The 57,177-nt window shown below is 69.9% G+C and carries 51 protein-coding genes and 1 pseudogene (2 of these 52 running past the window's edge); 27 read left to right on the top strand and 25 right to left on the bottom strand.

Annotated features, from left to right (window positions below; translation table 11 throughout):
* Nucleotides 1–314, bottom strand: the start of a protein-coding gene (locus Mth01_RS01055; protein WP_204009815.1) for a zinc-dependent alcohol dehydrogenase. 820 nt of this gene lie to the left of the window's left edge; 314 of the gene's 1,134 nt are visible here — the first part of the coding sequence; its start codon is at nt 312–314; its stop codon lies off the left edge, out of view.
* 83 nt (nt 315–397) lie between these two features.
* Here Mth01_RS01055 and Mth01_RS01050 point away from each other — a divergent pair, with 83 nt between their 5' ends.
* Genes Mth01_RS01050 through Mth01_RS01030 form a run of 5 tightly spaced genes read left to right on the top strand, consistent with a single transcriptional unit; the run spans nt 398 to nt 3,813 of the window.
* Entirely contained in the window at nt 398–994 is a 597-nt protein-coding gene (locus tag Mth01_RS01050; protein ID WP_204009812.1) for a 2-oxoacid:acceptor oxidoreductase family protein, read from the top strand.
* Entirely contained in the window at nt 991–2,070 is a 1,080-nt protein-coding gene (locus Mth01_RS01045; protein ID WP_204009809.1) for a hypothetical protein, read from the top strand. Before Mth01_RS01050 ends, Mth01_RS01045 begins: the two co-directional genes overlap by 4 nt.
* Nucleotides 2,067–2,837, top strand: a complete 771-nt coding sequence (locus tag Mth01_RS01040; RefSeq protein WP_204009807.1) for a thiamine pyrophosphate-dependent enzyme — start codon at nt 2,067–2,069, stop codon at nt 2,835–2,837. Before Mth01_RS01045 ends, Mth01_RS01040 begins: the two co-directional genes overlap by 4 nt.
* Nucleotides 2,834–3,565, top strand: coding sequence for a GntR family transcriptional regulator (locus Mth01_RS01035; RefSeq protein WP_204009805.1), 732 nt, complete (start codon nt 2,834–2,836; stop codon nt 3,563–3,565). Before Mth01_RS01040 ends, Mth01_RS01035 begins: the two co-directional genes overlap by 4 nt.
* Nucleotides 3,562–3,813: a 4Fe-4S dicluster domain-containing protein gene (locus Mth01_RS01030; protein ID WP_204009803.1), complete on the top strand. Its 252-nt coding sequence runs from the start codon at nt 3,562–3,564 to the stop codon at nt 3,811–3,813. Before Mth01_RS01035 ends, Mth01_RS01030 begins: the two co-directional genes overlap by 4 nt.
* Here the strand turns inward: Mth01_RS01030 and Mth01_RS01025 are convergent.
* From Mth01_RS01025 to Mth01_RS00995, 7 genes are all read right to left on the bottom strand, one after another.
* Nucleotides 3,786–4,397 (bottom strand): TetR/AcrR family transcriptional regulator, encoded by a 612-nt coding sequence (locus Mth01_RS01025; RefSeq protein WP_204009801.1) that lies wholly within the window; start codon nt 4,395–4,397, stop codon nt 3,786–3,788. The genes Mth01_RS01030 and Mth01_RS01025 overlap by 28 nt on opposite strands.
* Before the next feature lie 199 nt (nt 4,398–4,596).
* The gene (locus Mth01_RS01020; RefSeq protein ID WP_204009799.1) at nt 4,597–5,346 is read right to left on the bottom strand and encodes an ABC transporter ATP-binding protein; all 750 of its coding nucleotides are present in this window, start codon (nt 5,344–5,346) and stop codon (nt 4,597–4,599) included.
* Nucleotides 5,343–6,329 (bottom strand): ABC transporter ATP-binding protein, encoded by a 987-nt coding sequence (locus Mth01_RS01015; RefSeq protein ID WP_204009797.1) that lies wholly within the window; start codon nt 6,327–6,329, stop codon nt 5,343–5,345. The genes Mth01_RS01020 and Mth01_RS01015 overlap by 4 nt, the downstream gene beginning before the upstream one ends.
* 1 nt (nt 6,330) lies before the next feature.
* The gene (locus Mth01_RS01010) at nt 6,331–9,177 is read right to left on the bottom strand and encodes a hypothetical protein (RefSeq protein WP_204009794.1); all 2,847 of its coding nucleotides are present in this window, start codon (nt 9,175–9,177) and stop codon (nt 6,331–6,333) included.
* Nucleotides 9,174–12,677, bottom strand: a complete 3,504-nt coding sequence (locus tag Mth01_RS01005) for an ABC transporter permease (RefSeq protein WP_204009791.1) — start codon at nt 12,675–12,677, stop codon at nt 9,174–9,176. The genes Mth01_RS01010 and Mth01_RS01005 overlap by 4 nt, the downstream gene beginning before the upstream one ends.
* A 111-nt stretch (nt 12,678–12,788) precedes the next feature.
* A complete protein-coding gene (locus Mth01_RS01000; RefSeq protein WP_204009788.1) occupies nt 12,789–13,862 on the bottom strand; it encodes a glycosyltransferase family 4 protein in 1,074 nt (357 codons plus the stop codon).
* A gap of 96 nt (nt 13,863–13,958) precedes the next feature.
* Entirely contained in the window at nt 13,959–14,906 is a 948-nt protein-coding gene (locus Mth01_RS00995; protein WP_204009786.1) for a sigma-70 family RNA polymerase sigma factor, read from the bottom strand.
* Nucleotides 14,907–15,051: 145 nt separating this feature from the next.
* On the opposite strand from Mth01_RS00995, the gene Mth01_RS00990 reads away from it, so the two are divergent.
* Nucleotides 15,052–15,309 (top strand): hypothetical protein, encoded by a 258-nt coding sequence (locus tag Mth01_RS00990; RefSeq protein WP_204009783.1) that lies wholly within the window; start codon nt 15,052–15,054, stop codon nt 15,307–15,309.
* 31 nt (nt 15,310–15,340) lie between these two features.
* On the opposite strand, the gene Mth01_RS00985 is transcribed toward Mth01_RS00990, so the two are convergent.
* Nucleotides 15,341–16,153 (bottom strand): enoyl-CoA hydratase/isomerase family protein, encoded by an 813-nt coding sequence (locus tag Mth01_RS00985; RefSeq protein ID WP_204009781.1) that lies wholly within the window; start codon nt 16,151–16,153, stop codon nt 15,341–15,343.
* A 383-nt stretch (nt 16,154–16,536) separates the two neighbouring features.
* On the opposite strand from Mth01_RS00985, the gene Mth01_RS00980 reads away from it, so the two are divergent.
* Nucleotides 16,537–16,815 carry a hypothetical protein gene (locus Mth01_RS00980; protein ID WP_204009778.1) on the top strand — a complete coding sequence of 93 codons (279 nt, stop codon included), beginning with the start codon at nt 16,537–16,539 and terminating at the stop codon, nt 16,813–16,815.
* Nucleotides 16,816–16,918: 103 nt separating this feature from the next.
* Here the strand turns inward: Mth01_RS00980 and Mth01_RS00975 are convergent, their stop codons facing one another.
* Nucleotides 16,919–17,752 carry a metallophosphoesterase family protein gene (locus Mth01_RS00975; protein ID WP_204009777.1) on the bottom strand — a complete coding sequence of 278 codons (834 nt, stop codon included), beginning with the start codon at nt 17,750–17,752 and terminating at the stop codon, nt 16,919–16,921.
* Nucleotides 17,753–17,888: 136 nt separating this feature from the next.
* Entirely contained in the window at nt 17,889–19,286 is a 1,398-nt protein-coding gene (locus tag Mth01_RS00970; protein ID WP_204009776.1) for a LuxR C-terminal-related transcriptional regulator, read from the bottom strand.
* 283 nt (nt 19,287–19,569) lie between these two features.
* Between Mth01_RS00970 and Mth01_RS00965 the strand changes: the two genes are divergently transcribed.
* The 6 genes from Mth01_RS00965 to Mth01_RS00940 all read left to right on the top strand — a co-directional run bounded on the left by Mth01_RS00965 (nt 19,570) and on the right by Mth01_RS00940 (nt 25,968).
* A complete protein-coding gene (locus Mth01_RS00965) occupies nt 19,570–20,511 on the top strand; it encodes an ABC transporter ATP-binding protein (protein ID WP_204009775.1) in 942 nt (313 codons plus the stop codon).
* A gap of 3 nt (nt 20,512–20,514) precedes the next feature.
* Nucleotides 20,515–21,327 carry an ABC transporter permease gene (locus Mth01_RS00960; RefSeq protein WP_204009773.1) on the top strand — a complete coding sequence of 271 codons (813 nt, stop codon included), beginning with the start codon at nt 20,515–20,517 and terminating at the stop codon, nt 21,325–21,327.
* 65 nt (nt 21,328–21,392) lie between these two features.
* Nucleotides 21,393–22,556: a YcaO-like family protein gene (locus Mth01_RS00955; protein WP_204009771.1), complete on the top strand. Its 1,164-nt coding sequence runs from the start codon at nt 21,393–21,395 to the stop codon at nt 22,554–22,556.
* On the top strand, nt 22,556–23,899 hold the full coding sequence (locus Mth01_RS00950; RefSeq protein ID WP_204009770.1) for a TfuA-like protein: 1,344 nt from the start codon (nt 22,556–22,558) through the stop codon (nt 23,897–23,899). Before Mth01_RS00955 ends, Mth01_RS00950 begins: the two co-directional genes overlap by 1 nt.
* Nucleotides 23,886–25,136, top strand: coding sequence for a cytochrome P450 family protein (locus Mth01_RS00945; RefSeq protein WP_204009769.1), 1,251 nt, complete (start codon nt 23,886–23,888; stop codon nt 25,134–25,136). Before Mth01_RS00950 ends, Mth01_RS00945 begins: the two co-directional genes overlap by 14 nt.
* 112 nt (nt 25,137–25,248) lie before the next feature.
* Nucleotides 25,249–25,968, top strand: coding sequence for a response regulator transcription factor (locus Mth01_RS00940; protein ID WP_204009768.1), 720 nt, complete (start codon nt 25,249–25,251; stop codon nt 25,966–25,968).
* Between the two features lie 9 nt (nt 25,969–25,977).
* Here the strand turns inward: Mth01_RS00940 and Mth01_RS00935 are convergent, their stop codons facing one another.
* The 4 genes from Mth01_RS00935 to Mth01_RS00920 form a co-directional block, all read right to left on the bottom strand.
* Nucleotides 25,978–27,429, bottom strand: a complete 1,452-nt coding sequence (locus Mth01_RS00935; protein ID WP_204009766.1) for an NAD(P)/FAD-dependent oxidoreductase — start codon at nt 27,427–27,429, stop codon at nt 25,978–25,980.
* Nucleotides 27,426–27,704: a PqqD family protein gene (locus Mth01_RS00930; protein ID WP_204009764.1), complete on the bottom strand. Its 279-nt coding sequence runs from the start codon at nt 27,702–27,704 to the stop codon at nt 27,426–27,428. Before Mth01_RS00930 ends, Mth01_RS00935 begins: the two co-directional genes overlap by 4 nt.
* A 12-nt stretch (nt 27,705–27,716) precedes the next feature.
* On the bottom strand, nt 27,717–29,177 hold the full coding sequence (stsB, locus tag Mth01_RS00925; RefSeq protein WP_204009762.1) for a StsB family radical SAM/SPASM domain sactipeptide maturase: 1,461 nt from the start codon (nt 29,175–29,177) through the stop codon (nt 27,717–27,719).
* A 103-nt stretch (nt 29,178–29,280) separates the two neighbouring features.
* Complete coding sequence (locus Mth01_RS00920; RefSeq protein ID WP_204009759.1) at nt 29,281–29,550, bottom strand: StsA-related sactipeptide RiPP; 270 nt, start codon at nt 29,548–29,550, stop codon at nt 29,281–29,283.
* A gap of 194 nt (nt 29,551–29,744) precedes the next feature.
* Between Mth01_RS00920 and Mth01_RS00915 the strand changes: the two genes are divergently transcribed.
* The 7 genes from Mth01_RS00915 to Mth01_RS00885 all read left to right on the top strand — a co-directional run bounded on the left by Mth01_RS00915 (nt 29,745) and on the right by Mth01_RS00885 (nt 38,752).
* Complete coding sequence (locus Mth01_RS00915; RefSeq protein ID WP_204009758.1) at nt 29,745–29,936, top strand: aroma-sacti cluster domain-containing protein; 192 nt, start codon at nt 29,745–29,747, stop codon at nt 29,934–29,936.
* Entirely contained in the window at nt 29,933–32,992 is a 3,060-nt protein-coding gene (locus Mth01_RS30065) for an AAA family ATPase (RefSeq protein WP_204009757.1), read from the top strand. Before Mth01_RS00915 ends, Mth01_RS30065 begins: the two co-directional genes overlap by 4 nt.
* The gene (locus Mth01_RS00905; protein WP_204009756.1) at nt 32,989–33,867 is read left to right on the top strand and encodes a S8 family serine peptidase; all 879 of its coding nucleotides are present in this window, start codon (nt 32,989–32,991) and stop codon (nt 33,865–33,867) included. The genes Mth01_RS30065 and Mth01_RS00905 overlap by 4 nt, the downstream gene beginning before the upstream one ends.
* Before the next feature lie 33 nt (nt 33,868–33,900).
* The gene (locus Mth01_RS00900; protein WP_204009755.1) at nt 33,901–34,503 is read left to right on the top strand and encodes a GAF domain-containing protein; all 603 of its coding nucleotides are present in this window, start codon (nt 33,901–33,903) and stop codon (nt 34,501–34,503) included.
* Nucleotides 34,504–34,601: 98 nt separating this feature from the next.
* Nucleotides 34,602–37,250: a helix-turn-helix transcriptional regulator gene (locus Mth01_RS00895; protein ID WP_204009754.1), complete on the top strand. Its 2,649-nt coding sequence runs from the start codon at nt 34,602–34,604 to the stop codon at nt 37,248–37,250.
* Between the two features lie 202 nt (nt 37,251–37,452).
* On the top strand, nt 37,453–38,433 hold the full coding sequence (locus Mth01_RS00890; protein ID WP_204009752.1) for an AraC family transcriptional regulator: 981 nt from the start codon (nt 37,453–37,455) through the stop codon (nt 38,431–38,433).
* Between the two features lie 52 nt (nt 38,434–38,485).
* The gene (locus tag Mth01_RS00885) at nt 38,486–38,752 is read left to right on the top strand and encodes a hypothetical protein (protein ID WP_204009750.1); all 267 of its coding nucleotides are present in this window, start codon (nt 38,486–38,488) and stop codon (nt 38,750–38,752) included.
* 397 nt (nt 38,753–39,149) lie between these two features.
* On the opposite strand, the gene Mth01_RS00880 is transcribed toward Mth01_RS00885, so the two are convergent.
* A complete protein-coding gene (locus Mth01_RS00880; RefSeq protein WP_239088950.1) occupies nt 39,150–39,668 on the bottom strand; it encodes a phospholipase D-like domain-containing protein in 519 nt (172 codons plus the stop codon).
* A 535-nt stretch (nt 39,669–40,203) separates the two neighbouring features.
* On the opposite strand from Mth01_RS00880, the gene Mth01_RS00875 reads away from it, so the two are divergent.
* Nucleotides 40,204–41,022 carry a hypothetical protein gene (locus Mth01_RS00875; protein WP_204009747.1) on the top strand — a complete coding sequence of 273 codons (819 nt, stop codon included), beginning with the start codon at nt 40,204–40,206 and terminating at the stop codon, nt 41,020–41,022.
* A gap of 66 nt (nt 41,023–41,088) precedes the next feature.
* Here the strand turns inward: Mth01_RS00875 and Mth01_RS00870 are convergent, their stop codons facing one another.
* The 3 genes from Mth01_RS00870 to Mth01_RS00860 all read right to left on the bottom strand — a co-directional run bounded on the left by Mth01_RS00870 (nt 41,089) and on the right by Mth01_RS00860 (nt 43,010).
* Nucleotides 41,089–41,364: a hypothetical protein gene (locus Mth01_RS00870; RefSeq protein WP_204009745.1), complete on the bottom strand. Its 276-nt coding sequence runs from the start codon at nt 41,362–41,364 to the stop codon at nt 41,089–41,091.
* Between the two features lie 806 nt (nt 41,365–42,170).
* On the bottom strand, nt 42,171–42,275 hold the full coding sequence (locus Mth01_RS30310; protein WP_239088941.1) for a 4a-hydroxytetrahydrobiopterin dehydratase: 105 nt from the start codon (nt 42,273–42,275) through the stop codon (nt 42,171–42,173).
* A gap of 243 nt (nt 42,276–42,518) precedes the next feature.
* On the bottom strand, nt 42,519–43,010 hold the full coding sequence (locus tag Mth01_RS00860; protein WP_204009743.1) for a DUF3995 domain-containing protein: 492 nt from the start codon (nt 43,008–43,010) through the stop codon (nt 42,519–42,521).
* Nucleotides 43,011–43,482: 472 nt separating this feature from the next.
* Here Mth01_RS00860 and Mth01_RS00850 point away from each other — a divergent pair, with 472 nt between their 5' ends.
* The 3 genes from Mth01_RS00850 to Mth01_RS00840 all read left to right on the top strand — a co-directional run bounded on the left by Mth01_RS00850 (nt 43,483) and on the right by Mth01_RS00840 (nt 45,352).
* Nucleotides 43,483–43,632: a hypothetical protein gene (locus Mth01_RS00850; RefSeq protein WP_204009924.1), complete on the top strand. Its 150-nt coding sequence runs from the start codon at nt 43,483–43,485 to the stop codon at nt 43,630–43,632.
* Nucleotides 43,633–43,793: 161 nt separating this feature from the next.
* Nucleotides 43,794–44,462 carry a hypothetical protein gene (locus Mth01_RS00845; protein WP_204009739.1) on the top strand — a complete coding sequence of 223 codons (669 nt, stop codon included), beginning with the start codon at nt 43,794–43,796 and terminating at the stop codon, nt 44,460–44,462.
* Complete coding sequence (locus tag Mth01_RS00840; RefSeq protein WP_204009736.1) at nt 44,408–45,352, top strand: membrane-associated oxidoreductase; 945 nt, start codon at nt 44,408–44,410, stop codon at nt 45,350–45,352. The genes Mth01_RS00845 and Mth01_RS00840 overlap by 55 nt, the downstream gene beginning before the upstream one ends.
* Nucleotides 45,353–45,605: 253 nt before the next feature.
* On the opposite strand, the pseudogene Mth01_RS00835 reads toward Mth01_RS00840, so the two are convergent.
* The 4 genes and pseudogenes from Mth01_RS00835 to Mth01_RS00820 all read right to left on the bottom strand — a co-directional run.
* Nucleotides 45,606–46,097 (bottom strand): annotated as a pseudogene (locus tag Mth01_RS00835) (AAA family ATPase); the annotation flags it as partial.
* A 132-nt stretch (nt 46,098–46,229) separates the two neighbouring features.
* The gene (locus Mth01_RS00830) at nt 46,230–50,537 is read right to left on the bottom strand and encodes an nSTAND1 domain-containing NTPase (protein WP_239088938.1); all 4,308 of its coding nucleotides are present in this window, start codon (nt 50,535–50,537) and stop codon (nt 46,230–46,232) included.
* A 47-nt stretch (nt 50,538–50,584) separates the two neighbouring features.
* Nucleotides 50,585–50,944: a CU044_2847 family protein gene (locus tag Mth01_RS00825; protein ID WP_239088925.1), complete on the bottom strand. Its 360-nt coding sequence runs from the start codon at nt 50,942–50,944 to the stop codon at nt 50,585–50,587.
* A gap of 450 nt (nt 50,945–51,394) precedes the next feature.
* Complete coding sequence (locus Mth01_RS00820) at nt 51,395–52,792, bottom strand: glycoside hydrolase family 18 protein (protein WP_204009734.1); 1,398 nt, start codon at nt 52,790–52,792, stop codon at nt 51,395–51,397.
* A 219-nt stretch (nt 52,793–53,011) separates the two neighbouring features.
* On the opposite strand from Mth01_RS00820, the gene Mth01_RS00815 reads away from it, so the two are divergent.
* The 3 genes from Mth01_RS00815 to Mth01_RS00805 all read left to right on the top strand — a co-directional run bounded on the left by Mth01_RS00815 (nt 53,012) and on the right by Mth01_RS00805 (nt 56,090).
* On the top strand, nt 53,012–53,878 hold the full coding sequence (locus Mth01_RS00815) for an alpha/beta fold hydrolase (protein ID WP_204009731.1): 867 nt from the start codon (nt 53,012–53,014) through the stop codon (nt 53,876–53,878).
* Nucleotides 53,879–54,082: 204 nt separating this feature from the next.
* A complete protein-coding gene (locus Mth01_RS00810) occupies nt 54,083–54,916 on the top strand; it encodes a hypothetical protein (protein ID WP_204009729.1) in 834 nt (277 codons plus the stop codon).
* A gap of 193 nt (nt 54,917–55,109) precedes the next feature.
* Nucleotides 55,110–56,090, top strand: coding sequence for an AraC family transcriptional regulator (locus Mth01_RS00805; RefSeq protein ID WP_204009725.1), 981 nt, complete (start codon nt 55,110–55,112; stop codon nt 56,088–56,090).
* A 43-nt stretch (nt 56,091–56,133) separates the two neighbouring features.
* On the opposite strand, the gene Mth01_RS00800 is transcribed toward Mth01_RS00805, so the two are convergent.
* Together Mth01_RS00800 and Mth01_RS00795 are read right to left on the bottom strand one after the other, a co-directional pair.
* On the bottom strand, nt 56,134–56,988 hold the full coding sequence (locus tag Mth01_RS00800) for a PhzF family phenazine biosynthesis protein (protein ID WP_204009722.1): 855 nt from the start codon (nt 56,986–56,988) through the stop codon (nt 56,134–56,136).
* A gap of 42 nt (nt 56,989–57,030) precedes the next feature.
* On the bottom strand, nt 57,031–57,177 hold the 3' portion of the coding sequence (locus Mth01_RS00795) for a hypothetical protein (protein WP_204009719.1). Its footprint extends 243 nt past the window's final position; only the last 147 of its 390 coding nucleotides appear in the window; the start codon falls outside the window, past its right edge; it ends in the stop codon at nt 57,031–57,033.

The following is a 57,177-nucleotide window of genomic DNA, read 5'->3' as shown; positions in this document are numbered from 1 at the left end:
GCCGGGCAGCGTCCGCACACGATGGTCTCGACCGCGGTGACCCGGTCGCCGACGGCGACGTCGCGCACCGCGGCGCCGACGGTGCGGACGACGCCGCAGAACTCGTGCCCGCCGAACCGGGCCGGGCCGGCGGCCAGGGCGTCGGCGAGACGCCCGTGCAGCGCCACCGGTTCACCGGCGATCAGCATGCACTCGGTGACGCTGGGCTGCACCCGGGCGACGTCGATGACCACGTCGGTGGGGCCGGGCACGGGGTCGGGCACCTCTTCGACGCGAAGATCACCGAAGCCGTGCAGGACCGCTGCGCGCATCATGTCACCTCCTGAGGACTTGACCGGGACCGATTGAATTTTGTATTCAATATCTAAGTCGAGTCAACCCTGGATCGGGAGGCCGCATGGAGCGGGAACTCGTGGTCACCGGAATCGGTGGCCAGGGCATCCAACTGCTCGCCAAGACCCTCGCCTCGGCGGCGACCCGGGAAGGGCGGCATGCGATGCTCAGCGCGGACTACGGCGGTGAGATGCGCGGTGGTCCGTCCAAGGCGAGCGTGGTGATCGGAGACGGCCCGCTGCGGGCCCTTCCGGTGCTCGCCTCCGCCTGGTCGGCGATCGTCGCCCATCACCGGTTCAGCGAGCCGGCCCTGGCGCGGCTGCGCCCCGGCGGTCCCGCGATCGTCAACCTTCCGCTGGTCGACCCCGCGTCGCTGCCGGCCATGACCGTGTACGGCCTGGACGCCACCGCCGTCGCCAAGGATGCCGGAGCACCCCAGGCGATCGGCTTCGTGCTGCTCGGCGCCTACAACGCGGTCACCCGGCTCGTGGACCCGGCCTCCCTGGCTGAGGCCATGGAAGAGCTGCTGCCGCCGTACCGCAAACAGCACGCGCAGGCCAACGCGCGGGCGCTGGCGGCGGGCGCGGCCGCGCTCGACGGCCCGCCGGCCCCCCTGAGCGTCCCCGCCGGCGCCGCAGACCTGGAGGAGGCCCCCCGATGACCCTCGAACTGCTCGAAGGCAGCACCGCCATCGCCCGGTCGGCGATCGCGGCGGGCTGCCGCTTCTTCGCCGGTTACCCCATGTCGCCCTTCACGGGGCTGCTGGAGAACATGTCCCAGCAGATGCCGGCGGCCGGCGGCGTCTGCCTCAACGCGGAAAGCGAGATCGAGGGCGTCAACATGACCCTCGGCGCCGCCGCGGCCGGAGCACGCGCGGCCACCGGATCATGCGGGCAGGGGATCGCGCTGATGCAGGAGGCGATCGCCGAGGCGGCGCTGAACGAGACCCCGTTCGTGGTCTTCAACATGGCCCGGAACCAGCAGGACTACTTCCAGTCCACCCGCGGCGGCGGCTGGGGCGACTACCGGACGATCACGCTGGCGCCCAAGGACGTCCCCGAGGCGGTCGAGCACACCCAGTTGCTGTTCCACCTCGCCGACAGGTACCGCGCGCCGGTGATCTTCTACGGTGATCCGCTGCTGGCCCAGACCCGGGTCGGGGTCTCGATCGAGGCCCTGGACTTCGGCCCGTTGCCGCCCAAGGACTGGGTGCTCGACGGGACGGGCGGCGGCACGGGCCGGTCGCGCCAGATCTGGACGTGGGCCATGGGCAAGGCGACCGACCCGGGGCCCGGACCGGACGGGCACTGGCGTGCGATCGCCGACAAGTTCGACGCCATCGACAAGGTGGAGTCGCGGTTCGAGCAGGCCCACGTCGATGACGCCGAGACGCTGGTGGTGGCGTTCGGCTCCGCCGCCAAGTTCGTGGAGTACGTCGTCGACGAGCTCCGGGCCGACGGGCACCGCATCGGCTGGTTCCGCCCGGTCACGCTCTGGCCGTTCCCCGGCGAGGCGCTCGCCGCGGCGACCGCTGGAGTGCGGCGGGTGCTGGTCTTCGAGCTCAACGCCGGGCAGATGCTCGACGATGTGCGCATTCACGCCGCCGACCGCTCGGCCGTACGGTTCATCGGCGGGGTGAGCATCGCGGAGTCCGGGCTCGCGTACGGCGAACTGATGGACGCTCCGGTCATCCGCGACCGGATCCTGGCCGCTATCACCGGAGGTGCACGCCCGTGAGCGTCATCGACACGTCCCAGCCGCCCTCGCAGCCGGCCAAGAAGGTCGCCGAGTTCAGTTCCCCGCTGCTGCTCGGCGAGCACTCGCTCTGCCCGGGCTGCGGCGAACCGGTGGCGCTGCGGCTGCTGCTGGAGGTGCTGCAGGAGCTCGACATCGTGCAGCGGACCATCGGCGTCGTCGGCCACGGCTGTTACGGCAGTTTCGTCCGGATCATGGACGTGGACGTGCTGCAGTGCCTGCACGGCCGGGCGCCGTCCTGCGCCACCGGCATCAAGCGGGTCCGGCCGGACCGCGCGGTCTTCACGATGCAGGGCGACGGCGACATGGTCAACGAAGGACTGCAGGAGGTGCTGCACACCGCCGCCCGCGGTGAGAAGATCACTTGTGTGCTGCTCAACAACGGCGTCTTCGGCGACACCGGTGGTCAGCTGACCGCGACCACCGTGCTCGGCCAGCGCACCAAGACCAGTCTGGAGGGGCGCGACGCGGAGGCCCACGGCCATCCCATCCCGGTGGCCGATCTGGTCGCCGGGCTGCCCGGCACCGCCTACGTCGCCCGTGGCACGGTCGCCACCGCCGGCTCGGTGGCCCAGACCAAGAGGATGCTGCGCCGCGCCTTCGAGGCCCAGCTGTCGGGTGCCGGGTTCAGCCTGGTGGAGATCCTCACCATGTGCCCGACCGGCTGGTTCGTCCCGGCCCCCGACGGCCCCGGATACCTCGCCGACTCGATGGAGCAGGCCTATCCGCTCGGGGAGCTGACCACATGACCGCGCTGACACGGACCAAGACCGGGGCGGCCGTCGCCGAACACATCATGAAGCTGCTCTTCGACGGCACGCTGCGCGGGGGCGACCGGATCGATCTCGACGGCATCGCCGCGACGCTCGGCGTCAGCCGGGCGCCGGTCCGGGAGGCCGTTCTGCAACTGGAGCGCGACGGCCTGGTCGACATGCCGCACTATCGCGGTGCGTTCGTCGCGGCTTTCGACGCGGCCACCGTCCACGAGGCGTTCGAGCTGTACGGGATGCTGAGCGCGCTCACCAACAGCCGTGCGGCGATGAGCGGGGACCCCGGACTCAGGGAGACGCTCGGCAAGCTCACCGAGGCCCTGACCCACTGCGACCAGGTGGACGAGTTCGAACGGACCGCCCGGGAGTTCCGCAAGGCGGTGAACCTCGCCACCGCCGGTCCGCACCTGCGTGCGCTGCTGCGCAGTTTCAGCGGGCTGGTGCCGGTCGCCGCCCGCTTCTCCATCGAGGACGCGATGGACGACGAGCGGGCCGCGCTGCGCCGGGAGTACGACGCGCTGGTCGCCGGCGACGCCGACGCCGCGTCGGCGGCGGCTCTCGATCACGTGCTGATGACGGCGGAGAACGCGGTACGCGCCCTGCGACGGCGGGGGGTCTTCACCTCGGACCCCGTCCCGGCCGAGACGGCCGATCCTTCCCCAATCCTTGACATCGTCCGTACGACGGCCGGAGGCGACAGGACATGAGCGAGCAGGACGGCGGCACGCCGAGGGAGAGCCGGGGGACGCTGGTCATCGCCGGGGACCGGTGCAAGGGCTGCGAGCTGTGCGTCGCGGCCTGCCCGCCCCGGGTCCTCACCATGTCGAGCGACGTCAACGAGATGGGCTACCGCTATCCGGAGCTCACCTCGGGCTGCACCGGCTGCACCGCCTGCCAGATGGTCTGCCCCGACTTCGTCTTCGAGGTCTACAGGTTCACCCCTGCCGCGCGCTGAGCCGTGGTGAGGCCGTCCAGGAACAGCGAGGTGCAGTCCTCGGCCAGTTTGGCGACCGGATAGCCCCTGCTCGGCTTGAACCAGCGTGCCGACAGCCACACGGCGTCGCGCATGAGCCGGTAGAGGGCCTTCGGGTTGAGGTCGGAACGGAAGGCGCCCTCGGCGATGCCGTTCTCGATCACCTGGAGCCAGGTGTGCTGCACCTCGCGGCCGGCGTTGCGCAGGTAGCCGAACCGCTCGATCCTGAGGAGGTAGTTGACGTCGTTCTGGTAGATCTCGGCGGCGTGCGGATGAGCCGCCATGGCCTCCAGTGACGCCACGATCAGGTCGTGCAACCGCTCCCGGGCGCCGGCCTCCCGGGCCAGCACCTTCGCGTACCGCTCCCGCAGGTCCGCCAGGAACGACGAGATGATCTCGTCGACCATCGACTCCTTGGAGTCGAAGTGGTGGTAGAGACTGCCGGAGAGAAGCCCGACCGCGTCGGCGATCTGGCGGACGGTGGTCGCCGCCACCCCTCGCTCCGCGAACAGGGCGGCGGCACTGCCGAGGATCGCCTCACGCCGGTCTCCCAGCTCTCGCGCCATGCTTCCCCCAGGGGGTGTCCCGTAGAACATCGTGGTCTACCGCGGTCGCCCAGATGAGGAGTGGCCGTAGCGCTCGTCGCGCGTCCGATGTCCTGAAGTCGCGTGCCGCCGATGAATATCATCATGCCAGCAACAAGCATTTGCTCGCTAGGCGTCGCCGGTTGTCGGCCGTGCCGCCCGGGCCGGGGCGCGGTGGTGATCAGGACGCCGGCGCGGCGACGGGCTCGCCCGGTTCCGACGTCTCGGTGAGCGCGCCGTCGTGCAGTTCGAGGACCCGGTCGGCGATCGTCATGAGGGTGGGGTCGTGGGTGGCGACCAGCGCGGTGACGCCCTCGCTGTGGACGACGGCGCGCAGCAGCTGCATGATCTGCCGTCCGGTCTGCGAGTCGAGCTGACCGGTCGGCTCGTCGGCGATGAGCAGTTTCGGCCGGTTGGCGAGGGCGCGGGCCACCGCCACCCGCTGCCGCTGGCCGCCGGACAGCTCGTACGGCCGCTGGTTCATGTGCTTGTCCAGCCCGACCATCGACAGCAGCACGCGGGCGCGTTCCTCCCGTTCGGTGGCGGGCGTACGGCGCAGCCGCATCGGCACGCCGACGTTCTCCGCCGCCGACAGGACCGGGATCAGCCCGAACGACTGGAAGACGAACCCGATGACGTCGCGGCGCAGCTCCAGCAGGTCCGCCTCGGGCAACTCGGTGACCACACGTCCGTCGACGGTCACCCGGCCGCTGTCGGGGCGGTCGAGCCCGCCGACCTGGTTGAGCAGCGTGGTCTTCCCCGATCCGGAACGGCCCCGCACGGCGATCAGCTCGCCGGGAAAGGCCTCGAACGACACCTCGCGCAGGGCGACCACGTCCTTGGGCCCTGCTCCCTTGGGCCCTGTTCTCTTGGGTCCGGTCCGGTACACCTTGCTGACCCGCTCCACGACGACGAGGGGCTGGCTGCTCATCGCGACTCCTCCGGCTGCGGCTGGTCCGGTTGGGGCGTGTCTGGTTGGGGCGTGTCCGGTTGGGGTCGGTCCGGCCACACCCCGATGTGGTCGCACTCGAGTTCGAGCCGGACCCGGCGCTCCATGTCGAGGGCGCCGATGAACTCCCTCGGCAGCTGGAGGCGGCCCACCCGGTCGAGCACGGCGTACTCCTCGGCGATCACGGCGCCGCCCTCGGCCGTCCGGCGCAGCGTCTCACTGCTGGTGCGCCCGTCCCGGATGCCGACGGTCCGGTCCACCTGCTCCGACACCGTCGCGTCGTGCGTGACGATCACGGTCGTGACGCCGAGCTCCCGGTTGGCGCGGCGCAGCGCGGCGAACACCTGCTCGGAGTTCTCGCTGTCCAGCTCGCCGGTGGGCTCGTCGGCCAGGACGACCTGCGGGGAGTTGGCCAGGGCCACCGCGATGGCCACCCGCTGCTGCTCGCCGCCGGACATCTCGCCCGGCCGGCTGCCGGCGCGGTGCGCCACGCCGAGCAGGTCGAGCAGCTCGCCCGCCCGGTCCGTACGGCCCCGCCTGCCGGCCAGGCGCATCGGCAGCCGGACGTTCTCACCGGCGGTGAGATACGGCAGCAGGTTGCGGGCCGTCTGCTGCCAGACGAACCCGACGACCTCACGGCGGTAGCGCAGCCGGTCCTTGGCGGTCATCGCGAGCAGGTCGGTCCCGGCGACCCGCGCGAGGCCCGCGGTCGGCACGTCAAGCCCGGACAGCACGTTGAGCAGGGTCGACTTGCCCGACCCCGAGGCGCCGACGACGGCGATCAGTTCGCCCTTGTCGACGAGCAGGTCGAGCCCCTGCAGTGCGACCACCTCGACGCCCTCGGTCTTGTAGATCCGCACGAGGTTGTCGCACAGGATGTGCGCGTGCTCCCCGAAGGCCGGCCGTACGTGCGCGGCCTGCCTCTCCAGCTGGGAGAGCGTCGGGGTGTCATCCGGTTCTTCCAACTCATTCACCCACTCGCAGGACGGAGCCGAGGGACCGGCGGCGGCCGGTCACGGCGTGGAGGAACGCGCCGGCGACGGCGACGACGGCGAGACCGGCGGCCAGCAGCGCCGGTGCGGCCAGGTCGAGCTCGTACGCCCGTACGGCGAGGTCGCCCGCGTAGCCGCCGAGGTCGACGCCGGGTCCGAGGGCGGCGGGCAGGGCGAGACCGACCGCGAGGCCCGCGCCCGCGGTGAGCACGATCAGCGGGGCGATCTCCAGCACGGTGAGGGTCGCCGCCTGGCGGTGCGACAGGCCGAGGGTGCGCAGGTACGACAGGGCACGCGCCCGGTCGGCGGCCCCGACGACCAGTGCGATCACCACGGTGAGCAGCGCGTACCCGGCCAGGGCGACGGTGACGAGGCGGAAACCGTCCTTGATCGTGGCGGGGAGCGGAGCCGCGGCTATCTTCCGGAGCGTCTCTTCGAAGGTCACCACCATGACGTCCGGCAGGTCGCCCACGGCGGCCCGCAACCGCCCGCCGTCGATGTCGTCGCCCCCGTTCCCGGCTCCCCGGATGAGCAGCATGGTGGCGTGCGACCGGGCGCCGGCCCGGGTGGCGGCGTCGTAGGGCACCACGATCAGGTTGTTCGTGACGCGGGTCAGGCCCGGCAGCCCGCCGGTGATGACGCCCCGATTGACGAGCTTCATCCGGACGTGCCAGCCGATCTCGAAGGTGGTCAGGTGCGCCAGGTCGGGGGAGACCAGGACGGGAATCTCCTGCGCCGAACCGTTCTGGGCGGCCGGGGTCGGCAGCGGGGTCGAGGGCGGGGTCGACGGCGTGGTCGACGGCGGGTCCGGTGGTGGGCCGGGCACCTTCAGCGGGGAGCCGGCGGCGATGCGGCGGTAGGCGTCGAGGTCCAGGGCGATGACGGTGGCGTTCCGCCCGCCGTACCCGACCTGTGCCGTCCCCTTCTGCGCGGGCAGGACCTCCCGCACCCCCGGGACCTGCCGGATCTTCTCGATCACGTCGGCCGGTAGTTCGGCCGCACGCTCGACCCGCGCGTCGGCGCCGGTCGTCTGCCAGGCGGCCAGGCGCTGGGTGGCCTCCAGCGTGCCGCCGACCACCGCCCCGTACACCGAGACGGCGAGCGCGGGCAGCAGGATCAGCACGGGCAGCGCACTGACCGACCTGGCCCGCGCCGCCAGGGTCAGCCCCACGAACGGCACGGCCCCCCGGGCCCGCGCGGCGAACCGCACGAACAGCCGCAACGGGTACGGATAGCAGCGCAACGTGACGAGTGCCGCGGCCACCGTGAGCATGACCGGGACGAGCATCAGGAAGGGATCGGCCTCCCGGGCGGCGCCGCCGGGGGAGAGGCCGGGGGAGAGGCCGGGGGCGCCGCCCGTGGCGAGGCCGGTAGAGAGATCGGTGGTGAGGCCGCGGGTGCGCAGCAGGTATGTCCCCGCCAGCGCCAGGACGACGACCAGCACCTCCAGCGCCGTACGCCTCGGCGAGCGGCGGCGGCCCACCACATCGTCACGCCGGCCCGGCAGCGGCGTGCGATGGGCGACCGCCAGGCGGGCCGCCGCGAAGCCCACCGCGGCGACGGCGAGCAGCGGCGGGACGGCGTGCACGACCGGCGTGACCGGCCCGGACAGCAGGGACGCCGACAGCGGGTACGACAGTCCGTACCCGGCCAGGACCGCCGGGACGGCGGCCAGCGCGACCGCTCCCGTGCCCGCCGCGACGACCTGGCCGAGCGAGGCGCCCCGCGCCCGGGCGAGGGACAGGGCCTCGCGCATACGCTCGGTCAGCAGTTGGACGGCGAGCGCGATGACGCCCCCGGCCACCGCCACCAGGCCGCCGAGGATCAGGAACATCAGCGCCCGGGCGGTCGCGAGCCGGGTCAGGAACCCGGCGAGCACCCGGTCGAGCGCGGTGTCCAGGAAAAGCTGCGCGGAGGCATCCGCTCGGTGGGCCGGCCCGCTCAGGGCGCGCCGGTAGTCGGCCATCCCCTCGACCACCGAGGCCGCGTCGCGCGCGGTGACGGCCGAGCGGTCCACCGTGATGACCCAGCCGTAGACCAGGTCGCGGCCTCCGAGGATCAGCTGGCGGAGGGAGCCCTCATGGGTGAGGGCGGTGATGCTCAGCTCGTCGCGGTCGGCCCCGGGGACGGTCCGCGTCGTGACCTCGGCGATGTCGCGGTTGTGCTGCCAGAACCGGTCGCCCGGGACGGTCGGCGCGATCGGCTCGAACAGACCGGTGACGCGGCCGAGCAGGGGCTGGCTGTTGCCCAGCACGAGCGTGGCGCCGACCTGGATGTCCATCTTCTCGGCCGCGCTCCGGGCCAGGGCGATGTCGAGCCGCCTGGCGTCACGCAGCTCCGGGTGGCCCGGGACGCTCGCCGCCGGGTTCGGCGGTCCGGGCGGCGATCCCCGCACGTAGCGGACGCGGCGGTCGGCGTCGGGCACCCAGCCCACGTTGACGTACTGGCCGCTCCGCGGTTTCGCTCCCAGCCGCGCCGTGACCGGCGTGCCGAGGGTCTTGGCCACGAACCGGCTGCCGGCGTGCGGTCCGGTGTCGACGATCTGGGTGAGGGACGGCGGCAGCATGGCCCGCCACTCGCGGTCCCTCTCCCGGAACCCGTTCTCATCGGTGAGGTAGTGCCCGGGCCGGTTCGGGCGCATCACGACGGTCAGGTCGGTCGCGTCGGCGCTGATCTCCTCGAGAGCGCTGCGCGCGGCCCGGTCGGAGGCGCCCTCGAACCACCGGGGCAGCCCGGTGACCAGCAGCGACGCGCTCAGCGCCAGCAGTGCGAGCACGGCCGCCGCGCCCCGGTGGACCCTGAGCAGGAGCAGCGGGTTCATCGGTCCTCCCCGGCGCGCAGGGCGCCGCCGAGGCCCTGACGGCGCAGCGTACGGGCCAGGCCCGCGACGATCCAGAACAGCACGACGGCGAGGGCCGCCGGCATCGCGATGGTCGCAGCCCACGGCACCTGGAGCACCACCCCGGGGGTGGCCGAGGCCGCCTGGCCGGTCAGCACGATGTGCGGGACGACCAGCGCGGCGATCCCCAGCGCCAGCCCGGTCCCGGCGATGAGCGACAGCCCGATCAGGAACGCCTGCTCCACCGCCAGCAGCCCGAAGACCTGCCGGGAGCTCACCCCGAGGGCGCGCAGGATCGCGAACTCCGCGACCCGTTCTCGCGCCGTCACGGCCGCGTTGACCAGGAAGCCGAGCAGCGCGAAGACCAGCGCGGCGGCGAAGCCCAGGACCAGCGCGCCCTGCAGGCCGCCGGCCAGCGGATCGTCCCTGAGACGCTGGGTCAGCGAGCCGAGGTCGACGACGGTCTGCTCCCACTCCGGATGGCGGGCCAGCTCCGCCGCGGCCTGGGCCGTCTCACCGTCCCGGGTTGACATCCACCACTCGGCCGGGGCGCGCGGCTCCCGCACGGCGGCGAGGTCGGCGGCGAGCAACGTGGGGAGGTCGGCGAGGACGGCGGGCACCCCGGCGGGCGTCCCGGGCATCGCCCCGACGACGCCGGCGACGGTCACCTCGACCGGCTGCCCGTCCAGGGTCAGCGTGCCGGTACGGCCCTCGGCGAGCTTCTCGCGGGCCGCGAGGTCCGCGGTGATCACCACCGGAATGGGACCGGCCGGCGGGCCGCCCATGGGAGCGGCGCCGGCCGGCGGGCCGCCCGAGGGAGCGGCGGCGGTCAGGCTGACGTATTCGGGCTCACCTGAACCACCGGGACCGGCCTCTTCACCGGGACCTTCACCGGGACCGGGCTTCTTCGGCGCGGGCACGGCGAGGGTGAAGACGCCCCCATCCGTCGTCACCCGTACTCCGGCGTTTTCCCCGGCGTTTTCTCCGGTTTCTCCGGCGATGCGGCCGTCACCGCGCACGCCGTGCTCCCACCGCAGGCCCTCGGGCGGGGTGACCGGGGCGCCGGCGTCGGTGGAGATCGAACCCACTGCCAGGTTCACGCCACCGCCCCCGCCACCGCCGGGCGCGCGGACCGGGATCCGCACGACGAAACCGCGGATGCCGAGCGGGTAGCTCAACTTGCCCGACCGTCCGGCGAGCCCGCCGAGGTCGACGGTGAGCGGGTGCGGCTCGCCGTCGGCGGTGAGCGGCCCGACCGTCACCTGCTGGTGCACTCCGAGGGCGTCCACGACCACCATCCGGAGCTCCAGGCCTGAATAGTCCCGGCTCGTGGCCGGCGGGTCGGGGCGGAGCCGTACGGACAGGGTCAGCTTCGCCGGAGTGCCGGGAAGCGGGACGGCCGAGATCGCCGGGCGTCCCGCCACCAGGCGTGCGGCCAGGTCGCCGCTGCTGCCCAGGTCGGGACGGAGCATCAGCATCGGGCCGAGCTTGGCGGCGTCCGCGGCGACCAGGGTGCCGTTGCCCCCCGAGGAGGCCCCGGAGAAGGTCAGCGCGCCCCGGTACACCGGCGTGAGCGCCGTCACGCCGGGCAACCCGGCGTAGACCGCGCCCCTGCCGAGCCTGCCCAGCTCGCCGGACTCCGGTGCCGACGACACGCGCAGATCGGCGGCCGCCTGGTGCCGGGCCTGGTCCACCTGCGAGCCGCGCCAGGTCGCCGCCGTCGTCATCGACACCCCGCCGATGGCCACCGCCATCGTGAGCAGGAGGGCGGGACCGGAATACCGCCCCGGACGACGGCTCACCTGCCACGCGCCCAGCGCGGGAGCCAGGCCCGGCCGCCGCGAGGTGAACCGCTCGGCGAGCCGTGAGACGCGCGGCACCAGCCGCAGGCTGAGCATCCCGCCGCAGAGCAATGCCAGGGCGGGCCCGGTCACGATCAGCGGGTCGATGCCGAGACCGCCGCCGGACGTCGCGGTCACCGGTGCGCCGTAGCGGCGAAGCTGCCAGATCGCCAGCGCGGCCACCGCCAGCAGCGCAACGTCGCCGCCCGCCCGCTGCAGCAGCCCCTGCCGGTCGCCGCGGCCGCGCGTCGCCTGTTCTTCGACATATGTACGGCGGGCGCCGCGCAGGGCGGGCAGCGCGAGCAGCGCGGCGCAGGCGAGCGCCACGGCGGCCGCGACGCCGAACGTCGCGGCGCCCGGGTCCGGGGCGATGTGGACCCCGGAGGCGCGGATCCACGGGATCGCGTCGATCAGGCCGAGCAGTGGCGGGGCCAGGAACGGGGCCAGCACCGCGCACGGCACGGCCACCAGCAGGGCCTCCCCGGCGGCCAGCAGGGCCAGCCGCACGCTCCCCGCCCCGCGTGAGCGCAGCAGCGCCACCTCCATCCGCCGGTGCTCGGCGAGCAACCGCGCGGTCAGGACCAGCGCGTACGCCGCGAGCAGCAGCAACTGCAGGACGGGCACGAGCATCGTCGAGCGCGCGACCAGCGCCGCCCGGTCCAGCTGGGTGAGCATCTCGGGCAGGCGGGTGTTGGTCTCGCAGGCCGAGCAGTCGCGTTTCAGCGTCTCGCCCAGCCCGGCGACGGAGGCGGCGAAGGGCCGCAGCCGCTGCGGCGTGAGTCCGCCGAGGTCGGGCACGGCCGTCCAGGTCGCGGTGACGCTGGTGCCTCCGGTGAACCTGGCGAGGAAGGTCTCCCTGGGCACCATGAGCGGGCCGTAGGTGGTGTAGTCGCCGTGCTCGACGCCCCGGCGCAGCAGTTCGTCGCCGTCCCACCGCCCGGAGTAGGGGGCGTCGAGCTGGAAGACGCCGGTCACCCTGGCATGCACGGCCGTACCGTCGAGCCGGCCCACCATGCGGAGCTCGTCGCCCACGCCCAGGTTCATCGCCTGCGCGGCCGGCTGGGAGAGCGCGACCTCGACGACATCGACGACGCGGTCCTTGATGCCGCCGGAGCCGGAGTCGGAGCCCGAGCCGGAACCGGAGCCGGAGCCGGTGTCGGCGTCGGGCCGCGGCCAGGCTCCCTGGACGAGTCGCGCGTGCCGTTCCAGCTCTTCGTCGACGCCGAAGCGGGTCAGCTCGGGATGCTTGAGCCGTTCCTGCCCGGGGAGGGCGTAGGAGTCGGAGCGGGCGCGGAAGGCGACGTCGTACGGCACGCCGTCCCTCTCGCCTCCGTCCTCGCCTCCGTCGCCCGAGAGGGTCGCGAGATGGCCGTGGATGACGCGTTCCACCTCGGCGAAGGTGTCCTGCCGGATGGGAGCGTTGATCGTCGTCGCGACGGTCTCCGTCGGAGCGTTCTCCATCGCCCGCCGTACGCCGACGTCGGCGACCGAGGAGGCGTACATGGCGAGCGCCACCAGTGTCGTGGTCGCCAGCAGGATCGAGCCGAAGGCGGCCAGGAGGAGTAACGGCTCGCTGAGGGCACGCCGCACCACCAAAGGTGTCCGCACCCGCATCGACCGCCCCCTCCCGATCTGCCCCATTTCGACGACTCACCCTAACGGTCATGCGCCGGGTGCAGTAGATCTCAGATCAGCCCGAGAAACGGCGAAATACGCGCATATAGGCGGAGAGAGTCGGCCGGTCGGCCCTGATCAGCGCGACGCGACCGGCCGTTCCCCAGGTCCCGGAGAAGGCTGGCGTGCCGCTGCCGTCCGCGTGAGGACGGCGAAGGTGTCGGCGGCCATCCGACGGGCGTCGAAGGCGGCGAGCGCCCGGACCCGCGCCCGTCGTCCCAGTTCCCGCCGTGTCCCGGCATCGGCCACCAGGCGGCGCAGCGCGGCCGTCAGCGCGGCCGGATCCCCCGGCGGGACGACGAGGGCGTCGGACCCGACCTCGGCCGCGGTGTCCCCGACCGCGGTGCTGACACACGGCAGGCCGTGCCCCATCGCCTCCAGCAGGGTCAGCGACAGCGCCTCATTACGCGACGGCAGGCAGAACACGTCGACGTCACGCAGCAGCGCGCCGACATCCTGGATGTGCCCGATGAAGGTCACCGGCAGGTCCTCCGCCGCGTGGGCCAGCACGTCCCGGTCCCGGCCCCGCCCGGCCACCACGATCCGGATCGGCAGCCCCTCCTGTGTCAGCTCGGCGGCCGCCTGGATCAGCAGATCGAAACCCTTCTGCGCGGTCAGGCGGCCGACTCCGCCGATCACCACCGGACTCCGGTCGCGGAGACACACCCCTTCGGCGGGGAGATCCACTCCGCTGCGCACCCGGACGATCGGGGCGCCCGGCGCCAGCCGCGCGAGCTGTGCCGCGATCGCCGCGGAAGGAGCGGTGAAACAGCTCACCCGGCGGTAGGCGTCGGCCGGGCCCGGCCCGTCCGCACCGGTCAGATGAAGCGTGGCGACGGTGGGCGCCACGTCGGCGGCGGCCATGAGCGCCGCACGGTTACCGCCGGGATCGACCAGGTTCACATGCACCACGTCGGGAGCCAGCCCGACCAGCGTCCGCGACAGCCACGGAGCCACCGGGCGGTGCCGCGACGGCGGTACCACCACCACGTCGGCCGTCTCGCCGACCGCCGCGCACACCGGCCCGGCCACCGGATCGCTGACCACGACCGTACGGTGCACCCCGGCGGGCAGGTGACGGACGAGCAGCGTCGCGTACACCTCGGCGCCCCCGAAAGCCTCACTGTCGATCACGAACGCGACATGGCGCACGCCCCCACCTCCTCCCGCGTGCCTTCCCATCCGGGAAGATCGCTACGAGGAGGGGGCGGAAATCTTGGGCCGGGCCATACCTCAGCCGGCCATACCTCAGCCGGCCCATGCCAGCAGCGGTTGGATCCGTTCGGGCCGGCGCAGCGTGCCCAGGGCCTGTCGTTCGAGCTGGCGCACCCGTTCCCGGGTCAGCCCGATCCGGTCGCCGATCTCCTGGAAGGTGTGCGTCTTGCCGTCGCTCAGCCCATAGCGGAGGCTGACGATCAGTGCTTCGCGTTCGGGTAGCCGGTCGACCAGCGCACGCAGCTCCTCGGCCAGCGCCCGCTGCTCCAGCAGCTCCGAGGCGGGGGCGACCCGCGCGTCGGCGATCAGGTCGCCGACCCGGGTCTCCTCGTCGTCCAGCGGAGTGTCCAGGCTGACGATGTCGCGGCTGATGCGGTGCAGGTCGTGCAGCTCCGCCATGGTCAGGCCGGCGGCCTCGGCGAGTTCGGCGTCGGTGGGTTCGCGGCCCAGCCGGGTCTCCAGCTCACGTTCCAGGCGGTTGACCTTCGTCACCTGGTCCACGACGTGGAGGGGCAGCCGGACCACCCGGCTCTTGTCGGCCAGGCCGCGATCGATCGCCTGCCGGATCCACCACATCGCGTACGTGGAGAACTTGTAGCCCTTGGCGTAGTCGAACTTCTCCACCGCGTGGATCAGGCCGAGGTTGCCCTCCTGGATGAGGTCGAGCATCGGCCAGCCCCGGTGGTAGTACTTCTTGGCCGCCGCCACCACCAGGCGCAGGTTGGCCCGGAGCATGTGGTCCTTGGCCCGCTCGCCGTCCGCGGCGGCCGCCTCCAGATCGGCACGCCGCTCCGCGTCGAGGCCGTCCCCGGCGGTGGCGTTCTCGTCGAGGAGATGGCGGGCGTACACACCGGCCTCTATCCGCTTGGCGAGGTCCACCTCCTGCCCGGCGGTGAGCAGCGGCGTCTGGCCGATCTGCTGCAGATACTGCCCCAACAGGTCAAGTTCGTCATAAGGCTCGTACGGCTCGGCCCTACCCATCACGGTCACCCCTGCGGTCCGCCGATTCCCGCGGTGCCAATGCCCCTCCCATGCCCAGCCCGTCGGCCTCGACACGTGGATCGGGCACGCGTGCGGGTAGGGATTGCGAAACCGGAACCCGGATTGGTGGGAGGTGAGCCGCGACATGTCTGATCAGGTTTTCCTCGGGGAGATGCGGCAGGTCCTGGACGAGGTGTACCGCGACCGCGACAGCGCCGCGGTCCGGGACGTCTACGCCCGCGCGTCGGCCCATGTGCATCTGACCGCGGACAGGCTGGCGCTGCTGAACGAGATCCCGGAGGACGGCTACACCCGGGAGGAGATGGCCGAGGCGATCGACCAGGTGATCATGCGCCGGGGCGCCCAGGACACCCTCGGTCTGCTCCAGAGCCCGAACCGGTAGACAGCGACCGCCCGTATGAACGCCCCCGGCTTCAGCGGTCGCCGGGGAAGACGGGGGTGCGCTTCTCGAGGAAGGCGCGCACTCCTTCCCGCCCGTCGGGCCGCGCCGCGGCCTCGCGGATCGCCAGGGCCTCCTGCCGCAGCGCGGTCTCCGGCGCCGGGGTGGCCACGCCGCGCAGCAGCCGCTTGACCGTGACCTGGGCGGCGTGGGACCCCGCGACCAGCTGGGCCACGACCCGATCCACCGCCGCGTCGAGTTCGTCGTCGTCGTGCACCTGCGCCACCAGCCCCGCCCGGTGCGCCTCCTCCGCGCTCAGGACGGGGTTGAGCAGGGCGAGGTGCAGGGCGTGATGCAGGCCGAGCGTCGCGGACAGCAGGCTGGTCCCGCCGTCGACGGTCAGCCCGACCTTGGTGTAGCCCAAGGTGAAGCGGGCGGAACTGGCGGCGAGCACCAGATCGGCCGCCGCCGCGAGCGGGAAGCCCGCGCCCGCCGCCGTGCCGCGCACCACCGCGATCACGACGGCGTCCAGGCGCATCAGCTCGCTGACGATGCGGTGCAGCGCGTCGGCGAGATCGTCGATGTACGCCGACACGTCGTCGGCGGCGGCGAAGGACGCGAGATCGCCGCCCACGCTGAAGAATCGTCCCTCGGCGGACAGCACGACGACCGGCGCCCGGTCGGCCCTGGCCCGCTGGATCGCCCGCCACAGCGCGGCGGCGCCCACCTCGTTGAGCGCGTTGCCGTGCTCCGCGTCGGCGAGCGTGATCCAGGCCGCGCCGTCGCGGAACTCGTACGTCACCGGGTCCTTGGCGTCCTCGGTCATGTTCTCCCCTTCGCCGCCCATGCTTCAGGCTCCTGTCCTACCAGCTGATCCGGCGAACCACGCGAGCGGGGTGAACCATGCAGCGGGGCACACCTTGAGGCGCACTCGGAAGCCAGGTGACCCCCCAACCCCTCTCCCGTGATCTTGCATGTTTCGTCGGGAGCCCTACTCCGGCATTTAGCGGAAATACGGATTAAAAGGACATTACGGGGAGAGATGGCCCCCATTGTTCTGTCGTGATATGGCAATACTTCACTCAATGCCCAATATGTCTGTTTTGTGGCTGGCGGGGCAGGTTATCAATGGATTCCAGGAGATGGCGCTCGTGCGCCGTCAAATGGCATTTCCTCGGCATAGAGGAAATGAATCCGATTCAGGATGAATTCTGTACGGGGGAAACGCAGATGCTCGCATTCCGAGACATCATGGCCGGCCTGGCCCTCAGCACGGCGTTGGCCGGAGGGGCCGTCGGCCTGGGTGCGTTGATGGGCACCACCGCCGCCAGCGCCGCTGTCGTCCAGGAGGGCTACGGCTCCGCCTGGCCGCATGACTGCTGCCGCTGCGACGACTGCCGGTGCGACCGCTGCTGCCGGTACGACGACTGCCGGCGTCACGACTGCTGTCACTGTGACGGCTGCTGCCAATGCGGCCATTCCGGCTGCGATGGCGGTTACCCGCGGTAGCACGGACCTGAATTCTCTTCGGAAACAAACAGAGCTCCGGTCGAGTCTCGGCTCGCCGGAGCTCTGGCCGCTTCATGGGGTCGCTTCATGGGGGTCGGCCCGGTCAGGTGGCAGGCAGGATCTGCCGCAGACGGCCGGGGGGCGTGTGACGCGGCTGCCATTCCCGGGGGTAACCCAGGGAGACCTCCTCGAAGCGGACGCCGTCGTGCCAGGAGGTCCGGGGAATGTGCAGGTGGCCGTACACGACGGCGGCGGCCCGGAAGCGCAGGTGCCAGTCGGCGGTGTGCGTGGTGCCGCACCAGATGGCGAACTGGGGATAGCGCAGGACCTGCGTCGGATCACGCACCAGGGGATAGTGGTTGACCAGCACCGTCGGCAGCCCGCCGGGGCGCTCTTCGAGGCGCCGCTCGGTCTCCTTCAGCCGGGCGGCGCACCACGCCGCACGCGACGGGTACGGATCGGGGTGCAGGAGCATCTCGTCGGTGCAGACGACCCCGGTCTCGTGGGCGAGCGCGAGCGCCGCCTCCACGGTCGTCACGCCCGGCATGCGGAAGGTGTAGTCGTACAGAAGGAACATCGGGGCCACGACGACGGGACCGCCGGGGCCCTCCCAGATCGGGTACGGATCCTCGGGGGTGGCCACGCCGAGCGAGCGGCAGATCTCGACGAGGCGGCGGTAGCGTGCCTCGCCCCGGAGCTGGGACGGGTCGCGGGGATGGGTCCACAGCTCGTGGTTGCCCGGCGCCCACACGACCTTCGTGAACCGCTCGCTGAGCAGCCGCATCGTGCGTTCGAACCCGTCCAGGAACTCGCACACGTCACCGGCCACGATCAGCCAGTCGCCGGGAGATCCCGGCCGCAGCGCGTCGACGACGGCCCGGTTCTCCCGGTAGCCGATGTGGAGGTCGCTGATGGCGACGAGTCGCTCACTCGGCAACGGCGGCCCACCTGAAACGTCGGTGCATCGCTAGGTCCTCGCTAGGTCCTCGTCGTCCGTCCGGGCTCGTGTCCCTGATGCCGGCTGTGGCCCTGGTTTCGTCCGACGATGTCACAGGAGTCCGGGCGTGATCAACCTAGCCGACGACGCCGGAGGCGCCGGGAGGCCAGATCCCGACGTGCAGGAGCCTGTGCGCGTAGAAATACGCCACGAGCTGGCTGCGGTTGCTGCAGGCGAACCGGTCGAGGAGCTTGCTGATCCGCTCCGCCACGGTGTATCTGCTGAGATGCATCTCATGGGCGATTCGCGTGGTCGTGTACCCCCTGGCCAGCATGACGATCAACCGTCTGTCGCGATCATTTATCAGACCGCCGGAAACGAGATCCATCAGAAGTTCCGGGTCGGATTCCACGCATGCGTCCATGTTCGGCGCCGGGTCTTTCGCCTGGCGTGCCCGGCCGGTGCCCAGTACGAGAAACCCGGCCAGATCGATCGTCGCAGGACCTTCCCGGGCCGCCTGGCGGTGGAGCGTCCGCACCAGGGAGAGCGCTGCGATGGAGACGTCGTCGACCCCGGCCTTCGATTCGAACCACCGCCAGTCGCCGTCGGGATTCACCTCGAGGAAGACCGGCCCGTCCCCGGTCAGCAGGAAGTCGAAGGCGCCGTAGCGCAGCCCCCAGAGCCCGGCGAGCCTGTGCACCGCCTCGGCCACGGGCTCGGGGACTGGCGTCGGAGATACCGCGACCGACGCCGCGTCGCGCCAGATCGCCTCCGGTGCGGGTTTGCCGACGCGGAAGGCCCGGATCTCGCCGTCCAGGTAGTAGACGCGGATTTCCGCCCAGTGCTCGACGTACTCCTGGACGATCACCGGCGCGTCTCCTACGGCGAGGTTCCCGGCTCCGGCGCCGTCGACGATTTCCGGGAAGATCCCCTCCATGGTGCCGGGTTCGGTCTCCACGAAATGCCGATCGAGGGCCTTGACGATGATTCGCTCGCTCGACAGTTTCGCGCTCGCCGCACCCGGGTCGGTCGTGACGATCGTCCGCGGGGTGCGGATCCCCGCCCGTCCCGCGCCGTCCAACTGGACCAGCCGCCCCGGATCGTAGCCGTCGGGCAACCGTACGGCTGACAGCGACGACACCTGGTCGACGAGGGCACCCCACGAGTCCGCCCGGAACAGGGAGAGCGCCGAGCCGTTTCCCCCGGGGAGCGCCCGCGGTGAGAAATGCCGTACCCAGGTGACCGTGGGGATGATGCGACGCCCGTCGACCATCAGCGAGCCGTCCTCGAGCCGGCTGCTGATCCGCAGGTCGGCGATCGATTCGACGTCGATGCGCAGGCTCGGCACGCCGAGCGCCCGCAATCCCCGCTGGAGCACGGGGAATTCGGCCAGCCCCGCACGATCCACGAGGACCACGCAGGGCAGGGCGACCGCGGGATCGATCTTCGCCGGGAGCTGCCAGGTCACGCCGGGGCGGCCGGCCGGCATCCGCAGGGTGTACGGATCATCGCCGGGTCGCCGCTTGAAGTTCACTCGGGTTCCACCGCCTCGGGCCGCCAGCCGCCGGGGATGACCTCGTCCATGTGCCGATGGTCATCGGGCCGGCGCGGCCGCACAATCACCCCTCTGTCGTTCGGCAGATGGGAATCGCGCGTCGACCCGGGTCCGACCGGCATCACCAGCCCACGTTTGTGGGGTTGTGTCACCTCCTTGTCACCAGGCCATACTCGACCTGCGACGCCAGGGAGGAGACGAGCGGCGAGCACGCGTGGTGGACCGGGATGCGCGCAGGTGAGGCGGAGTGAAGGGTGGAGCTGTGTCGAGCGACGTGGTGACGGCTGAGGGGTTGACCAAACGCTATCGGCGTAGCGAGAGGCCGGCCGTGGACAACGTCTCCTTCGAGATCGCGCGCGGGGAGACCATCGGGCTCCTCGGGCCCAACGGCGCGGGGAAGACGACCCTGATCAAGATGATCTGCGGAGTCACCATGCCCAGCTCCGGCCGGGTCCGGGTCTTCGGCGCGGATCCGGTGCGCCAGCCGGTCGCCGCCAAGAGCGGCATCGGGGCGATGCACCAGACCGGCCCGTTCGACATGATGCTGCCGGCGCTCGACAACCTGCGGATCGCCGCCCGCTTCCGGGGCCTGAGATGGCGCGATGTCCGGCCGTGGGCGTTGGAGGTGGCGGAGTTCCTCGGCGTGACGGAGGCCCTGCCGCGGATCTGCTTCCAGCTGTCCGGCGGTCAGCGGCAGCGGTTGCAGCTGGTGCGGGCTTTGATCACCATCCCGCGGCTGCTGATCCTGGACGAACCCTCCGCGGGCCTGGACGTGGCGGGGCGGCACCAGATCGAACGCTTCGTGACCTGGCTACGCGAGGAGCACGGGGTGACCGTGCTCTGGACCAGTCACCACATCGAGGAACTGGAGCGCAACAGTCAGCGCGTCCTGGTCGTCGACCATGGGCGTGTGCTCCGCTTCGCCAAGCCGCGTGAGCTCGTCGAGGAGTTCGGCAGCACCCATCTGCTGGTGATAGTCGAAGATCCCGAGGCGAGCCGGGCGGTGGCGGCCTGGGCGGACACGGCCGGGCTCACGGCCGAGGCCGAGGACTCCGAGGTGCGCATACACGGCGCCCGAGCACGGGACGTGCTGCCGGAGCTGTCCCGACACTGCCAGGACCACGGAGTCGCGATCGCCGGAGTCTCCACCGTTTCGGACTCCCTGGAGCAGGTCTTCCTCCGGATGACCGAGAAGGAGGGGTGACCCATGGTCGCCAGGCTGACGTTCGGCAACGCCCCCCCGAGCAGAACCGCGAAAGCGGCCGACCTGTCCGCGGTGCTGTACCGGGAGTACGCGCAGCTCGCCCGCAACCGGGTCTACCTCATCCTCGGCCTGACGCCGATGCTCGTCTACCTGCTGCTGGTGAACACCTCGCTGAGCAACCTCGTCGGCGTCGTCGACTACAGGGGCGTCGAACTGCGGTTCGCGGTCTTCCTTCTCCCCATGGTGCTGGCGATGTCGGTCGTCAGCGCGTCGGGGACGTCCAGCATGGCGGTGTTCCAGGAGGAGATGAGCGGGGTGGCGACCCAGCTGTGGTCCTACCCGCTGCGCAGGTCGCGGTTCCTGCTCGGCAAGCTGATCGCCGGAGTGTCGATGGTGCTCGGGCAGAGCCTGCTGGGCCTGGGGGTGGCGGTGCTCATCTTCGAGTTCCCGTTCGACCTGGAAGGCTGGCTCGGCCTGCTGGTGGCGCTCACGCTGGCCTCCCTGTCCATCAACGGGCTGTACCTGGCGACGGCGCTCACGATCACGGACTACCAGACCTTCATGGTGCTCTCGAACGTGTCGCTGTCCGTCCTCGTTTTCAGCGCCCCGTCGCTCTACACGGTCGACAGCATGCCTCTGGTGCTGCAGTGGGTGTCGGTGATCAACCCGCTCACGTACGCGATCAACGCGATGCGGGACGCCGCGGTCTTCGGCTTCGCCGCCGCGTGGCAGGCCATGCTCGTGATGGCCGTGATCGCGGTCGTCAGCTACACCGTGGGCGGCCGCGCCCTGCTCAACCGCGCTCGCGACATCTGATCTCGCAGGTCCGACCAAGAAGATCCTCGGGACACGACCTCGGCAGGGATGATTAGGCAGGGATGATGCGGACAGACGACAGCTCCCTCTCATGGATCCTCTCGAGTTCCGACCGGTCCAAGGTCCGGCTGCCCGGTACGGACAGGGCTCGGGACCCGGCGGCCACGTTGGAGATGGCCGGCCGTGCGGCCCGGCAGGTGGGGGTCACCCGGGTCGCGGACATCACGCGGCTCGACACCATCGGAATCCCGACGTTTCAGGCGATCAGGCCGACCGCCAGGACGCTCGCGGTGTCTCAGGGCAAAGGAGTCACGCCCCAGCTGGCGAAGCTGTCCGCGATGATGGAAGCCGTCGAGCTCTGGCATGCGGAGCAACCCATACCGCCGATCACGACGGCGTCTCCTCGCGATGTCATCGGACGACTGAGCTATGACATCCGCGATCTCCCGCTCTCCGCGCCGACGGTGCTGCATGACGGGCTGCCGCTGGACTGGGTCGCCGCCAGGTCGCTGGTCGACGGCTCGGAAACGCTCGTTCCCGTGAGCATGGTGGGATTCTCACTCGTGCGGAGGACGGGCTGGAACCCGCCGGTGTTCTTCGCGTCCACGAACGGCCTGGCCAGCGGAAACACGCTGGCCGAGGGGATCTTGCACGCGTTGTACGAGGTGATCGAGAGGGACGCCGTGACAGCGGTGATGACCGGCGGCGACCGGGGGGTCCGCGTCGACCCGCGGACGCTGGGGTCGCCGGTCGTCGACGAACTGTGCGAGATGATGGCGCGTGCCCGGGTCCGGCTCGAGGTCAGGTCCGTGCCGTCACCCACGGAGCTGCCGTGCTTCCTCGCCCGGATCACCTGCGACGACTATCCCCCGGCATTCGCGGGATTCGGCTGCCACCTCAGCTCTGAGATAGCACTCACCCGCGCCGTCACCGAGGCGGCGCAGACCAGGCTCGGCTACGTTTCCGGCGCCAGAGACGACCTCCAGTCGGACGTCCGGGACGACCTGGCTTCGAAGCGCCGGCCCGTCCCGGCGGCGGAACCCGCTGCGGCGATCCCGGAACTGGCGGCTCACGAAACCCTGCTCGACGATCTGGAGGACGTGGTGAAGCGGGCCACCGTCGCGTTCTCGCACGCGCCTGTCCTCGTCGACCTCACCCGAGGCGACATCGGAGTCCCGGTCGTCAGAGTGCTGGCGCCGGGAAGCCGCGTCTGCCCGGAGGTGTTCTAGTGCGCTCCCAGAAGGTGGTCGTCTACGCAGGGCCGACGATCTCCCGCGACGAGGTCCTCGGCATGGTCCCGGAAGCGCGGACGCGGCCGCCCGCGGCCCGGGGTGATCTCCTCCGGGAGGAGTGGAGCCCAGGTGACACCGCCGTCATCATCGACGGTTACTACCGGGAGCGGCTGTCCGTGGGCCACAAGGAGATCCTCTGGCTGCTCAACGAAGGTGTGGACGTCGTCGGCGCGGCGAGCATGGGCGCGTTGCGTGCGGCGGAGCTGGGCCCGTACGGCATGAGCGGCGCCGGGTCGGTGTTCCGCATGTACGCGACGGGTGAGATCGACGGGGACGACGAGGTCGCGGTGCTGCACGGGCCCGCCGACAGGGGGTATCCCGCCGGCACGGTGGCGATGGTCAACATCCGCTACGGCTGCCGGGAGGGCGCGAGGACGGATCTCGTCCCGGCGGCGACCGGTGAGCGGATCGTGGCGGCGGCGAAGGCCATGCCGTTCGCGCACCGGACCTGGCGTGAGCTGGAAGGCGTGCTGGGCCGGGACGCCCGCGACTGCCTGAGCACGCTCGAGCGGATGATCGGCACGGGTGAATGGGACCTCAAGCGGCTGGACGCGATCTCGGCACTGAGCGCTGTCGGCGGTCCGGCCGAGACGACGATCCGCCGAACAGGCGCGGAGGCATGGGCGGCCGAGGCGGCACTGACGGGGATCACCCACTTCGAGGCGCTGAAATGGCGGTCGACGCGCGAGTACGCGCCGGGCAGGTGGATGTCCGATCTCGATGTCCTGAACGCGGGGCGGCTGTTCGACGACGACTACCCGCGGTTGCACGAGCAGGTTCTGACCGGCCTGCTGGCGGACTTCGCCGAGGCGGAGGGCCTGGGGCCGGAGGCGTATGTGCACGCCAGACTCGGGGTCGACGACGGGTGCGCCCTGCCGTACGAACTCGCGTCGTGGCTCACCGAGGCGGAGTCGGCCACCCTGCCGGTCGCGGAGCGGCTCCGACTGGTCATGGTGCGGGTGTGGCCGGTCTGGCAGTCGGCTGACTGGCGGCCGGTCGTCCTGGAGCGGATCCGGGAGTCGAGCCGCTGGCGCGAGTGGACCGACATCGTCGCCCAGGCCGATGAGATCGCGGAACAGGCCGGCGGTCGGCTGGCCGTCCCGCCGCCGGAGATCCGCGGAAGGATCTTTCTGCGCCACTGGCAGCGGCGCGGAACATCAGCCGAGGTCGAGATGGCCCGACGGGGGTTCGCCGACCTGGAAGATCTGGGAAACACCCTCAGAAGGTTCTTCGCACTGGACGTCCGCAACGCCCGTGGTGCCGGCCGTGACCACGCTTGAGCAGTCATTCGACCCGACCAGCCCGAGGCATCGTCCGGACCCGCACCCGCTCTTCCACCGGATGCGCGAGCGGGCGCCGATCTACCGCCACGTGAGCCCGGCGACCGGTCGTGTGTTCTGGTACCTGACCCGGTACGCGGACGTGCAGCGCGCGCTTGTCGACCCGGACATCGGGCGTCAACTCGACCGGCTGCCCGGCGAGCTCGCCGAACTTCACCGCCGGTGGGAGAACGACCCGCTGGCGATGCTGAGGCGGAACGTGTTCAACCTCGATCCGCCCGACCACACCCGGCTGCGGCGGCTGATCGCGCCGGCCTTCAACGCCCGGACGGTGGCGGCGCTCGAGCGGCGCATCCATCAGGTCGTCGACGAGCTCATCGACGGCATGGCGGCCGCCGGAGGCGAAGTCGACCTGATCGAGGCGCTGGCGCTTCCGCTGCCGATCCTGATCGTCGCCGAGCTGCTCGGCTTCCCGGCCGGCGACCGGACCCGGCTGCGCGGGTGGAGCGGCGACATGCTGCGCAGCCAGGAGGCGCTGCGGGTGCGCCGCGCCGGGGCGGAGTTCGTCGCGTACGTCAACGAGAAGATCGACGAGCGGCGGGCCCACCCGGGTGAGGACCTGCTGTCCCGGCTCATCCAGGCGGAGCGGGCCGATGGCGGGATCAGCCGTGCCGAGCTGATCTCCAGCGTGTTCCAGCTGCTGCTCGCCGGAGACGAGACGACGGTCAACCTGATCGGCAACGGAGTTCTGGAACTGCTGCGCCACCCCGGCCAGCTCGGGCGGCTACGCGCGCGGTCCCAGCTGATCGACTCCACCGTTGAGGAGGTCCTGCGGTTCAACGGCCCGGTCGGGCACTCCCGGCCGCTGTTCGCCATCGCCGATGTGCGATTCGGCGATACGGTGATCCCCCGCGGTGACGTCGTCGTTCCGGTACTGCTGGCGGCCAACCGGGACCCGGAGGTGTTCCCCCAACCGGACGTCTTCGACATCGGCCGCAGCCCGAACCGGCATCTGGGCTTCGGCCACGGAATCCACTACTGTCTCGGTGCGTCGCTGGCCCGGCTGCAGGCCCGGGCCGCCATCGGCACGCTGGTGCGCCGCTTCCCCGAGATGGCGCCGGCGGTCGATCCCGCCGACCTGGAATGGACGCCGGACCTGTTCCTGCATGGCGTACGGCGTCTGCCTCTGCTGGTACGGCAGCGCCCCGGCGAGACCGGTGGACATGAGCGGACATGAGTATCCCGCCCATCCGGGTGGCCGGCTTGAGTAACTCCCATGCTCTGGCGGTCCGGCGGGTGCCCGCGCATAGTGTGCCGGTCGGCTGAAATCGCTCAACTCGGATGGTCAGGTGGCACAACCGGATGATTCGTGCTCCACGGGTGAGGCGGTGCCCGCGCTGCGGGTCGTGGTCGGCGAGCCCGACCGGGTGACGCGCGCCCGGCTCAGGGGCGTGCTGCACATGCGCAACGGCATCTACGTGGTGGGGGAGGCCCGCGCCGCTCGCCAGCTGAGCGATCTGGTCGCCCGGCGCCGGCCGAGGGTGGCGGTGGTGACCGCGGCGCTGCGGCAGGCGGAGGGCGTCGAGCTCGCCCTCGTCGCCGCGGCGCGGACGAGGAACAGGACGCGGGTGGTCCTGGTCTCCGAAGCCCTGGATGAGGAGCTGCTCGGGCGTGCGCTGCATGGGGGAGTCGGCGGCTTCGTCCACCGGGGATCGCTGCTTGAGGAGATCGTGCCCGCGATCCGGCTGGTCGCCGCGGGGCAGACGTTCATCTCCAGTTCGATGATCACGCGGCTCCGTGATCGCATAGCCGCCGTGACCATCGGAGTCGATCACCGGCTCGCGGCACTCACCCCACGTGAAGCCGAAGTGCTGGCCCTCGTCGCGACCGGCCTGTCCAACGCCGGCATCGCCGAGAAGCTCGGCATCGGCACGGGAACGGTCCGTTCCCACCTGGCCCGCATTCTCGACAAGCTGTCGGCGACGAACCGGGCGCACGCGGTCGGCATCGCCTACGAATCCGGCCTCATCACGGGTGGGTCGGTCCACCGACGGCGGAAACGCCCCTGAAGACGGAGCTCACCGGGTGGCGGAAGCGCGCCGGGAAAGCCACCATGCGGACAGCCCGGGGTGCTGCATGATCGCCTCCTGCGTGGTGAGGAGGCGGTCCGGCTGCCCTGACATCGCCCGGAACACCGCCGATCGGTCCTGCTCGCCGTCCGTGGAGATCAATGTCTGCGCACGGAAGAGCTCGGCCGCGAGCTCCGGACTGCTCAGCACCGCCTGCGCCATACGGGTTCGAATCCGGTGCTCGAACGGGGTCGCCTCCCCCTGCCGCGCTCCTTCGTCATGAACCCGCTCACCGTCCTGCTCGACCGCCATCCGCCACGACGTCTCCGCCTCGGCCGCCAGGGCGGCCGGCAGCTCGGCGAAGAGGGACGGCCCGATCCCGTGCCGGGTCAGCTCCCTGTCCAGCCTGAGCGCGCTCAGCGCGGCGACCGACATCCCATGCGAGTGGACGGGATTCACCGCGACGGCCGCGTCGCCGATCGCGGCGAAGCCGACGGGCAGGTGCGCTCGTTCGAAGAATCTCCTCCTGTTGGAGGTGTCGCGGTACGGCCGGATGCCGCCGACGGGCGTGGCCGCCGCCAGGAGGTCCGCCACGATCGGGTCGCGCAGCGAGCGCGCGAAGTCCAGGAAGCCCCGCTCGTCCGTCGGCGGCTCGCCGCCCCGGGTGCCGGTGAGGGTGACGACCCACCGGTCGTTCTCGATGGGGAACAACGTCGCCCCCTGTGCCGGCTGTCTCTGTGCCGGCTGTCTCTGTGCCGGCCGCCCCTTCGCCGCATGCGGATGAAGCATGATCGCTGGAATTTCGGCGGCGAGTTCGGGAGGCGCCTGATAGACCCGCGTGGAGTAGGTCAGCCCGGAGCTGACGGTCACCTCCTCGATCTCCGGAGCTCCGATCTCAGCCAGCCACCGCGACGCCTTCGATCTTCGGCCCGTCGCGTCGACGACGAGATCCGCCCGGATCGTCTGCGCCGGAGCGCCTTCGCGACTGACCGCGACTCCGGTGACCCGGGCGGCGTCTCCGACCAGTCCCAGCGCCCGCGAGCCTTCCCAGGTCGAGACGGCTGTCGAGACGGCTGTGGCGACGGCCCCGTCGGCGAGCGCCTGCCACCGCACCACCTGGTCCAGGAGCCCCCGGCTGCACGAGATCAGGTAGGCCTCGGTGTCGAGGCGCCGAAACCACCCCTGCGCGCTGAGGATCAGCGCATCGCCGGGGATGCCTCTCAGCTGCGCGCCTCGCGCGAAGAGCGCATCGAGGGTCCCGGGAAGCAACGTGTGCAGTGCCCTCGCGCCGCCGGTCACGAGCACGTGGCTGTGGTGTGACTGAGGCAGCCCCCGCCGGACCTGAGGACCGGACGGGTAATGATCGCTCTCGATCACGATGACGTCGTCCGCGTGCCTGGCGAGCACGGTGGCGGCCAGCACGCCCGCGAAGCCTCCGCCGAGGACGACCGCCCTGGTCAAGCCGGGTGCTCTTCGATCAGGCCGGTTTCGAGCATCATGTCGATGAACTCCTGTACGTCCGTCAGGATGCGCCTGCTCACCGCGGGGTTGTTCCCGGCGAACTCACGCGACAGCTTCAAGGCGATCGGCTCCCGTTCGCCGTCGCTCACCACGAGCTGCCAGATCCGGGAACCGGTCTCGTTCAAGGTGTTGAAATCCCCGGTTTCGGTGTGAAACAGCGAGACGCGGTCCTCGGTCTCCTGCCATATCACCGCATCGCTGATCCGGAGTGACACACTCCACCTCCTCTATACCGGCGTGATGGGAATCAGCCCGCCGACCTTGACGGTGTCGGGCGAGGGAGGAACGTACGTCTTCCAGTCGTCGAAAACCGGGTGGATGTCGCCGTTGACGACCAGACGGGGTGTCGTCATCTCGTGCTCCTTCTCGGCGAGCTCCGCGGGAGTGACGCCGGCCTCCAGCCAGAGTTGCGTGGCGATGCCGTGCCGCAGGATTCTGCACTGGTGGCGGCTGTTGCGCCTCAGGTCCCCGGACTCCGACATGTGAGTGGCGCGGCATCCCCCGCCGCAGGACGCCTTGATGTAGCACTTCGCGCAGTCGGCGTGGTAGTCGCCACCGAACACGGTGCTGCTGCGCATGCCGCGAAGGAGAGGGCCGGCGAAGATCTCCGACAGGGACTGGCGTCGTACGTTGCCCGCGAAGTGCGACCGCTCCGTGACGAGCTTGCACGGGTAGACGTCACCCAACGAGTTGATGTAGATCTCGTTCCCGCCCATGCCGCAGTTGCCCCGCACTGAGCACTGCGCCAGCGGCTTGGGCCCGTCCGGCCTCAGCACGCCGGCGGCCGGTGATGTCCAGGTGATCCGCTGGATCCTCAGATGGTCTTCCCAGCCGAAGTCGTAGTCGTCGGTCACCCCTCGGCCCAGGTTGTTGTGGTTCATCAGCCGGATGCTGTGGACCTCGAGCCCATCCATGAACGTCGCGAAATCCTCCAGTTCATCGATGTTGTCCGAGGTGACGATATGGTTGATCTTCGGCAGCACGCCGACGTCGTTCAGCATCCGCAGGGCGCGGTGCGTCTTGGCGAAGGAGCCGGCGCCCCGGGTGCGGTCGTGGGTCTCGGCCGTGCCGCCGTCGACGCTCACCGTGACACTGTCGAACAGTTCGGCGATCCGCTCCGCCATCGCGGGCGTCCTGATCATCGTGGCGTTGGTGATGATGTTCGCCTTCAGGCCGCTTCGCTTGGCGTGCTCCACGATCTGGAACAGATCCTTCCGGAGCATCGGCTCGCCGCCGGTGAAGATCAGGGTTTCGGCCCCGAAGTCGGCGATCTGAGAGACCAGGCCGAGTGACTCATCGGTGGTGAGCTCGCCCGGCAGGCACTTCTCCGAGGAGGCGTAGCAGTAGGGGCAGCGGAGATTGCAGCCATCGGTGATGGCGTAGTACACCTGGCGCAGCCGCGGCTCCGTCGTCGTGAGCTTCGGACGGTTCCCGTCGTAGTAGACCATCCAGTTCAGGATGAGTTTGGCGAGGGTTCGTTCGATCTCATCGGTCTCTTCGAGGCTCGCGGGTTCCGCGCTCGCCCGGGAGCGGGCCAACGACCGCAGGACGCCGAACTCGCTGGAACTGAGGACGCACCGACCGCCTATCTGCGGGTTGAGCACCAGGTAGTCCTCATCGTGCACGAAGTAGGTCAGGTCTTCTGGCACGTCGAGCAACGAGCTGTTTCTGACCAGCTTCCCGGACATGCGTTCCCCTTCACGCTCTCAGCGGCAGGTGCGGCTCCGAGACCCCGTCCCGCGACATGTGGCCGGGGCCGCACCTGCTCGCCGTTCGGACCAGGGACACTCCCTAGGCCAACCCGGACCCGGACCAGATTCCGCACATGCACTTGTCCTGGACGGGCACGCCGTGCGCCTCCACCTCGGGCTTGGCCCACTGCCCATCGGACGCGGCATGTGCCAGCACCTCGGGCAGGACGGCGGGAAGCCGGTCCTTGAGCGAGATGATCAGGTCGACTTCCTCCTGGGTCAAGGTGGCGAACGCCGCCTCGACTTCCGCGGCCAGCGGGCTGTTCAGGACCCCGGCCTCACGCAGAGCTTCCCTCGGATCGAAGGCCATGCCCTCACCTCTCTGTCTGATGGGGTGCGTGCAGGTCGAGTATGGGCTGGTGACAAGTGGGGGGCACAACCCCACAAACGTGGGCTACCGGCTGCCGGCTCCCGGACGAGAACCACACGAATGTGGGGGCCCGGGTCTCTTGTGATCGACGATGAGCCGTTTCAGGCTGAAAATGCCGATGAAAGGAAGATTCGATGAACGGAAGCGCGTTCGACGCGCTCGGCGAGTTGCGTGCGGCCGGGCATCCCATCGACCTGCTCGACGAACGGCAGCGACGGGTGTTCGCCGAGCTCACGGAGACCGAGGTCGTACTGCTGAACTCGATCAAGAAGCGCCTGGACGATGCCGCGGGCGAGGTGGAAGGACAGGAGCTCAAGCTCGTATGAGCCGCAAGGGCTCGCGGCCCGCCCGTCGTAACGTCGTGGTCCTGTTCATCGACATCGTCGGGTCGACGGAGCTCGCCGAGCGTCTCGACCCCGAGTTGCTCCTGCGGATCCTCGAGCGCTACTACGACGCCTGCAGAACGGAGATCCTCGAGCGTGGCGGCGTCGTGGAGAAGTACATCGGCGATGCGATCATGGCGGTGTTCGGTGTTCCGGTCAGCCGGGAGGACGACGCGCTCCGGGCGGTGCTCGCGGCGCACGCGGCGATGTCGGCCGTGCACCGGCTGGGCGCGGAGATAGCCCCGACCCACGGCGTCCGGCTGGACGCCCATTGCGGCATCGCCTTCGGCCAGGTGATGGTCGTCGGCGGATCCGGTTCGGATGTGCGCGTGATTGGTGACACCGTCAACACCGCGAGCCGCCTGCAGTCCGCAGCGGGAGACGGCGAGATCCTGCTGGGGGACGACGTCGCCCGTCTGGTCCGGCGGTACGCGGTGCTGGACGACGTCCCCCCGCTCACGCTCAAGGGCAAGCGAGATCCGGTGCGGGCGTGGCGGCTGGTCGCCGTGGAGCCCGATCGCGCGGAGCCGGCGACCGACACGATCCCGTTGATCGGCCGCGCCGAGGAGCTGCGCCGGCTGACGCTGCTCCGGGACCGCGTCGTACGCGACCGGCGGTGCGGCATGGCGACCCTGCTCGGCGTTCCCGGCATCGGCAAGTCCCGGCTGGTCAGGGAGTTCCTGCACAACGTGTCCGATGACGTGACCGTCCTCACCGGCCGGTGCCCGTCCTACGGGATCGGCGCCACCTACCGGCCGATCGTGGAGATGCTCGAGACCCTCAACCACGACTGGGCCGCGATCGCCGAGGCCGTGGGCCCGGAAAGCGAACGGGCGCTGCGCGGGCTGACGGGCTCGGGAGCCGCGGACTACGCGGCCTACGGGGACACCCCGGGGATCGCCGGGATCGCGGAGATCGCGCAAGCCGTACGGTCGCTCTTCGAGGCTCTCGCGCGGCGGCAGCCCCTGGTGGTGGTCCTGGACGACCTCCAGTGGGCTGAGCCGACCCTCCTCGACCTGATCGAGGACTGCGCGGCGTGGCTCGCGGACGTGCCCGTGCTCCTCGTCTGCGTCGTCCGGCCCGAGTTCTACGAGACCCGTCCCTCCTGGGGACAGGGCACGGCCTGCGCCGTGTCGTTGGAGCTCGGCCCGTTGAACCGGCCGGACATGGCACGTCTGGTCGCCGAGCTCCGCGCCGCCCGGGCGGATGTCGTCGCCCACGACGACGACGGCGTGTACCGGAGGGTGGCCTGCGGTTCGGACGGCAATCCCCTCTTCGCCGAACTGATGTTGGAGACCCTCGCCGAGGGCGCGGCCGCCATCCCGCCGACCATTCAGGCGCTGCTGGGGGCGCGGCTGGACCGGCTGGGCGAAGCGGAGCGCGAGGTGCTGGAGCGGGCCGCGACCATCGGGCAGGCGTTCACGATGGATCAGGTGGAGGCACTCCTCGACGCCGAGAACCTCGCGATGGCGACGGCGACGCCGCTTGCCCGGCTCCAGCACGGCCGCCTGATCCGACGCGGCGCGCTCCCGGGGTCGTTCGAGTTCACCCAGACCCTCACCCGGGAGACCGTCTACGCGCTGGCGAGAAAGGAGTCACGTGCGGACTGGCACCGGAGGCTGGCCGACTGGTTGAGCGACCGGGCCGCCGGCGTCTCCGACGACGCCCCGTTCCCCGGATCCTCCTCCGGAGACGTGAGCCGGCACCTGCTGGCGGCCTGCCGGCTCACCCGGGAGGTGCGCCCCGGTGATCCGCTCCTGCGCGAGCTGACGGACCGGGCGGCGGACTCGCTCATCCGGGACGGCGGCCAGGCGTTGCACCGTAGGGACATGCCCGCGGCGATCGCGCTGCTGGAACGGGGACGGGAGATGCTCCCCGCGGGCAGGAGCGAGCACCGGTCCCTGGCCGTCCGCATCAGCGACGCGCGGCTGGCGCGGGGGGAGGGGGACCGGGCGGCCGCGGCGCTGGACCGCGCGGAGGAACTGCTGCCGGACGATCCGCGCAACGCGCTCACCTGTGCGATACAGCGGGAGATCCTCACGCTCCGCTCGGGCGCCCGCGCGCCGGAGCTCGCGTCCCTTCGGCGGCGGCTGGCGCTCGATCCCCGAGACGATCTGAGCTGGTGCCGGTTCCACCAGCTCGAAGCCTTGATCCACATCGAGAGCGGTCGTTTCGGCGCCGCCGACCGGGCGCTTCGGGACGGGCTCGCCCGGGCCCGGGTGATGGGTGACCGCTACGAGGAAGATCGCCTGCTCGGCGGGCTGTGCGAGCTGGTGCAGTGGTCGCCCACCCCGGTGCGGGAAGGCCTCGCGCTCTGCGCCGACCTGCTGGCCCGGCTCGCCGGCGACCGCGCCCTGCTGGTGCCGGTGCTCGTCACCAGGGCCCGCCTCCTCGCGCTCGCCGGCGACCTCGACACCGCCCGCGAGGCGCTCGACACGGCGGACCGCTACGCGGACGAACTGCACCTCGACCTGCCGGCGATCGCGGTCGCGCAGGTGCGGGGGCTGGTGGAGTCCCTGGACGGGAACCACGAGACCGCGAGGAGCCTGTTCGAGCGTGCCGCCGCCGCGCTCCGTACGGCAGGGCACGTCGCGCCCGCCGCCACGTTGGAGGTGTACGCGGCACGCGAGATCCTTCGGCGGGGAGACGTACGGCAGGCCGTAGAAGAGTTGGGGCGCGGCGATGCCGGGCCGCGTCAGCTCCGGGGCGAACTGGCGGCCATCGCGATGAGGGCCACGATCGCATCACTCGACGGCGAACATCTGGCGGCGGTGAACGCGGCCGAGCACGTGACCACGCTGCTCGAGTCGACCGATGACCCCTGCCTTCGAGGGGACATCCTGGTCGAGGTCGCGCAGATCCACCGGGCGGCCGGACGTGACCCGGCCGATGCCGCCCGGCGCGCGCTCGACGCGTACCTGAGCAAGGGCGCGAGCCTGCCGGCGCGGAGAGTCCGTGACTGGATCGAGGAGGGCCGGAGAGGGGAGCCGTGTCCATGACGTCCATGACGCCGGCGAGCACGCCGCCCTGGCGCAGGGAGCGGCGCGCCCACTTTCCCGGGGTGCCCGCGTGGGGGCTGGCCACCACCCGGCAGTCCCCGGAGCCTTTCCAGGTCAGTCCGCTGGCGGAGGTGACCAGGCAGTGGGCATGGGACGGGTCCGACGGCACGGGTGTGCGCGTGTGCGTGGTGGACACGGGCGTGGACGGATGCCATCCCAAGATCGGCGGCCTCGAACGGTCGCTCGAGGTCGTCAGCGGGGACGGGGGCGAGCTGCTGGTCGCCGACTGTCACCCCGTCGACCCCGCCGGGCACGGCACCGCCTGCGCCGGAGTGATCAGATCGATCGCTCCGGGAGCGTCGCTGACCTCGCTTCGCGTGCTCACCGACGGAAAGACCGGCACCGGCGACGCCCTCATGGCCGGGCTCCGCTGGGCCGTCGACGAGGGCTTCGACCTCGTCAACCTCAGCCTCTCCACCACGAGGTCCGGCTTCCGGGAGTCCCTGCACGAGCTCGCCGACCGCGCGTACTTCCGGCGCTGTCTCCTGATCGCCGCGGCGCACAACATGCCCGTCGTCAGCTTCCCGTGGACGTTCTCCTCGGTCGTCTCGGTGGCCAGCCATGACGAAGCCGACCCGATGACCTACTACTACAACCCCGCGCCGCCTGCGGAGTTCCACGCTCGAGGGGTCAGGGTGCCGGTCGCATGGCCCGGTGGCCGGGAGATCCGCAGCACCGGCAACAGCTTCGCGGCACCGCACATCACCGGCATCTGCGCGCTCATCCTGAGCAAGCACCCGTGGCTGACGCCGTTTCAGCTGAAGACGGTCCTCTATCTGGCCGCGGACAACACCATGACGCGGACAACACCATGACGCGGACAACAGCGACGCACAACGGAGAGGCCCATGTCCCGTGACGACATCGACGGCACAGAACGTACGCTCCTGCAGTCCATCGTCGAGGTGGCCCGCCACATGTTCGGCGCGGCCGCCTCCTCCATCTTCCTGGTGGACCCGGACACCGGTGAACTGGTCTTCGAGGCCGTGTCGGGTGAGGGGGAGAAAAAACTGGTCGGAAGCCGCTTACCGGCGGGAACAGGGATCGCCGGCTGGGTGGCGGCGAGCGGTCAGCCGATGATCGCGGACGACGTGTCGGCGGTGACGCAGTTCGCCCAGGACGCCGCGGAGTCCACCGGTTACGTCCCGCGCACCATCATGGCCGCGCCGCTCATCCGGTTCGAGGAATGCGTCGGCGTCCTGGAGGTGCTGGATCGGACGGCCTCCCGCAGCGATCTGGACGACGTGGAGTTCCTGGGGCTGTTCGCCACGCAGGCCGCCTGCACCCTGGAACTCCTGCTGAGGGTACGGCACAGCCGTCTCCAGGAGCCGGACCGCGATCCGCACGCGCTCCTGCGGCGGATCGGCGAGCGGCTGCCGGGGAAGGCCCGGCCGTCGGACGCGGCAGCGGTACGTCTGCTCGCCATCGCCGACGACCTCCTCGCGCGGTGACGAACCGAGGCTTGTCAGGACCGTGTCAAGGCGAGAACCTTCAAATCAGGGAAGATCAAAGACCTCTTTGAGCTTCAGCTGAAGGGACGCGGCACGCCATGACGACACCGAACCCGTGGCCGCTCGTCGGACGCGCCGCGGCGCTGCAGACCATCACGGAAGCGGCGACGCAGCCGGACGCCGGCGGCGTGGTGATCGTGGGACCACCGGGAGTGGGCAGGACACGCCTGGCCAAGGAGGCGGTCGCGCGGCTCGCGGCTGCGGGTCACCCGACGGCCTGGGCGACCGGGACCCGGGCCGCCGGGGTGATCCCCCTGGGCGCGTTGCTGCACCTCGCGCCGCCGGGTGATGTGGCGGTCCCCGTGACCGAGCACGTCACGGGGCGTGTCTTCGGCCGGATCGCGGAGCGATTCGGCGTCCCCACCGGGAAGCGGCCCGTGCTCGTCGTGGACGACACCCATCTGCTCGACAGTGCCTCGGCTGCGCTCGTCTACCACCTCGCCGTGCACACGAGGACCTTCGTGCTGCTCACGGTACGGCAGGGGCAGACAGCGCCGGACGTGATGACCGCGTTGTGGAAGGAATGGGTGGTACGGCGCCTGGAGTTGCGGCCGCTGAGCGACGGAGACGTGGACACGCTGCTCGAGCGTGGCCTGGGTGGTCCGCTGGACGCCGTCACACGTCGCACGTTCCGCCGCCTGTCCGCGGGCAACCCGCTGGTGCTGCGGGAACTCGTGCAGTCGGGCCTGGAGGGATCGGTGCTGCGCCGAGTCGACAGCCTCTGGCATCTGGGCGGTCAGCTGCGGATCACCGGCCGGTTCGGTGATCTGGTGGAGGCGCAGATGCAGGTCGACGATCCCGCCGTGCTCGCCGTGCTGGAGGTGCTCGCCTGCACGGAGCCGCTCGGCCAGCCCTTGCTCGAGGACATCACCGGCCACTCCGCCGTGGTGCGGGCTGAACGGCAGGGGCTGGTGGTGGTGGAACCGTCTGGAGCACGGCACCAGACACGGTTCACGATCCCCGCGTACGGAGAGGTCATCCGCGCCCGGATGCCACGCGCGCGAGCCCGCGCGATCTGGGGGAGGCTCGCGCGGGCCCTCGCCACGTCGCCATGCCGTCGCGCGGACGACGCACTCGAGCTGGCCGTGTGGCGGCTCAGGGCCGGCCTCGGTTCGTCGGCGCCGGAGTTGCTGGCCGCCGCGCGCCGGGCCGCCGAGCGATCGGAGCTCAAGGTCGCCGAGCGGCTGGCGGTCGCGTCCCGTGACACCAGCGGTGGGGCGGCCAGCGGTGGGGCGGACGCGAACCTGACCCTGGCCGAGGTTCTGGTGTCGCAGGGGCGCTACGGCGATGCGGCCGGCGTACTCCCGGCTCCGGAGGAATGTGACGACGAGGAACGCGCCGACCGGCGGGCGATGCTCAGGGAGACGATCGAGTACTGGCAGCACCGGGCGTCACCGGATCAGGGCCAGCCGACCGGCGGAGGGGCGGCGGAGGCGGTGAGAACCTGGACGATACTGCTCGAGGGACAGGTCGCACGGTCTCTCGCGGCCGGTAAGACGCTGCTCGCCCGGCCGTACCCGCGGCTGCCGGTGCGCGCGACGGTGTTGGCGGCCACGGCAGTCGTGTTCGCCGCGGGTCTCGTGGGCGACGTCGACCTCGTCGAACGGGCGAGTGCCGACGGCCTGGAGATCGCGTCGGCGCACCGGGCCGCGCTGCCGTGGGCGCAGGCTCAGGTCGGCGGCGTCAGGTGCCTCGCCCTCCTGCTGGGAGGCGCACTCACCACGGCGGCCGAGGCCGTGGCCGCCGCATACGGAGAGGCCGTCGAGACGCAGACGGCCCCCTTGGTCGGCATGTGGGCGGCTGTGCGCGGCATCGTGGCGAAGGCTCAGGGACGGGTGGAGCTGGCACAGCAGGCGCTGCGCGAGGCGATCGTGCTGCTCGACGGGCACGACCCGCTGCGGTTGCGGCGCGTCTACCTGGCGGAGCTGGCGGGCACGCACGCGATGGCGGGGGACGCCGTGCAGGCGGACGCCTGGCTCAGCCGGATGGACAGCTGTCCCGCGCCGCCGGGTGTGCTCTTCGACCCCTGGATCGAGCGCAACCGTGCCTGGGCCGCCGCGGCCGCGCTCGATCTCTCCGGTGCCGCGACCCGCGCCGTCATGGCCGCGAAGGCCGCCCGGGAGGCCGGAGCGCCGATGATCGAGGCCCTGGCGCTGTTCGACGCCGCGCGGTTCGGCGCGGCGAAGGAGGTGTGCGGCAGGCTGCGCCGGCTCGCCGGGGACATCGCCACTCCCGCGACGGCGGCCTTCGCCGCGGTGGCCACCGCGCTCGCCGCGGACGACGCCCACCGACTCGTGGAAGCGGCCAGGACGCTGCACCGGATCGGCCATCCGCTGCCCGCCGCCGAGGCGGCCGCGGCGGCCTACCGATTACACGCCGCGGCGGGCCGACGCACCGCGGCCCAGAAGGCGCTCGTGTTCGCTCGCGAGGCGCTGGCCGAGTGCGGCGGCGCCCGCACGCCGCTGACGGATCTGACCGGGAGTGAGGCGTCGTTGACTCCGCGAGAACTGCAGGTGGCGCAGCTCACCGCGGCCGGGCTGTCCGGCCGCGCCGTCGCCGACCGTCTCGGCCTTTCGCTTCGGACCGTCAACAACCACCTGGGCCGGGTCTACGCCAAGCTCGGGGTGTCCGGGCGCCACGTACTCGCCCAGGTGCTGGGCCGCCCGCTGGAACAGGGGCGCGGGTGAGCTCGGATCCTCAGTACGGCCCGCGCGGAAGTACGGCCCGCGCGGACGGTGACGGTGGGCGGGAGACGGTCATGCGGGTCGATGCCGACTTGCTCGCTCCTCGTATCATGCGAGTTGAGCCACAGGTCCGGTGCGAAAGCGCGGCCGCTGTCCTGTCTGACGTGGCGCCCGTCCGGGCCGCGCGACCTCCGAGGAGATGGACATGTCCGCTCGATCGCTGCCGCTCGCCACGCATGAGCTGTTCCACACACGTGATCTCGATGAGGCCCGGGCGATGGTGGGCCATGCCTTGGCTCCGCACGAGCTGCGCCTGGGGAAGCACGGGACTCGGTTCCACACCCGCATGAACGGGGTGGCCCTCGACCGGACCGGTCTGTACTCGATCGACTACGGAGGGGAGGTGTCGATCGCGGCCGACGCATGGGAGAGCTGCTTTCTCGTGATGATTCCGCTGGTCGGCGCGGTCGAGGTGTCCCTCGGCCGGGAGCAGGTCATGTCCACCCCTCGGCTCGGCTGCGTCGAGTCGCCGACGGAGTGCATGTCCATGCGCTGGTTGACCGGGGCGTCGCATCTCGTCGCATGGTTCGACCGCTGGGCGCTCGAAGCCCACCTCGGCGGCCTGCTGGGACGGGAGCTGCACAGGCCGCTCGTCTTCTCGCTGGGCATGGACCTGACCCGGCCCCTCGTCCGGTCCTGGCTGTCGATCGTCGACATGATCCGGCGGGAGGCGGAGACCGACGGCGACCTCCTCACCCGGCCGCTGGCCCTCGAACAGCTGGAGGGGCTGCTCATGACACAGCTCCTGCTGACCCAGCCCAGCAACTACACCCCGGCCCTGTCCGGGGAGCAGCCGCGTACGGCCCCGGCCGCCGTGAATCGGGCCATGGAGCTGTTCGAGGCGCGCGCCGGCGAACCCCTCACCGTGGTGAACGTCGCCGAGGCCGTCGGCGTGGGCGTGCGGGCCCTGCAGGAAGGGTTCCGCCGCCACCTGGAGACCACGCCCACGGCCTACCTGCGGGACGTACGGCTGGAACGCGTGCGTGCCGAGTTGACCGCCTGCGGCCCGGACACCGCGACCATCGCCGAAGTCGCCCGCCGCTGGGGGTTCGTCCACCTCGGCCAGTTCTCCCGCGCCTACCGGGAGCGTTTCGGAGAGACCCCCGCCGAGACGCTGACCCGCTGACCCGCTGGGGGCGTGGAGCCGCGTATAACGATCCCCGTCGCACCATATTCTGGTGCTCACCTACGAGAGCGCGATGTGGTTCGACGCCAACGGACGGAAGATCGCCGGGAACTTCAACGCCCACGGCCAAGGCCAGACGAAGGAGCACTTTCAGCAGCTCATGGCCCACCTGGACGAGGGCGGCCCGGTGCCGGACGGCTACGCCGCGCCGTTCTACAAGGCCGACCGCGAGACCGAATACCGCCAGGCCCACGCCGCCTTCTCCGACCGCCTCCGCCAGGCGGAAGCCGTACAGAGCATCAAGGCCGGCGCGCCCTGACCCGAGCGGACATATCTGGAACTTGATGGAAACCGCTTGCGCAGAGTGTTGGTACAGCTACTATCAGTGATGCATGGTCTGTTGGGGGTCATGAGCGAAGCCGGGTCAACCACCGCAAGTGGTGGCCCGGCTTTCGCGCCTCTACCGAACCTCTGATCCAGGCCGAAGGCGCCGACCCTGGTGTGTCGAAGACATAGGCGCGTCCCTCCCGGATATCCGCCTCGGCACCGTCGCCGGCGGCGATCGCGTCAATGTGGCGTCGCCGCTTCAGGTAGTCGGCGTGCTCGACGTGTCCGCCCAGATATTCCGGCCGCCCGACCACAACTCACTGACGTTGCCGGAAAAGCGGTCATAAAGGCCATCGTTCTGAAGGCGCTTGAGATGCAGCATCGGCGAGTCATGGCCGACCAGTCTGGCCAGGTGGGGGGGTGACGAGCATTTCATCGTCGAACTGGAACACCGACAGCGCGATGTGTTCGTCACCGAAGCGCGCCTCGATGCCGGCGACCTCCCTCAACGGATCCAGTTCGGCCAGCGTGATCCGGATCCGGGTGGACACCGTCAGCGGTACGGCTTCAGCCTCCTCTCGTTGACGCGTGACCTCGCTGTCGGGATCGCCGAGCAGGAACCGGATGCGGCAGTCCTGCTCGGCCTTGCGCTTGAGTACCCTGGCCAGATTGGGGTGTTCCAGCCAGAGAAAGTAGTTCGTGTACCCGGCGAGGGTAATCTCCGACCTGGCGTTGGCGATCAGCGTGCGCCATACGCTCTTGGGGCAGGCGGACCGGTAGGGGTAGACCGCCAAGACCTCGCGGTCCGGCCCGGTCTTCACCACGTTGCGTATCACCTCGGGCCACAGCACGGACTCATCCACCCCCAGCGCTTCGGCGGCCGCCCACCGGTGACGGGGATGTGGCATCCGCCCTTCGTCAGCCAGCCAGCGGGACACCGTTTTGACGTCCACCTCGCACCGCTCGGCGAGGTTCCTTTCGGTAAGTTTCGCATTTGCCATCGCCGGCCATCGCGCAGCAGGAGGCCATCGCCGATCAGGCGAGCGCGGCCGGGCGGGGGAATTCGGCCGGCTTGACGGAGACGGCGTGAGCGGTTGGCGGCCGGACTCGGGCGATCTTCTTCCGTCCTGTCTGGGGCTGCATCTTCCGTCTGCGCAGCCAGAGAACAGCCCAGCGCAGGCTGATCGCACCTGGTGGATGCCCGTGGCGAGACGTCGACCGTGGAGTTCGAGGAAATCGCATCCAGGGTCCAGGTCGGGCAGAGAGGCTCGCGTGGCAGCGCATATCAAACTACAACAAATCGGCTACTTTGGTTAACTCTTCCCAGCACTCGGACAAAATGGCACGGTGAGCCGGAAGAAACGTCCGCCAGAACTGAAGGCTCGCCGCGCCCGTCAATTCATGCTGGCCGCCCTGGACTGCCCGTACGTGCGTCAGTAGCAGATGGACCTGGCCGCCACCAGTGGCCAAGCGCTGGCGAACGGTTTGGGCCTGGCCTTTTACCAGGGCCGTTGCGCGCACCAGTCGCATATCGCCGTCCATACCTTCGGCGGTCCCACCGCAACATTGGGCACGTCGCGCCCCGCATGGGAAATTAGCGGCCTCGTCACCGGATGGGGGCGGCTGCTGGCCACCTACAGGGGCCCGAATATCTTCAGCGGCGACTGGCGATCTCGAGCCGCCAAGGGCCCCCTACTTGCTGAGAAGTATTCGGACAGGCTTGAATGTGTCGTCGGTTGGCGCTGTGCTACCAGCAGAGGCGGGGAGTTGATCATGGGTGAGCTCGCCGGAGTGCTCTGCATCGTCGACCGGACCACCCTCGCCCAGGACACCCGACTCAGCGAGTTGCGGGCAGCCCGCAGCTATGGCCGTGCCCGGGAAGTGGACCCGAATATCTACCACCTCCGCTACCTCGGCTTCTATCGGGACCGGTACGTCATGGAACACCCGGAGAGCGTTGCGGACATCGACGAATACGATGATCGTGAACTCTGGCCCCTGGTCCGCCCCGACGCCGACGACGCTTTCGACTATGCGACCCACCCAATAGCGGACAACGAGGAAGGGCAGGCCGTCCCCACCACGCCGGTCCCGGTCGCGACAGATCTGCGGGATAGCCGGTTCAATCTGACCCAGAGCGCATCCCTTCCAGAGATTTGGGGCTACAACCCTGCTCAGGCCGACCTGCTGTCGGAACACCTAACGGCGCAAGGCTGGCGCCTTATCCGCGACGACGCGCGGCTGCAGATCTACCTCCCTTGATCCTCGACCCAGCGGTCGACTGCCCTCCGGGAAGGCCAGCCACCCGGAGCACAACTGGTCGTACGCTCATCGATGCCGCTCGCGCACGACGAGCGCAAGCCGATGTTCGACTTGGACGCCGCTGATGGCGCAGTCGGCAGCACCTGATGCGTGAACGTTCCCCTGTCCGGTAGGGATCGCGGCCGGGTCGCCCTCGTCGTAGCTCATCACTACCGGCATGACCGAGGGCACCTGGTGCCGTTGCTCAAGAGCGGAGGAAATGCCGGCGTCCGCCGAGGATTGGACGAAGCCGAGGCCGTCCTCGCTGCGTGTGGCCTGATCCCTGCGGTGGCTGTCGTACATGCCGGCAGTTCCACCCGCCCGGCTCACCGGATCTATCCGGCTCAGCCGTACCAGCCCAGGGAGGCCTACCCGAGTCAGGGAGCCTACCCGGCTCGGCGGGCCCGCCCGGATGGCCGCGGTCGCCTGGTTCGGGAGGCTGAACGGGTTCATCGGGCTCGCCACACTCCGCGTACTCGCCGCGTGCGCACCCGTGATTGCCTGTAAGTCGCGCGCTGAGGCGTACACGGGACCGCACCCCGGGCCGTATCCAGGAGCGGTCGGATGATCCTCCCCGAAGGGGACCGAGCCGACCGGACCAGTGAACCGGTCTGGTCGCCCGGCACGCGAACCTCCAGGGGAGGACGTCTCCGCGCGGGCCTCCATGTGGGGCGGCGTAGGAGTCTCCGCCCGAGCCTCCGCGTGGTCTGTCGTCTCCGGCTGCGTCTCCTCCTGCATCTGGATCCACCACTCGGTGTCCGGTGAAGACGGATCCTGAGAAAACGGCGCGTCCTGCGATTCTGTGAGCATGGCCCACTCTGCCGGGTCGATCGGCCTCAGCTCTGCCAACCTCAGTGCCATCTGCGTCGGTTGTCCAGGCTTAAGCGATCCGTCCTGCTTCACTGACCAGCCCCTCCACGGCGAGCTTCGTTGTTCGAAAATCTGTCTGAATTCTTTCATGTCCTCCACAGAGCTTCAATACTTGTCGCCAGCTAATTTGAAAAAAATTATGAGAAGCAAATGCCGATTGACACAAATATTCGGAATGTCCGGAGAATGCCGAAATGATGCCGGTGTGTGGTGCCGGTGGTCACGGTTGGCCCGCGTGTTCAGGCCGCTTCGGCACCGTGGCCGGCGGCGATCGCGTCGATGTGGTGTGCGAGTTCGAAGTCCTTGGCCGTGAGACGGCTTCCGGCGTCGTGTGTGGTGATCACGAAACGGATCCGCTGTCAGGTGATGTGGACGTCGGGATGGTGGCCGATCTCCCGGGCCTTGGCTGCCACACACATCGTCAGGTGCTGTGCAGCGCGGGCGGGTTGAGGTTCATCCGCCGGACCGACCGCAGCGGGGGCAAGCCCGTGGTTCGGGAGACCGTGGGGTGGTCAGCGTAAAGAGCACGATGAGCAACTCATGGCGCATCTGGACCCGGAGGTCAACGGGCGCCGTCGATGCAGGCCTCAAGCCGTGGAGTACGACGTGCGCCCTTCTTGACGTGACAGCCACAGGTGGATCAGCAGAGCGGAACCCCAGAGGAGAAACAGCGGATCCCACAGCCAGGCGTGACCCACCATCGCCGTCCGATTGTAATCACCGGAACCCAGCAGGCCGATCAGTACCGCATTGCTGAGCAGAGTATTCATGCCGCCGTATAGGGCTAAGCCCACGCCTCCAACCCAGCTCAGCGCTCGCCACAATCGGGGAGGGGCGAGTCTGCCATAGGCCACCGTGACCGGCGCGACGGAAGCCGCCGCTTTCACCAGCGCGATGACGCCCAGACCGGCCGCTGCGGCAACCGGTGACGAGCGACGAAGATCAACCGCCCATTCGCCCACCGTGTCCAGGAGCCACCCGCCACCGACCGCCCAGTAGACGCTGAATCCCGCATGCAGCAGTCCGACTGCCGCGGCGATCCACACCCAGCGCAGCGATTGGCGCGCGGCCACAGCCACGCGGTCGCTTCCGACACCCCCTGCTTCCGGTCCATTGTGCTGACCGGAACCGCTTTCCCCCATGTCAACAGCCTCTCACGGGTTCGTTGCGCCGAATAATGGCAATAATGGCAGGCGAAACGCGCTTCTCGGCTCACTGACGTCATATGACTCGCTCGCTAAGACGATTATCCGAGAGTTAATGTCTCTTTTGTGGTCGGGGTTGCCAGAGTCGGGCTGGTCAGGGGGCCGGCTGCTGGACTGTGGGGGCGGCTGCTGGACTGTGGGGGCGGCTCGCCCCGATTCCGGGCGCGGCCGACGCCTTCGCGCTGCGCGACAGCAAGAACCCGACCGCGGGGACGCTGCGCTTCACCGGTGAGGAGCACGGCGCGCCGTCACCGCCACCTCCATCGCCGACCTGTTCACAGACGAGCCCGAACGGCCCACCGGCCAAGATGCTGGATAAGGCGGGATCAGCGTCAGAGTCCGGAAGTTGGACCGAGAGGTCCGCAAGCCGAGCGAAAACGTGCTCGATTCCATCGCCGCGGCCCTGAACGTTGATCCGTTGCGGCTGCTGAATGGCACCGGCCGTCGTGACGGCCGCGTCCGGTCCTGCGGCGAAAGCGGGGATCTGTTGCTCTGAGTGAGTTGACCTTGTGTACGATCCGCCGCCCTCGTCACGCGCATCTTCTGCCGAGTCCTCCACTGATCCGAGCAGGGCAGAGGCTTCCGCCAAGACTCCGCACCGGAGACCCATTTGGGCGGTATGGTCAGCGCGTGGGGAGATCACGGCCTTTCCTTTGGTTGACCAAGGCGGAGCGGAGGCTGTGGGAGGCCTACCCCACGGGTGCCTGGGTCGACTTCCGCGAAGGTCGGGACCACGCCCCCGCCTCGGGCGGCCCTCAGGATCGCACGAGATCGGTCCGCGCCAAAGTGATCGCCGCGCTGCTCCTGGACGTACGGGAGAACGAGCCCGGTCAGGTGCCCGGAATCCGGCTCGCCGGAGCCCGGATCATCGGAGACCTGAACCTGTCCGACGCCGCCATCGACGCGAAGATCCACCTGTTCGAATGCCATGTCGAGGGCATCACGCTCAACGACGCGCGGACCAGGGGTGTGCGCCTCCGCAGCTGCGACATCCATCGGTTCCGTGCGGGCCGCGCCACCATTGACGGCCTGCTCGATCTGGACGGATCCACCATACGGGGGCGGGCCTGCGCCTGGAGAACGCCCACATCACGGGACAGCTCCGGCTCTCCGGAGCACGGCTCGGCACGCCCGCGCAGGTTTCGGAGTGGGACCGGCGGCGAGGGCGAGCCTCCCGACGGGGCGACGAACTTCCCAAGTGGGATGAGCCGGAGAGTTGGGGGGAGTCACGGTCGTGGGAGACGGCCGGGCTGTGGGCCGGCGGGCTCACCGTGGACGGCGGCGCGTTCCTGCGCCGGCTGCACAGCACCGGCGGGCTGCGGCTGATCGGGGCCCGCTTCAACAGCGGCCTCTACCTCCAGGGAGCGGCGATCAATACGGGCGGTGCGCACGCGGTGTACGCCGACCACCTGGAGGCATCCGCCGCGGAGTTCAGCAAAGGCTTCACCGCCGTCGGCACCGTACGGCTGCGCGGAGCGCGGATCGGTGGCGTCCTCTCCTTCCATGACGCGACCGTGAAGGCGCGGGACCGGGCGCTGCACCTGAGCCATATGCAGGTCGACGAGCTCATCCTGTTACCCGAGTCGGTCGAGGGCGAGGTGAACCTGGGCTACTCGCGGCTCGGCGTTCTGTTCGACCGGCCCGAACGCTACCCGGAGCACGTGCAGCTCAACGGTTTGACGTTCGAGACGCTGCGTGAGCACGGCAGCCTCGCGGCCCGGCTCGCCCTGCTGCGGCGCGACCCGAACGGCTACCGGCCGCAGCCTTACGAGCAGTTGGCGACCTACTACCGGCGGATCGGGCACGAGCCCGACGCACGGAGGGTGCTGCTCGCCAAGCAGCGGGCGCGCAGGCGGACCCTCCGGCTTCCTGGACGGCTGTGGGGGCGGCTGCTCGACGTCGCCGTCGGGTACGGCTACCGACCCTGGCTGGCCGGGCTGTGGGTGACGATCCTCCTCGCGGCCGGCACGGAGGTGTTCTCTCAGCCGCAGTGGCGGCCGCGCCAGATCGACCTGGATGAGACGCGGTTCTTCAACGCGTTCACCTACACCCTCGACCTGCTCGTTCCGGTGAGCGTGTTCGAGCAGCGGGGCGCGTGGGAGCCGGTCGGCTGGACCCAGTGGCTGGCGAACGGCCTGATCGCCGCTGGGTGGATCCTCGCCACAGCTCTTATCGCAGGCGGGACGAGGGTGCTGCGGGCGTCCAACAGTGGCTGACGAGCCCTGGTTGACCAGCGAATTCGGGGCGCTTCCGTTCCCGTTCCTGCGGACCGTCACAACGGCAGAACTCACCAGATCAGCGGGGAACGTGACATAGATCACAAAATTTCGTGCGAATGCCGTGAACCTCGCATGGAACATGGGCGTCTTCTTCAATAGACGCGATTGTTCTGCTTTGAGAGGGCTGGGGGGTGCTCTTGGAGCGGAACGATCCCGTCTTTGTTCTCTCCCCCTCCTGCTCGGGCTCTCTCGTGAGGATGACGAGTCGCTGGGTCGCCCGGGTCATCGCGACATAGCGGTCGACCGCTCCTTCGACGCCCTTGCCGAACTTCTCCGGATCGATGAGGACGACCAGGTCGAACTCGAGCCCCTTCGACAGCTCCGGGGACAGCGACCGGACGCGGGACGTCTCCTGCAACGTGGGATCGCCGATGACGCAGGCGATCCCCTCGGCATGCTCGGCGAGCCAGGCGTCGAGGATCGCGCCCAGATCCGAAGTGGACCCGTGGACGACGGGGACGCCGCCGCCGCGGATGGAGGTCGGCACGTTCGCGTCCGGGAGCACGGCCCGGATGACCGGCTCGGCCTCCGCCATGACCTCTTCCGGCGTCCGGTAGTTGATGCTCAGGGAGGCCAGGTCGATCCGGTCGAGCCCGATCCGTTCGAGCCGTTCCCGCCACGACTCGGTGAACCCGTGCCTGGCCTGGGCTCGGTCCCCGACGATGGTGAAGCTCCGGGACGGGAGCTGGGCAGGACGTCGGCGACGTACGCCAGGTAGGGCTGGTGCGGGCCGACGAACAGTACGCCGCCCCGGCTCTGACCGACGCGAGGATCGGAGTAGAGGAGGTAGGCGGAGCGGTGGTGAGGTTGTTCGTCAGAGTGGGCATATGACGTCCGGCAGCCCCCGTGGCAGGCCGCGGCGCTCGTCCTTGCTGAGGTCACGTCCGAGAACGCCGCACAGGTGTGATTTCCACAGCCCGGGATCGAGCCGGAACAGATCCGCACGCTTTGAGGTCGCGAGCACATCGCCGTCACTCCTCAGCAGGACCTTGCCATCGTCAGTCGATGCCCAGAATTTCTGCTCGCCGGAGAAGTCATAGGAGGTCACATCGACGTCATCGGAGTCGGCCACTCTCATGAAGCGCACAGAGTGCCCGCTGGCCATGAAGAATCCGGGGTTCCCTGAGCCGTCGTCTTCCAAGGTCCCTACCGTCCATTTATTTGATTCCAGGGGCCCGAGGGAACCCAGTATCTTCCGCGTTCGCCGACGGTCTTCTACCGACCACAGCTCGATCACGCCTCCTCGGTTCAGCACCATGGCGTAACGGCCGCTACGCTCGACCATCACGTTGAGCGCATCGACCCCCAGGCGGACCCGCAGGTCCGGATCCTCCGCGCGGGCTGCCAGCTGCACGGCGTACAGGGTGTGATCGCCTTCGTTCAGAATCTGCACATATCCCGGTTGGTAATGCCGGTGGACATAGAACTCCGCGGAGTCGGCCCCGCCGGCGAAAAGATCGTGAATGTCGAGTGGGTCGGACAGCCGACGGCCGTCGCGGGCATTCCAGTGTTCGATCACGCCTCCGGAGACCGTCACCAGTTCATCGTCAGTGAGGAAGAAGGAACTCACCCGTTCTCGTTGCCCGTTCTTGTCGAGCGGGGGCGTACGGGTGGTGAACTCGGCCACCTTGCGCAGAAGCGGAAGCTCGTAGACCGCGAACTTGTTGTGGTCGGCCACATCAGCCACCAGTGTCTCGGCACGGTTGACGGTCAGTCGCAGCCATGGGTCGGGGGGTGCGGCGGCGATGCGAGCCTCGGCGAGCGTTCTTTGCTGGCCTTCGGTCTCCATGACCGCCAGCCGGTCAGCAACTTTGCCACCGTTCTTTCCAACGTGGGCCAGCATGGCATGACCTCGCTTGAGTAGTACCGGCGGGTTGAACACCCCCAATCCGTTGTCGGGGAACATCTGCCAGCCGGTCACGCTGGCTCGGTCACGGTGAACCACTACGGGAGCGCTCGGCGTGCCGAGAAGGGGACCGACCTTGGCATTGTCGGTAAGGACAGGACCATTTAACCGTTGCGGGGGCGTACCCGGACGGGTGTCAAGGAGCACCCACTGACCGCTTCCCTCATTGATCGCGACGTGTTCGCCTGTCTGGTCGATGGCGGGGTGATGGCACAAACTAAAGCCGCCCGGGGGTGTGTAGCGTGCCAACTCCCGCCCGTCGGACACGCGGATGACCCGGTATGTGCCTTTGTCCGCACCGGAGGGTCTCCGGCAGACGGCCAGGACACTCCCGTCAGCCGATACCTCGGCTTCCATTGAACTTTCCGTAGACGCGCTGCGGCGATCTTCCAGTTCCCGCACGGCGCCGGTGCGGAGGTCGAGGGACACCAGAGAGTGTCCGCCGGACTTCCGCGTGGCCACGAGCGTGTGCTCATCCGAGCCGAACCACACCTGCAGCAGGCCGGGGAGACGCCCCGGCAGTTCCTGGAGCCGCTGTGTTGCCAGGTCCCACACCCGCAGCCGTCCATCGAACGTCACCGTGGCGATCCGGTCGGCACTCGGCGAGAAAGCGACGATGCTGTAGTCGCCGCTCCTTCCTCCCAGGATGTACTCCTGGAGGGCGGCGCCGCGTAGCCGATGCGCCGGTCCCACGACGATGTCGTGCGCCGCGTAGTGCACCTCGTGCCAGACCATCGAGTCGGTCCCGTCCACCACGTAGGCGATGCGCCGACCGTCCCTGCTGACCAACGGGAAGGTCGCGTTCCCGGCCAGGCCGAGATGCTTGCGCAGGACGCTGCCGCTGGCCTGGCGGACGAACAGCGTCGCGCGACCGCCCGTGGAGGAGGCCAGCATCACCGTGCCATCGGCGCTCATCGCGGTGTCCAGTATCGGCCCCTGGAAGCCCGTCAGCATCCAGGCGGCGTCCTTGAGCTGGTCATAGCGCTGCAACAGCGCGTTCCGGGCCTCCTGCGTCGGCGCGGCCTCGTACGCGGCGATGGCCGCCAGAGCCGCCAGCCCCGGGTCTTCCTTGACCATTCCCTCTATGCTGCTCGCCAGCACACGCGACTTGTTCTCATCCGCCCGCTCCGCACTGACCAGCATCTGGTTGACGAGAAAGGTGACCAGGGCCACGACCAGCGCGAGCACCATGGCCAGCGCGGTCCGCACCGCACGGGTGCGCCGTCGCAGCATCCGGCTCCGCCGTCGGGCCAGGGCCAGGAACTCACGGTGCTCTTCGGCCAGTTCGCCCTCACGCCCGCCCAGCCATCGGTCGATCGCCTGCAGTTGTTCCCCGTCCGGCAGCAGGCTCGCGGCCTGCTCGCCATGCCGCCAGCGTCGCAGGTCATGGACCAGATCCGCCTGCCCGGCCAGGAATTTTCCGTCCGCCTCCACCTGGTGCCGCAGCGCGGGCCAGGTCGTGATCAACGCCTCATGGGCCAGCTCCGCGCTCTCCGGCTGGCCCGCTCCGCCGTACAGCACCAGCAGCCGCCGCTGGGCGAAAGCTTCCGCGAGCTCCCACTGTGCCTCGTCCACCTCATCGCGGGTGACCCTGCGGCGCAGCGTGATCTGGCTGCCGGGCAGCATCCGCACCAGTTTGGTGAGCAGCCGCCGCGCTGCCTCCTCCTTCTCCGGTTTGCCGTGAACCCGGTTCTTCCAGACCTCCTCGGCGTGCAGTCGCAGCGCGCCGGACACGCCCCGCATCTTCTCGTAGGCGGCGTTGCGCAGATAGCCGCCGTCCTGCTGCTCCCACAACTGCTGGAGGACGAAACCCAGCAGCGGGAGGATTCCCGGCTCACCGCCCGCATCGCGCAGGATGCGCCGGGCCAGCCCAGGTTCGTACGCCACGGCAAGCCGCTCGACGGGTTTGGTGATCACCTCTTCCAGCTGCTCGGAGGACATGGGGGCGAGCGGCAACGTCGTTCCGCCGAGCAACGCGGGCCCCAGCCGAGGATGTTTCAAAACCGCGTCCATCAGGTCGGAGCGCAACGTGACCAGGATCCGTACTCCGCCGATCGGACGGCGCCGCGGGAACAGCAGGTCGGCGAGTTCGTCGACCTCGGTTCGGGCGCGGTTCAGGAGCGCTTCGGCCTGATCGAGGACGACGAGGAGGTCGCCGGACGCCGTGCCCCGGACGCGGTGGAGCGTGTCCGCGAGCCCCTTACCCGCAAGCCAGTCCTCGACCTGGTCGGTGCTGTCCGCTCGTGCGGGCCCGTACCGCCCGGACCGGATGGCCTCATACAGCTCGGTGGCCAGCGCGGACCGCATAGAAGAGATCTCCCCGGCGTTGAACGCCAGCACCTCATATCCGTCCGCCCGCATCCGAGGCACCACCCCGGCCAGGGCCAGCGAGGACTTGCCACAGCCCGAGGGACCATACACCGTCACGGTGCGTGCCCCGTACAACGCTGTGACGACATTGCCGATGTCCTCCTCCCGGCCGAAGAAGAGGTCGGCGTCGCCTTCCACGTAGGGCTTCAGGCCACGGAAAGGAGAGGGCGGGCGGATGACGGGGCCGAGTCCGGGAATCTCCCGCACGATGGTCCTCGTGCGCAGCGCGTAGGCCTGCTGGGCGTCGCCTGCCGGCTGCGCGGCCACCAGCAGGCCGACCGCCGCGCCCAGCGCGTTGTGCCAGACGGGACTGCCGCTGAAACCGGGCTTTACGTGGGCGGCCTGTCCGTTGGCTCTCGACAGTTGCATCCAGCCCTCACCTGTCGCGCCGCTGACCCTGCCCTCGAACCAGATCCCGCCCGGCGCGTCATGAGGGAATCCCACCGCACGCACCTCACCGCCCTGCACGCTGTCGGGGTCGGCCACGGGGAGCGGGCGGGTGCCGGGGACGGGCGCCGGTAGCCGGAGGACGGCGATGTCGCCGGTCCGCTCGGCCCTGATCGGCACCCAGTTCTCCACCAGGGCCGACCACAGTGGGCGTCCGTCGGCGTCGGCCGGGGGCTCGCACAGCGGAAACTCCACCATGACCGGTGTCCCCTCGGCCACGGGCTCCTGCCGGGGCGTTTCCAGCGCGTCCGACACCACGTGGGCGCAGGTCAGCACCAGATCCGGGGCGACGAGAAAGCCCGCGCCCCCCAGCACGCCGTGCTGCCCTCTGACCTGGACGATCGCCGCGGCCATGGCTTCGTCCGCGCTGCCTGACCAGGTCCGTGCCGTCTCCGACATCAGGTCCCCTCCACACCTCAGGCCGAACCGAATCAACCCCCCGCTGGTTACTCGCCGGTCGTGTCGGGCCTTTCGCCGCGTTTCCACGTCAAGCTCACCGAGAAGTTGGCCGCGGTCGCCGTGCTCGCGATGACGACGTCCGCTTCGGCCGACAGCGAGACTCCGAACTCCAGCACGATCTCGTCCGGCGCGTTGACGAGCCCCTGAAACCGCGTGACGAAGCTTTCCGCCACGGGGCGGACGGTCTCCAGCATCCGCCCGAGCGACTGTTCGGCCCGCGCTATGGTGCGGCCGCCTCTGCCCACCCGAACGAGTGTTTCGTCCACTTCGCGGATCTGGACCCGGACGATCTCGTCACTACCGTCGCCTACCGGCACTTCCACCGTGTGCACAAGACGATCACTCACTGCATCCTCCAGATGTCATGCGGCCGGATCGATAACGGTGAAGCCGGCCTTTTGAGAGGCCGCGTGTAACAGGTTGGGCCGGCTGCGCAACCCGTCGGTGGTACAAGCGCAGAAGCGGCTGATATCTCGCGAGCAAGGAGCGATGCCTTCAGACGCCGGAATCATAAACATGGTCAAGGCGGTGAGTCACGTAGTTCGCCGAAACGCAACCAAACCCATGAGACACACCGATGGCCGCATCGCGGCAGCCGAGTGCCGGACCTCATTGTGAAGGAAACGGATATCGCGGAAAGAAGACGCCCTTGACGCGGGCGAACACCCGCCACCATCCGAGGCCGTACGGCTCCGCCTGAACGCAGCGCAGCGCGTGGAAGCCGGCAAAGCACTCCAACGACCGGCCGGACACCCGCAGGGCGCCCGGCCGGATCGATGAGAGGACTGGGAACGGGCCTACCCGCGGTACCCCGCGAAGATCTTGCTGAAGTCGTACGGCTGCTGCGGGATGTTGGTGCACTTGAACAGCGGGCCGGTGCAGGCGTTGCGATCCCGGACCATCTCCCAGAAGCTGAGCATGCCCAGGTGCTTGCCCTGCGCGAAGGCCACCAGCTGCCGGGCGTCGGCCTGGTCGAAGATCCGCTGGTCGTCGTTGGCGCCGATCATCGGGGTGACCCCGACCATGCGCCACAGCTGCGCGTCGCTGTAGCCGGGGTAGAGCGACTTGATCTGGTTGAAGGTGGACTGGGCGGCCTGTACGGCGAAGTCGCCGTAGTCACCGTTGCGGTAGTAGTCCATCGCCATGACGTTGACCATGTCGAGGGCCACGCCGGCGTCGCGCGCGGACTTCACGATGTAGACGCCGTCGGCGGTGAGACCCTCGGGCAGCACCGGGAGCGTGAGCGACACCCGCAGGCCCGGGTTCGCCTTCTGCAACTGGGCGAGCGCCTGCGAGCGGCGGTCCACCGACACCCTGTCGGCCGCGGCCGCACCTTCGATGTCGAGGTCGATGTACTTGAGGTCGTACGCCGTGACGACGGCCTGGTACTCGGCCACCAGGCTGGACAGGCTGCCGCACCCCTGGGCCAGCTCCACGCCGGACGCGCCGCCGAACGAGACCTTCACGTCGCCGCCGGCCGCGCGAATCGCGTCCACCTGGTCCTTGGCCCAGCCGGTACGCGGGTCGTAGGCGCCGAACCAGGAGGCCTTGCACGCGGCGCCGGTGACGAAGGCCATGGTGAAGCTGGAGACGTTCCCGCCGGCCGCCATCTCCGTCAGCGACGGCGTGGGCCAGGCGCCCATGTCGACGTACGGGGCGACCGGCACGCCGGCCGGCTGCGGCGGCGCCGTCGGGGTCGCGGACGGGGAGGGGCTCGGCGACCGTGTCGGGGTCGCGGAGGGGGAGGGGGAGGGGCTCGGAGACCGTGTCGGGGTCGCGGAGGGGGAGGGGCTCGGCGACGGCGAGGGGTTCGATCCGCCCCCGCAGGGCGCACCGTTGAGCTTGCAGTTCAGCGGCTTGAACCCGCCGGGCGCGCCCATCAGGCCGAAGCCGGTCGAGGCGCCGGCGGCCAGCGGTCCGGCCCAGGAGGGTTTGGTGAAGGTGTAGTGGCTGCCGCTCCTGGTCATCGTGGCGTCCCAGGCGGAGCTGATCGTGATGCCGGCGGGCGCGTCGAACTCGACGGTCCAGCTCGGCAGCGCGGCGGACCCGGCCGTGATCGTGTACCTGCCCTGGAAGCCGGAGCCCCAGTCGGAGTCGGTCGAGTAGGTGGCGGTCGCCGAGGTGGCGGCGGAGGCGGTCCCGAGGGCGAGCGGCGCAAGTAACGCGGCGCCCGCGAGCAGGGACCCCAGAAGCATCTTTCGCAACAGTAGCTCCAGGTAGGGGGTGTCCCGGAAACTCATAGGAAAGTTTCCTATCAATTCTATCCGGAGCTTACGTATTTCGACCGCCGGCGGTCAACGCGCGGGGTGCTCGACCGGGGGAGTCGGGGCCTGACGGCGTGCCGTGGAAATGTCACCCGTGGCGGCTAGGGTCGCTCTCGCAGGATGGTGATCAAAGGGAGCCGGAGGTTTTCGATGAGCGAGCCCAAGACCCACACCCTTGAGGTGCCCGGCGGCATCCTCCACTACTACGTGCGGGAGGCCGAGGCGAACACCGCGCCGACACTGCTGATGATCGGATCGCCGATGGACGCCAGCGGGTTCACCGCCCTGGCCGGGCATTTCCGGGATCGTACGGTCGTGACCTACGACCCGCGCGGGATCGGGCGGAGCGAGCGGACCGACGGCGCCGCCGAGTCGACGCCCGAGCTGCACGCCGACGACCTGCATCGACTGATCACCGCGCTCGGCGGCGGGCCGGTGGACATCTTCGCCAGCAGCGGAGGCGCCGTCAACGGGCTGGCGCTGGTGGCCCGGCATCCGGAGCAGGTGCGCACGCTCGTGGCGCACGAGCCCCCGGCCGCCCAGGCCCTGCCCGACCGGGAGCAGGCGCTCGCCGCGGTGGTCGACATCCGCCGGACTTATGAGCGGGACGGTTTGGGGCCCGCGATGGTGAAATTCATCGCCGTCACCGGCCTGCGGGGCGAGATCCCAGCCGATTTCGCCGATCGGCCCGTGCAGAGCCCGGCCGATTTCGGGCTGCCGACGGAAGACGACGGTTCCCGTGACGATGCGATGTTCGCGCAGAACCTGATGACCTGTACGCACTATGAGCACGACTTCGACGCCCTGCGCGCCGCGCCGACCCGCATCGTCATCGGCGTCGGAGCCGAGTCGGAGGGGGAGATGGCCCACCGTGCGGGCGTGGCGGTCGCCGAACGGCTCGGCACGAAGCCCGTGACCTTTCCCAGCCACCACGGCGGTTTTCTCGACGGCGAGTTCGGCATGAAGGGCGACCCGGACGCCTTCGCCGTTACGCTGCGCCAGCTCCTGATCGAGTAGGGCCCAGGCCGCAAGGCCCGTGCGTAACCATGCGGTGCCGCCGATTGGCGATGGTCCGTGTGATCGCGTCACCATTCATGTTCTGTGACATGATCGCGTCCCATGAGATGGCGAGTGATGATGGCAGGCGTGCTCGGGGTTGCGGTCATACCGGTGCCCGCCGCCCAGGCGGCACCGGTTAGCGCGGCGGCTCCGGTTGACGTGGTGGCAGCTGTGCAGCGCCTCAAGGCACAGGGCAGCCCGGTGAAGGTTTTCCAGCACACATCGGTGGATTGGCCGCACGACCCCCGAGGTGAGGACATGCCGCGCGGCTATTGCAGGGGTGGTGGGACCGGTGACCCCTGGATGACGGGTACGGCCCGGCTGGGCCGGGGCGGGGTGGTGGCCGCCGATATGAAGCGGTCGATGCGGTTCGGCAAGTGCACGCTGCAATTCCTGAGAGAGGACGCCGCCGCCGGCGACCGGCGGGCGGGTGACCTCGTCAAGCTCGATTCGGCGATCCACCGGGTGCGCAGCGTCGGGGGCGTGCTCTACGGTGCTGGTCCGGCCTACGGCGGCAAGTCGTGGATGAAGATCGGCAAGCGCTCCGGCGGCGCGGCACTGTACGGCGACCAGATCATCGACGTCTTCGACCTCGGGACGCTCAAGGCCCTGGTCGCCTCCGCAACGCACAACAAGCCGGGATCGGCGGTCCACGACGCAGACGATCGGGCGATCAAAAAGACGTGGTCCTACCGCGGCACGACGACGTTCGGCAAGCTGTTCGAGATGTCCAAGCCGTTCCGGACCATGCTCGGCGGGCGGCTCGACCCCCGGTTCAGGGGGATCACCGTCTTATGGGGGATCGCCACCGACCTGACCGGAAAGCCGATCGTGGTGCAGGCGGACTGGCGGCCCCGCGAGGGCCACCCGGCGGATGCCGTGAGCATCGCCACCCGGTTCAGCTGGGATGTGAAGGCCTCCATCACGGCGCCGCGTACCAACAGGACTGGACGGGATCCCTACGGGGACGACGTCATCGACCTGTACCGTTCCTGAGATCGTTGGCCGAGGGGCCACGGGGAGGGCGAAGCGCCGGGTGATGGCCCGGCAGCTGAATCTCACACCACGCGCACGGACACGCATGCCAAGGTCGGCTTGACTGCTCTCCTATCATGCGAGTTGAGGAAGGGACCGGGACGAGAACTCGGCGAGGTGCCGTCGGGGCCGCGCGACCTCTGGGGAGGCGGACATGCCCGCTCAACCGCTACCGCTCGCCACGCATGAGCTGTTCCACACCGGTGACCTCGATGAAGCCCGCGCGCTGGTGGGAGATGCCTTCGCTCCCCACGAGCTGTGCCTTGGCAGGCATCAGACTCGGTTCGACGCCCGGATGAACGGGGCGGCCTTCGACCGGACCGGCCTGTACGCCGTCGACTACGGGGGGGAGGCGCTGGTCACGGCACCCGCGTGGGAGAGCTGTTTCCTCGTGACGCTCCCGCTGACCGGCGCCGTTGAGGTGTCCCGTGGCCGGGAGCAGGTCATGACCACACCCGAGTTCGGCTCCGTGCTGACGCCGACGGAGCGTATGTCGATGCGTTGGATGACCGGGGCGCCGCATCTCGTCGCGTTGTTCGACCGCTGGGCGCTCGAAGCCCACCTCGGCGGCATGCTGGGGCGGGAACTGCACAGGCCGATCCGGTTCTCGCTGGGCATGGATCTGACCCGGCCCCTCGCCCGGTCCTGGCTGTCGATCATCGACCTGCTGCGGCGGGAGGCGGAAACCGATGGCGACCTGCTGAGCCGGCCGCTCGCCCTCGAACACCTGGAGGGGCTGCTCATGACGCAGTTGCTGCTGACCCAGCCCAGCAACTACACCCCAGCCCTGTCCCTGGAGCCGCCATGTGCGGCGCCGGTGGCCGTGAAGCGGGCCATGGAACTGATCGAGGCGCAGGCGGCCGAACCCCTCACCGTGACGGACATCGCCGAAGCCGCCGGCGTGGGCGTACGGGCCCTGCAGGCAGGGTTCCGACGGCATGTGGAGAGCACGCCCACGGCCTACCTGCGGGACGTACGGCTGGAACGCGCGCGAGCCGAGTTGACCGGCCATGGCCCGGGCACCGCGACCATCGCCGATGTCGCCCGCCGCTGGGGGTTCGTCCACCTCGGCCAGTTCTCCCGCGCCTACCGGGAGCGTTTCGGAGAGGCCCCCTCGGAAACGCTGCGCCGCTGACCCGCCGGGCCAGTGGCGCACGCGAGCCGAGAGTTCGGGACGACTACGGGGAGACGTTCATCGGTACGGCTCCGCCACCGACTCTGGTGCGGCCGTCGGGAGCGGCGATCGACACCTTGAGTGTGCTCGGCCGTCCCATGTCGACTCCCTGGATGACCGTGAACTCGACGGGCCCTGTTCCGAGCAGACGCAGGTAGCCGCCGAAGGCCGCGGCGGCGGCTCCGGTCGCGGGGTCCTCGACCACACCTCCGACCGGGAACGGGTTGCGGGAGTGAAAACGCCGGTCGTTCTCGCGCCAGAAGAGATTGGCCGTCGTCCAGCCGTGACGGGTCATCACCGAGCGTAAACCGTCGAAGTCGTAGTCCAGATCGGCCAGCCGCGTACGGGAGACGGCGGCGAGCACAAGGTGCTCGACCCCGCCGAAGGCGACATGCGGGGGGAACGCCGGGTCGAGGTCATCGTGCGACCAGCCGAGAGCGGCGAGCGCCTCGTCGACTTCCTCCTCCTTCGCCACACGTGCGTGCGTGGGCACGCTGGTGAGCGTGGCGAGGAGTGCGTCTCCCTCGCTCTCGGTGTCGACGGCGATCTCACCGGCGTTGGTCTCGAACACCAGGCGGCCGGTTCCGAGCCGCTCGGCCAGTGCGACCGCGGTGGCGATGGTGGCGTGCCCGCAGAAATCGACCTCGGCGGCGGGTGCGAAGTACCGCACCCGGAACCTGCGATGCCCCTCGTCCCCATCGGTCACGAAGGCCGTCTCGGAGTATCCGACCTCTGCGGCGAGGGCGAGCATCTCGGCGTCGGACAGGCCCGCGGCGTCGAGAACGATACCCGCGGGATTGCCGCCCGCAGGATCATCGGTGAAAGCGGCATAGCGCAGGACTTCCACATTGTTCGTCATGGCCACCTGAGTCAGTGTCCTCTCTCCAACCGAGCGTCCATGCTAACGGTAGTAGTAGTAATACGCCTTGGCATTGGCCCTGGCCCGGGTCCGGAAGGTGCCACCATTGTCCTGGTAGTCGTACCAGGCCCTCGACAGTCGCTTGTCGACGATGTAGCACTTGCCGGTGCGGGAACGGCCGCGCTTGAT

The organism is Sphaerimonospora thailandensis, from assembly GCF_016863115.1.
GTDB lineage: Bacteria > Actinomycetota > Actinomycetes > Streptosporangiales > Streptosporangiaceae > Sphaerimonospora > Sphaerimonospora cavernae.
This window is presented reverse-complemented; position numbering and strand designations above follow the sequence as displayed.

Excerpts from the sequence above, each read along its gene's own strand:
- Mth01_RS01045 (WP_204009809.1), top strand. The coding sequence starts at position 991 with ATGACCCTCGAACTGCTCGAAGGCAGCACCGCCATCGCCCGGTCGGCG.
- Mth01_RS01010 (WP_204009794.1), bottom strand. The coding sequence starts at position 9,177 with ATGAACCCGCTGCTCCTGCTCAGGGTCCACCGGGGCGCGGCGGCCGTG.
- Mth01_RS00960 (WP_204009773.1), top strand. The coding sequence starts at position 20,515 with ATGGTCGCCAGGCTGACGTTCGGCAACGCCCCCCCGAGCAGAACCGCG.
- Mth01_RS00875 (WP_204009747.1), top strand. The coding sequence starts at position 40,204 with ATGGACCTGGCCGCCACCAGTGGCCAAGCGCTGGCGAACGGTTTGGGC.
- Mth01_RS01035 (WP_204009805.1), top strand. The coding sequence starts at position 2,834 with ATGACCGCGCTGACACGGACCAAGACCGGGGCGGCCGTCGCCGAACAC.
- Mth01_RS00830 (WP_239088938.1), bottom strand. The coding sequence starts at position 50,537 with ATGTCGGAGACGGCACGGACCTGGTCAGGCAGCGCGGACGAAGCCATG.
- Mth01_RS01025 (WP_204009801.1), bottom strand. The coding sequence starts at position 4,397 with ATGGCGCGAGAGCTGGGAGACCGGCGTGAGGCGATCCTCGGCAGTGCC.
- Mth01_RS00900 (WP_204009755.1), top strand. The coding sequence starts at position 33,901 with ATGTCCCGTGACGACATCGACGGCACAGAACGTACGCTCCTGCAGTCC.
- Mth01_RS00820 (WP_204009734.1), bottom strand. The coding sequence starts at position 52,792 with ATGCTTCTGGGGTCCCTGCTCGCGGGCGCCGCGTTACTTGCGCCGCTC.
- Mth01_RS01050 (WP_204009812.1), top strand. The coding sequence starts at position 398 with ATGGAGCGGGAACTCGTGGTCACCGGAATCGGTGGCCAGGGCATCCAA.
- Mth01_RS00890 (WP_204009752.1), top strand. The coding sequence starts at position 37,453 with ATGTCCGCTCGATCGCTGCCGCTCGCCACGCATGAGCTGTTCCACACA.
- Mth01_RS00990 (WP_204009783.1), top strand. The coding sequence starts at position 15,052 with ATGTCTGATCAGGTTTTCCTCGGGGAGATGCGGCAGGTCCTGGACGAG.
- Mth01_RS01005 (WP_204009791.1), bottom strand. The coding sequence starts at position 12,677 with ATGGGGCAGATCGGGAGGGGGCGGTCGATGCGGGTGCGGACACCTTTG.
- Mth01_RS01020 (WP_204009799.1), bottom strand. The coding sequence starts at position 5,346 with ATGAGCAGCCAGCCCCTCGTCGTCGTGGAGCGGGTCAGCAAGGTGTAC.
- Mth01_RS00805 (WP_204009725.1), top strand. The coding sequence starts at position 55,110 with ATGCCCGCTCAACCGCTACCGCTCGCCACGCATGAGCTGTTCCACACC.
- Mth01_RS00920 (WP_204009759.1), bottom strand. The coding sequence starts at position 29,550 with ATGGCCTTCGATCCGAGGGAAGCTCTGCGTGAGGCCGGGGTCCTGAAC.
- Mth01_RS00905 (WP_204009756.1), top strand. The coding sequence starts at position 32,989 with ATGACGTCCATGACGCCGGCGAGCACGCCGCCCTGGCGCAGGGAGCGG.
- Mth01_RS00985 (WP_204009781.1), bottom strand. The coding sequence starts at position 16,153 with ATGGGCGGCGAAGGGGAGAACATGACCGAGGACGCCAAGGACCCGGTG.
- Mth01_RS30065 (WP_204009757.1), top strand. The coding sequence starts at position 29,933 with ATGAGCCGCAAGGGCTCGCGGCCCGCCCGTCGTAACGTCGTGGTCCTG.
- Mth01_RS00915 (WP_204009758.1), top strand. The coding sequence starts at position 29,745 with ATGAACGGAAGCGCGTTCGACGCGCTCGGCGAGTTGCGTGCGGCCGGG.
- Mth01_RS00980 (WP_204009778.1), top strand. The coding sequence starts at position 16,537 with ATGCTCGCATTCCGAGACATCATGGCCGGCCTGGCCCTCAGCACGGCG.
- Mth01_RS00870 (WP_204009745.1), bottom strand. The coding sequence starts at position 41,364 with ATGTACGACAGCCACCGCAGGGATCAGGCCACACGCAGCGAGGACGGC.
- Mth01_RS00815 (WP_204009731.1), top strand. The coding sequence starts at position 53,012 with ATGAGCGAGCCCAAGACCCACACCCTTGAGGTGCCCGGCGGCATCCTC.
- stsB (WP_204009762.1), bottom strand. The coding sequence starts at position 29,177 with ATGTCCGGGAAGCTGGTCAGAAACAGCTCGTTGCTCGACGTGCCAGAA.
- Mth01_RS01030 (WP_204009803.1), top strand. The coding sequence starts at position 3,562 with ATGAGCGAGCAGGACGGCGGCACGCCGAGGGAGAGCCGGGGGACGCTG.
- Mth01_RS00995 (WP_204009786.1), bottom strand. The coding sequence starts at position 14,906 with ATGGGTAGGGCCGAGCCGTACGAGCCTTATGACGAACTTGACCTGTTG.
- Mth01_RS00800 (WP_204009722.1), bottom strand. The coding sequence starts at position 56,988 with ATGACGAACAATGTGGAAGTCCTGCGCTATGCCGCTTTCACCGATGAT.
- Mth01_RS00955 (WP_204009771.1), top strand. The coding sequence starts at position 21,393 with ATGCGGACAGACGACAGCTCCCTCTCATGGATCCTCTCGAGTTCCGAC.
- Mth01_RS00880 (WP_239088950.1), bottom strand. The coding sequence starts at position 39,668 with ATGCCACATCCCCGTCACCGGTGGGCGGCCGCCGAAGCGCTGGGGGTG.
- Mth01_RS00895 (WP_204009754.1), top strand. The coding sequence starts at position 34,602 with ATGACGACACCGAACCCGTGGCCGCTCGTCGGACGCGCCGCGGCGCTG.